The sequence below is a fragment of the Pantoea sp. RIT-PI-b genome (genome assembly GCF_001187905.1).
Classification (GTDB): domain Bacteria; phylum Pseudomonadota; class Gammaproteobacteria; order Enterobacterales; family Enterobacteriaceae; genus Pantoea; species Pantoea nemavictus.
Genome location: NZ_LGIS01000033.1, coordinates 288,358 through 346,028, shown reverse-complemented (window position 1 = coordinate 346,028; position 57,671 = coordinate 288,358). Strand labels below are relative to the sequence as shown.

Sequence of the window (57,671 nt, the reverse complement as noted above, 5' to 3'; positions counted from 1 at the left end):
TCAGCCAAGCCTGAACCACCTCGATTTTTCGTTAACTCAGATTGTTTATGATCGAGAAGAACGTAGCCAGTTGGCTATTGAACAAGGAAAGTTCACTGAAGAGAACTTCATCAAACCATATCAAACTATTCTTGAGCAATGGTTTGCCAATTCCGTTCTTTGATTGATAAAAAAATAAGGTCACCTGCGATGAAAAAATTATTACCGACGTCCACTGCGGGCAGTTTGCCTAAACCTTCCTGGCTTGCTCAGCCGGAGACGCTGTGGTCACCGTGGAAATTGCAAGATCAGGAGTTAATCGACGGCAAACAAGATGCGCTTCGTTTGTGTCTGGAAGATCAACAACAGGCGGGTATCGATATTGTTAGTGATGGTGAGCAAACGCGCCAACACTTTGTCACTACCTTTATTGAACACCTCAACGGGGTTGATTTTGAGAAGCGTGAAATCGTTAAAATCCGTAATCGCTATGAAGCGAGTGTTCCAACCGTGGTTGGTCCGGTAAGCCGTCAAAAATCGGTGTTTGTTGAGGATGCTAAATTCTTACGCTCCCAAACTGACCAACCGATTAAATGGGCGCTGCCTGGTCCTATGACCATGATTGATACGTTGTATGATAACCACTATAAAAGCCGTGAAAAGCTGGCGTGGGAATTCGCTAAAATCCTCAATGAAGAGGCCAAAGAATTAGAAGCGGTGGGTGTCGATATTATTCAGTTCGATGAACCCGCATTTAACGTTTTCTTTGATGAAGTGAATGAGTGGGGCATTGCCACGCTGGAAAGAGCCATCGAAGGCCTCAAGTGTGAAACCGCTGTGCACATTTGCTACGGTTATGGCATTAAAGCCAATACCGATTGGAAAAAGACGCTGGGTACCGAGTGGCGTCAGTATGAAGAGATCTTCCCTAAACTGCAGAAATCCAATATCGATATCATCTCACTGGAGTGTCAAAACTCGCACGTGCCAATGGAGCTGATGGAGTTGGTTCGCGGTAAAAAGGTGATGGTTGGTGCGATTGATGTGGCGACCAACACCATCGAGACGCCTGAGGAAGTTGCCGCTACGCTGCGAAAAGCGCTGCAGTATGTCGATGCCGACAAGCTCTATCCGTGCACCAACTGTGGCATGATCCCGTTACCGCGTGGCGTCGCGCGCGGCAAGCTGGATGCGTTAAGTGCTGGCGCAGAGATCGTGCGTAAAGAACTGCAGGCGAAATAATCGCGCCGAAGAGTTGAGTAATTGAAGTTAACTCAGTCCGGATTGCGCGGTCAGGTTTCCCGCTCCTGAACCCGCAACCGGACTGAGTGCTAGCCACGCTGTAATCGCCACGATTTTCCCTTCCCGTTTTAAGAGCCAATAGCTGACTCCGCCCGCCACTTGCAGTACCCTGCTGTCTGGATTAGTTTGCTGCAATCAAAATAAATCACTCTCTTTTAACAGGTACCTCGGCAATGGCTTTGATTCCCAAAAACTACACCCGGCTGGAAAGCGGCTACCGTGAGAAAGCATTAAAAATTTATCCGTGGGTGTGTGGACGCTGCTCGCGAGAATTTGTTTACTCCAACCTACGTGAATTGACGGTGCACCATATCGATCACGACCACACCAATAACCCGGAAGACGGCAGCAACTGGGAGTTATTGTGTCTCTATTGCCATGACCATGAGCACTCTAAATACACGGAAGCCGATCAATACGGCACCAGCGTGGTAGCGGGGGAAGATGCGCAAAAGGATGTCGGTGAAGCCACCTATAATCCTTTTGCTGATTTGAAAGCGATGCTTAATAAGAAAAAATAACCTTATTACCATCAGGTCGCCATCAGTGGCGACCCGAAGAAACGTTATTTATTCGTCTTAGAAGTACTACTAAACTGCTCTGTCAGATAGTTACTGGTGTTATTCAGTACGCTGACCATCTTATCTAAATTAGTGAACTGCTTTTTATAACGCGCGATGGTGTCATCGATGCGTTTGCTGGCGGTATTGTACTGTTCGGTCAGCGTATTCAGCTTCTTACTGATGGTATCTGTCGCGCCCTGCAATACGCCTTTGCTGCTAAGGAAAGCCGTAAAGGTATTATTCATCACCGTCGATACACCGGTTTTTTTGCTATCGCCGACGAACATGTCACGAATCGCTTCCGGTTTAACCTGCAGGCTGCTGGTCAGTTTGGCTGCATCAAGATTAAGCTTACCGCTGGTTGGATCGGTGGTAATACCCGCCTGCGATAAGGTCTTGTAAACGTTGGAGTCCGAACTGTTCGCCAGAATACTTTTCAGCTGCACCTGAATATTGCGCAGCGTGCCATCGCCGATCAGCGCACCATTTTTTCCATCCGGATCTTTACCTGCATCGACGGGCGTATATTTGGTCAAACTCGCCATAGTATCCTGCAGCGAGTTGTAGGCGTTCACCCAATCCGTAATGGCGGTCTTGGCCTTGTTGGTATCGCTGCTGACGGTTAGCGTTTGGTTGCCGGATGTCTCATCATTCAGTTTCAGCGTGATGCCTTCTACCGCATCGGTAATAACATTGCTGCTGCTCTCAATCGCTACGTTATTAACGGTCAACTTCGCGTTCTGCGCTTCGACACTCTGCGTCATGCCGCTGCCTGCGGTATCCGCAGCATCAAAGCCAATAAAGCCGTGCAAGGTGTCATCACCGGTTACGCTGAGTGATTTCACTGCATTGGCCGTGCCCGATGCGCTTGAGCTGAGCGACAGACGATATTCGGTTGCCGAAACCTTAATCAGGCTAGCGGTGACGCCGACTTCTGATTTGTTAATGGTGTCACGAATAGCAGCAAGTGAAGTCTGATCTTTGGTCAGCGTAATGCTCTTCTCTTTACCTTCTGCGGTGACAAACTTCATGGTGCGTGTGGCTGCGTCGCTGCCAATCGCCGCTTTGGTATCGGTTTGAGTCGCACTCGTCAGCGTCTGCGACTGTGCCAGCTTCTGCACGCTAATGGTGTATTTGCCGGCCAGCGCATTGCCGTTGGAATCTGCGCTAAACGCACTGGAACTGGATGCTGTGGTAGTCGACGTATAAAGCGCGGCATCATTTAATTTGTTGTTTGCCGTCTGGAAAGTCTGAATCGCAGTTTTCAGCGTGCCGTAAGCGGAAAGCTTGGCGGTAGCAGCCGACTGCTGTTTTGAAATTGGCGATAACGATTGTTTTTCCGCCGCGGTCAGTTTGTCGAGAATGGTGCTCAAACCCAGTCCTGAACCGACGCCTAAAGTTGAAATCCCAGTCATGTACGCAACTCCTGTTAAATTAACGTTACGGTACTATCGGCACCCCTAACGCAAACTTTAAAAAATTCTGATCAAATCCTTACACTATCTTTACGCTTTAACCTGTCAAGGTTTAGGCAGGCTCAAACGCGCCTGATTAATCGCCGAGGAAACATGATGCATTTCACATTTAACTGTCGCTCTGCTTGTCGGAAATCCTCAGCCGATTATGATCTCGCGAGATTGTTACTGCGTTCAGCGCAGGCAAAACCTGACACGCCGTCCTCCCGGTGGGTCAGGTTTTTTATTTTCAGGGCTGAGAAAAATGAAAATCGCCAAGATCCTCAACAATAATGTCGCGGTGGTGCTGGGCGACAACGGCAAAGAGCAGGTGGTGATGGGACGCGGTTTAGCGTTTCAGAAGCGCGTCGGCGACACACTGGATGCGCAGCAGATCGAGAAAGTGTTTGCGCTACAAAGCGATGCCTTAACGGGACGGCTCAGCGAACTGCTGTCGGATATTCCGCTGGAGGTGATTACCACCAGCGAACTGATTATCGCCAACGCACGTCAGCAGCTTGGCCAACCGCTACATGAAAGTCTATCCATCGCGCTGTGCGATCACTGTCACTTTGCCATTGAGCGTCATCAGCAGGGCATTCCGATTCGCAACGTGTTGAAGTGGGAGATTAAAACGCTGTATCCGAAGGAGTTCTCACTTGGCCTTGAAGCGCTGGAGATGATCAGCAAGCGACTGGGTGTCATGCTGCCGGAAGATGAGGCCGGCTTTATTGCGTTACATCTGGTGAATGCGCAGCTCGGCAGCGACTTCGCTGATGTCTCGCACATCACGCAGTTTATGCAGGAGATTCTGCATATCGTGAAGTATCGGCTGCAGCTCGATTACCGCACCGATAGCCTGAGTTACAACCGCTTCGTCAACCACCTGAAGTTTTTCGCCCAGCGCATGTTGGGTAAACGCGGCGTGTGGAGCGAGGATGAATCACTGCATGATGTGGTGCGCGACAAATATCCCGTTGCCTATCAATGTGCGATGAAAATCGACCAACATATTCAGCAGAAATATCTGTATGAACTTTCCAGCGAAGAACGCATGTTTCTGACGATTCATATTGAACGCGTGCGCAAAGAGACGCTGGCGTTGCAGGAAGATGCCGACGAGGCTTAAACAGGGTGCGCATCAATGCGCACCCTACGAAAACCTCGCCACCTACGTTATTTCAACGCTTCACCATGACTGCGGATCACGTCCTGATACCAGAAGAAACTCTTCTTGCGCGAACGTTCCAGCGTGCCGTTGCCGGCATCATCACGATCAACATAGATAAAACCGTAGCGCTTGGAAAACTCGGCTTTGGATGCGCTGACTAAATCAATCGGGCCCCAGCAGGTATAGCCCATCACCTCGACGCCATCCTCAATCGCTTCGCGCACCTGCACCAGATGATCGTTGAGATACTGAATGCGATAATCATCATTAATAGTGCCATCGGCTTCTACCACATCTTTGGCGCCCAGCCCGTTTTCCACGATAAACAGCGGCTTCTGATAACGGTCATAAAGAATATTGAGCAGAATGCGCAGCCCTTCTGGATCAATCTGCCAGCCCCAATCAGAACTCGGCAAATGTGGATTCGGCACCATTGAGAGAATGTTGCCGCGCGCTTTCTGATTATCCTCTTCATTGGTAGTGACGCAGCCGGTCATGTAGTAGCTGAAGGAGATGTAATCGACGGTGTTTTGCAGGTCGCGTTTATCTTCGTCGGTCATCGCAATAGTGATGCCGCGATCGGCAAAGAACCGCTTCATATACGCTGGATAAGCGCCGCGTACCTGCACATCGCCAAAGAACAGCCATTCGCGGTTTTGCTGCAGGGTTTCCAGCACGTCCGCCGGTCGGCAGCTCAATGGATAAAGCAGCGCGCCCAGCAGCATATTGCCAATTTTGCCGTCCTGCACGATTTCATGGCAGGCTTTTACCGCGCGACCACTCGCCACCAGCTGGTGGTGAATCGCCTGATAAATCGCCTGCTGGTCGCTCTCTTCCGCCAGCCCCACGCCGGTGAAAGGCGCATGCAGCGACATATTGATTTCATTGAAGGTCAGCCACAGCTTCACCTTGTGCTGAAAACGGGTGAACACTGCGCGCGCATAACGCTCGAAACAATCAATGGTGATGCGATTGCCCCAGCCGCCGTACTTTTTAATCAAGCCATACGGCATTTCATAATGTGACAGAGTCACCAGCGGCGTGATGTTGTATTTCGCCATCTCATCAAACAGACGATCGTAATAGGCCAGTCCCGCTTCATTCGGCTCGGCTTCGTCGCCCTGTGGGAAAATGCGCGTCCAGGCAATTGAGGTACGCAGCACGGTAAAGCCCATTTCAGCGAATAGTTTGATGTCCTGCGGGAAGCGGTGATAGAAATCGATGGCGGTATCTTTGATACCAAAGTCATCACCGCTGCGCTCCACGCGCGCGCCAAAAATGCCTTTCGGTTGTAAATCCGACGTGGATAAGCCCTTACCGCCTTCCTGATAAGCCCCTTCAACCTGATTGGCGGCAACCGCGCCACCCCATAAAAATTCATCCGGGAAACGTTTAGTCATTTGCTTACTCCTTGGTTATTTCAGCACGGCCAACAGCGGAGCGCCTTCGCTCACCGCCGTGTGGCTCAGGGTTAATACATCCACAAAATCATCACTGTTACTCACCAGCACGGGCGTGGTGAGATCGAATCCTGCGGCTTTGATTGCATCGAGATCGAATTCCAGCAGCACATCCCCCACCTTAATCGGCTGATCGTTCGCGACCCTGGGATGGAAAAATTGTCCGTCCAGCTTCACGGTGTCGAGGCCAACGTGGATCAGCACTTCCGCGCCCTGTTCTGAGGTCAGGCCGATGGCATGACCGGTGCGGAATATCGACGACACCACGCCGTTGATCGGGGAAACCACGCGCCCCTGCTGCGGGATAATCGCCGCGCCTTTGCCCAACAATCCGCTGGCAAAGGTCTCATCCTTAACCTGCTCCAGCGGAATCACCGCTCCCGCCATCGGGCTCACCACGCTTTCGCGTCGCGTCAGGCTGGCAGGCGGCGCAACTGCGGCGGGCGCCGGTGTTACTGCCGCTGCCGGCGTGGCGGCTACTTCGCTAAGGCCAAATAGATAGGTGGTGACGCAGGCAAACAGCAGCGCCACCGCTGCACCGGCGAATGCCGCCAGCACGCTGGCATCAATGCCACTGTTCGGCACCACCTGAATAAAGGTGAAGACGCTCGGGAAGCCAAAGGAGTAAATGGTGGTGTGCCAGAAACCGAGAATCGCCGCGCCCAGCGCTCCGCCAATGCAACCGAAGATAAACGGACGACGGCGCGGCAGCGTGACGCCATAGACTGCCGGCTCGGTGATGCCAAAGATGCTGGCGGTGAAGGCCGATCCCGCCATCGCTTTCAGCTTAGCCTCTCGAGTACGCAGGAAGATGCCCAGCGTCGCGCCCGCCTGCCCCAGCACCGCAGGCATCAGCAGCGGCAGCAAGGTGTCGTGACCAAAGTTGGCGAGGTTATTCAGCATAATCGGCACCAATCCCCAGTGCAGACCAAAAATGACGCACACTTGCCAGATTGCGCCCATCACCGCACCGGCAATCATTGGGCTCAGGCTATAAATCCACAAATAGCCTTCGGCCAGCATGCGGCTTAACCAGGTGGCCGCCGGGCCAATGGCGAGAAAAGTCAGCGGCACGGTAATCAGCAGGCAGCATAACGGCGTAGTGAAGTTACGCACCGCGCTGGGCGAACGCGGATGCACCCAGCGCTCAATCAGGCTGGAAACCCAGGCGGCAAAGATAATTGGGATCACCGAAGAGCTGTAGTTCAGCACTTCCAGTGGAATGCCAATGAACGTCAGCGCGTTGCCCTGCTGCTGCTGTTGCAGCACCTCAAGAATCATCGGATGCACCAGCGCAGCGGCAATTGCCATGCTGACAAACGGATTGCCGCCAAATTTTTTCCCGGCGCTGTAGCCGAGCAAAATTGGCAGGAAATAGAACAAACCGTCGCTGGCAACAAACAGCACCTTGTAGCTGCCGTTGCTGGCATCCATCACGCCGATCACCAGCGCCAGCGCCAGCAATCCTTTAATAATGCCGGAGGCGATCATCACGCCGATAAACGGGGTGAAAATGCCGGAAACCAGATCGATAAAGCGGGCAAACAGGCCTTGTGGTGCCTCGTTATCGGTGGCATCGCTCCGATCGTCCAGCGCATGTCGTGCGGTCAGTTCGCGATAGACCTCAGCAACCTGATTACCAATCACCACCTGATATTGGCCGCCGCTCTCCACCACCATGATCACGCCAGGATTGTTTTTCAACGCCGCCGTTTGCGCCTGTTGACTGTTTTTGAGCTTGAAGCGCAAACGCGTGGCGCAGTGCATCACGCTGATAATGTTCGCTTTGCCGCCGACGCCGGCAACGATCTCATCCGCCAGTTCCTGATATTGCATCACTCTTTCTCCTGAACAATGCCCTGCATTTATGCCCCGAATTTCGCGCAAAAAAAAACCTGAGGCGCGCCCTCTTCGAAATGAAAAAGGGCGCGCCTCAGGTTTTGCCTGCCGAACAGTAACAATCCTTAACGCGGGCTATCTTGCTTACAGCGTGGGGAAAGTGGCAAGCAATTTTCCGCAGCGGCATGACAAAGCGTGAAGCACATCACTGTTTACTGCGACGATGTGCTCCGTTTAAGCGCGGTTAACGCGAGCACGCTCAGCAGCGCACCAATCACGATTAACAGTAGATAGCTCATCACCTGCAGCAGCCAAATCCCCAAAACGCCGCCGCCAAGAAAGGCCAGTACGGTGTAGCAATGCAGTTTCAACCGCTCGATATACAGTGGCGCATCTTTGGGGGATTCTTTGCGGCGCAGCACATCAAACAGCATCGCTAACTCAATGCCGATGTCGGTGGCGGTCCCCGAAACATGCGTGGTACGGACGCGCGCGTTGGAGATGCGCGTCACTACCGCGTTCTGCAAGCCCATTAGAAAACTCAGACTGAGCACTAACAGCACGCCAGAGCCGCTGAATCGAAACGCGCTTTCCATCACGCCCAGCGCCAGCAGCGCAATGCCTTCAATCAGGATATTGATCGCGTAGATGCCGCGGATTTGGCGCCTTCTGCCAGAGTTAATAATCAACGTGGAGACCGATGAACCGGCGATAAACAGCAAGACGATGAGGAGAAAAAACAGGCCGACGTGCAGATTGGCTTTCGCCAGATGATCGGAAAGCGAGGAGACGTTGCCGGTCATGTTTGCCGAAAAGAAACCGACGGTCTCGAACGCGGCGGTGTTGAGCGCGCCAGCTACCGCAGCCAGCGTGCAGGCCAGGCGAATGTCGGTATTAAAGGTGCGGGTGTTCTCGGCGGTGATCAGCATGGCAATTCCTGGCCCGGTGAAAGATGCGTATCTTCCCCCCGCAGCCAGGAATTCTCAAGCGCGGTTAAGCGACGCCGTCTGCTGCTTCCTGATCCTGCTCGCTAAAACGATCGCGCATCTCATTTTCGATCTGCTCAAGCGATTTGCCTTTGGTTTCCGGCAACATGGTAATAACGAAGATCAGCGATGCGACGTTAATGGCGGCAAAGATAAAGAAGGCAGCGTTGCCGGTAGCGGCCAGCAACGGTGGGAAAGCAAAGGCCACCGCCGCGTTGCAAATCCACTGGAACGACACCGCCGCACCGGTGAGCACGCCGCGCAATTTCATCGGGAACAGTTCGGACATCAGCAGCCAGTAAACCGGTGAAATACACATCTGCATAAAGAACAGGAACACCAGAATGGCCGCCAGCGCGAACATACTTTGCGTCATGCTTTGTGGCATCAACAGCAGCACACAACCCAGCGCCAGCTGCATGGCAATGACTACCGTCAGCCCGGTCATCAGCATGGTACGACGTCCAAAACGCCCCACCGCTTTGATACCGACTATGGTTGCAATGACTGAAACCACACCGTTTCCGATGGTCGCGGCAATCGAGGCGTTGGTGCCCATGCCGGTGGTTTTCAAAATCACCGGCGTGTAATACATAAAGGCATTCACGCCGGTGAACTGGATAACAATACCCAACCCCGCACCCACCAATAGCAGCCTCATGACCCACTTCTGCTGCAACAGTTCACGAGCGGACGGTCCCTGACGCGAAGCTTTGGCATGCTGACGCATCTCCGCCATCTCTTTTCGCACTTCGCGCGGTGTTTCACGCAGCTTGTGCAGAATACGGCTTGCTTCTTTGATGCGCCCTTCTGCCACCATCCAGTGCGGCGAAGCCGGTACAAAGAAGGTACCGATAAACAGTAACGCACCCGGAATCATCGCCAGCGCTAACATGTAACGCCACATATGCGAATCATTGAGCAAATAGCTCATTAGCGCACTGACCACATACGCCAGCAGCTGGCCGGAAACGATCATCAGCTCGTTGCGACTCACCAACGGTGCGCGACGTTTAGGCCCGGCGATTTCTGCAATAAATACCGGCACGGTTGACGATCCGCCACCCACCGCGATTCCCAACAGGAAACGCATCGCCACCATCACATGCAGATTAGGCGCCAATGCGGTACCAATGGCGCCGGCGACGAAGATCAGCGCCAGGCTGCGCAGCGTAATGCGGCGACCGAAGCGGTCGGAGAAGTAACCGCTAAGAAAAGCGCCAAGTGCGGCGCCGAAGATCAGTGATGACGTCACTAAACCTTCGGTGAAGGGGGTGAGATCGAGGCCGCCCTGATCGGGCGGTAAGGTCATATACGGTAATGCACCGGAAATAATGCCGGTGTCATAACCAAACGCCAGCGCTCCCATGGTGGCCACCAGCACCACAAAAAACAGGCGCTGTTTCACGGTAAGGTTGCTTAGTGCTGAGTCGTCTTCATTGTTTTGCTGCGATGTTTCCATTCCTGTTCCCTGCATATTGAACGCGCCGGGCGGGCGCAAAGGCGTAATCCCAAAAGGCAAAAGTATAGACAGGATTTTTAAAATGTGACGAAGGTCACTGTTAATCGGTTAGAAAACGCACTGTGAAGGGTGTGATCGACGTCATTGCTTACTGGAACAACGCGATAGCCAATAAAACTTCTTTTGATCTGTTTCAAATGATCATGCTTTTCGCCCTGGCTTTACCAAAACCACCGACTAGAATTTCAGCGTGACTAGCTAGTCCTTAAATCTAATGGAACATTGATAAGAGGTCTTCCTATGAACAAACAGAGCTACAGAGGCGGCGCAGGGAATTTTGCTAACAATCCGGAACGTGCAAAAGAAGCTGGCAGTGCGGGAGGCAAAGCCAGCGGTGGCAACTTCAGAAACGACCCTGAAAGAGCCGTTGAAGCGGGCCGGAAAGGAGGCAAAATAAGCCGTCGTCCTCCAACGAAGTCTGAGTAAGGCGCCTTAGGATGTTGTTCGCCATGGATTGGCATCCCCTATTAACCGTAAACGGTTTTCCGCTAACAAACCCAATGCGTTTTTCAATCGCCACACATGTGATAACCTATATACATAACGCATACGTTTTATATATAGGCCACATTATGGGTATCGTAAAAATCTCCGACTTAATGCATGAGAACTTGCGCATTGCCAGCACGGCCATGAGCCGTTCCATCAACGCACAGGCAGAACACTGGATGAAGATCGGCATGCTGGCCGAGATTTATCCCACCCTCAATCATCAGGAATTGACGCGCTTACTGATGCGCGTCGAACGCGACAGCGGCGCTGATTTAGCGCAGCTGCTCGACCATCCTTTATTCACATCGCAGGGAATAGCGTCATGAGCATCAAACTGCACACCGCTGAAGAGATCGAACTGGCGCGCGCCGCCGGACACGCCGCCGCCAAAGTGCTGGAGATCATCACGCCGTACGTCAAACCTGGCGTCACCACTGATGAACTGGACGCGATTTGCCACGACTATATCGTCAACGAGCTCAAAGTGGTGCCCGCCAATATCGGCTATCAGGGTTATATGCGCACCACTTGTACTTCAGTCAATCACGTGGTGTGTCACGGCATTCCAGGTGAGAAAAAGCTCAAGGATGGCGACATCGTTAATATCGACGTCGCCATCATTAAAGATGGCTGGTACGGCGATACCAGCCGCATGTATTACGTCGGCCAACCGTCGGTGCGGGCGAAAAGACTGGTGGAGATCACCTACGACTCGATGGTGGCGGGCATTAACGTGGTGAAGCCGGGCGCGACGCTGGGCGATATTGGCGCAGCCATTCAGCAGGTCGCAGAAAAAGCTGGCTTCTCGGTGGTGCGGGAATATTGTGGTCACGGCGTTGGCGAGGTGTATCACGGCGATCCGCAAATCCTGCATTACGGCACGCCGGGTGCGGGATTAGCGCTGCAGGCCGGGATGATCTTCACTATCGAGCCGATGATCAACGCCGGCAAAGCGGGCACCAGCGTGTTGTCAGATGGCTGGACGGTGGTGACCAAAGACCGCTCGCTGTCAGCGCAGTGGGAACACACCATCGCCGTGACGGAAACCGGTTTTGATTTGCTGACGCCGTGGCCAGAAGGCACTGGCGACTATGCGCCGATTTAGCGCAAGCATGGAACACACTCGCGCTATGCGCTGAGCAACCGAATTAGTTGGTGCGCCACAGGCGGTATTGCCCCCAGAAACCGACTTCTGCGGCATACTCTTGTGGCGTGCCATCGGCAACAACATCCAGCGTTTTACGCATGCCCAGGCTTAGCACTGAACAGTCATTGCTGACGCGCAGTTTATGCAGCCCATTTTCCAGATAGGTGCTGACAAACTGGTTCTGGCGCAGCATCGCGACGTCCTGCCCATCAATATTCACCACAAACTTGCAGTGATTGCCGCTGGCACTACCGATAAATTGCTTCTTACGCGTCACCGTGACTTTGGTTTGCTGCTTGCTGGCGTCAGGAGTCACCATCTGCTGATTGATGATGGTGGTGGCGGGTCCGTAAGGTCTGGCGCATCCTGCCAGTGTCAAAACTGCCAATGCTATCAATGCCTTTTTCACTATTTTTCCTTAAATGTTGCTGCTGGTGCAGCCTTTGCGGGTTCGATTATCGGCCGCTAACGCATTCTCTTTAGACGCAAAACAGGTGAATACAGAATCCGCAGGGGATTCTGTATCCGCAACTTATGCCGTTCTGCGCAGCGTAAACACGCTAACGCTGTTCACCATATTGTTCGCCTGCTCGCTCAGCATTGCCGAGGCCGCCAACGACTGCTCAACCAGCGACGCATTTTGCTGCGTGGTAATATCAATCTGGCTGATGGCGGTGTTGATCTGGCTGATGCCATCCGCCTGCTCGCTGCTGGCCTGGTTTATCTGCACCAGTAATTCTTTCATGCTGGCAACGTTGGACATCATGTCGGACATCAAGGTATTGGCGTCGGTGACCATATCGCGACCATCCGCAATGCGCGTCGAAGACTCTTCAATCAAGTGACGAATCTCATGCGAAGAGGTAGCGGTTTTCTGAGCCAGAGCTCGCACTTCCTGCGCCACCACGGCAAAACCACGGCCATGTTCGCCGGCGCGTGCGGCCTCGACAGCGGCATTGAGCGCCAGAATATTGGTCTGGAAGGCGATGGAATCGATCAGGTTAATAATGTCAGCCATGCGGCTAGCGGAATCATGAATCTCGGCCATTTTGGTCGCGACATTGTCCATCATGCTGGCATTCTGCCCCACAGCGCTTTCCGCTTTGGTTGAGAGATCCGCCGCTACGTGGGTATTGTTGCGGGTGTTACTGATAGTGGCGCTGAACTCCTCAACCGAAGCCGCGGTTTGCTCCACCGAACTGGCCTGCTCTTCCGTACGGGCAGCAAGATCGTTGGTGCCTGACATTATTTCGCTGGCGCCACCGGATATCTGTTCTGCGCTAATACGAATATGGCTAACAATGCCCGACATTTTCTCCTGCATTTGCTGAATGGCATTAATTAGCTGCCCCATTTCATCTTTACGCTGCTCATGAAAATCAGAGCTGAGATCGCCATCAGCCACCCGACCAAGAAACGCAATGACTTTTCTTAATGGCACAGTAATCGAACGGATAATAATCCAGCCAATAAACGCCGAAAGCAATATAGCCACAATAAAAATAATGATCATGGAGATTTTAGTATTGCTGTAGGACGCCATAAAACTGTCATAAGAGCCATTCATTTGCTGCTCTTGCAACGTAATAAACCCCTCCACTTCCGCAATATAACTCTTTTGCGCTAAAGTCAGCGCGGTAAAATAGAAATCTACCGCTTTACTCACATCACTATTTATCAATTCGAAGAAGGCCATTCTCTCTTTAAGAAAATCTACCCGCTTGGCCTGAACTCGGGCAAGAAACGCTTTTGACTCCTCGTCCGTCGCCAATAGCGCCAATTGCTTGTAAGTCTCCGTGATTTTATTCGAGGCATCCTGGAGATTGGTTTGAATCGCGGCCCGACGCTGCGCATCGATAGGGCTCAGCAGCAGCGCCTGCTGCTGTATCGTCACGTTTATTTCATCAATCAGTTGGTTGCCGAGCGCGATGGTTGGGTAGTCATCTTTCATCATGCCATTAACGCCGGTTTCCGCTAACAACAGCGAATTTAAGCCAAGCGTCGCCACTAATAGCAGCATGGAGATATTGAGCACAGAGGATATTGTTAATTTAGTCCGCAACTTTACATTACGCGAAAATCTTTGAACTACGTCCATTTAGAAACCTCAATGATTTTGATTGAAAAGTAGTGAAGAGAACAATGTAATTTTATCAATAGAAGATGTTCCGCAACTTAAATTGCGGCATCTCTGCTGTTATCGTCAGACAGTTGTTTAACATTAGAGGCAGGAAAGTAATTAATTTGAAATCAATTTCATTGATCAGTATTACTTCTTTATCAAAAAGTAATACTCGAACCAACACCGATTTCTTTGCTTAATTTATAGGAAAGCACGCAATTGATCGCCATTTCTTTTAAAGAATGATCTTTTTAATCGCATATACGTTAATTTGACTCAACACTAATAGATTGCATTTCTAAATATATTGATTAGGCATTTTCTGCCAGCAAACGAACGCGGTCAGCAACGTCAAACGGCTGACCGATTTTTCAGCGATTACACCAGGCCGGGCATATCCACTTCCGTGCGCCGTAAAATCGCCTCATTTGCCACCTCCGGCAGCTGTAACAGCAACCAGTCGGCCATCTGTGTTTCATGCTGCAAAATACGCTGGAAGGTTTTCACGCCCTCAGCGTCTTCCGCCTGCTGCGCGGCGGCCAGCAGTGCGGTGTAAGTCGCCACTTTATAATTGCAGAACACATAGCTGCTCACCGCGATGCGCACGCCCTCTTCATCGCGCAGCATATCGCTGGCCGCTTGTCCCACTGCCGACATACGGCCAAGCGCCTCTTTCAATGCCGACCAGCTGCTGTCGTATCGCTTCAGTGCCTCTTTCACCTGCTTCTGCTGTTCACAGGTTTGTTGCATGTACTGTTTGATACGCGCCTGCAGTAGCGGGAATGCGTCCAGACGCAGCGCTGCGGCCTGCAGCAAAGACTCGGCATGTTTTTCCATGGCATGCGCATCGCGCAACCAATCCAGGTAAACAATTTCTTTGGTCATCAATTCGCTCCGAAAGTGGAAAGCAGGGTTACAAAACGGTTTGCTGGTGGAACACCGTCGATAGCGACCCGTGGGGATTACATCGGCTCATTACGTTAATAAACTGGAAATAAGCGAAGCGTTAATTAAAACCAAACGAGCAGATTAATTAAACGTAGCAAGCAAGTGCCGCTACGCAAGTAATGAATCGAAGAAATGCGAGAGCGGTTAAATGTAACAATCCCACCGCTTCGCTTATTATTCTTGCAATGAAAGCTTCCCTCTTTACGTTAAAAAAATAATAATCAGCATTCATGGAATTTGCATGACGACAGGAATGAAAAACTGACCGATAGTCAGACAATCAAGATTCTTAAATTAAGCCTTAAGATTAATCCTGGCTTGAATCTGGTAAAAATGGCACTACATTTATTTTGCATCATGTTGGTATTGAACAGAGAGGAGAACCAATGACGGACGCTAAGAAGCTACCCGATGAGGAAGAAAAAAAGCCGCAACGTCGTGGTGGCGCGGGCAACTTCGCAGAGAATAAGGAACGCGCAGCCGAGGCTGGGCGCAAGGGCGGTCAGGCTAGTGGCGGCAATTTCAAAAACGATCCAGACCGCGCCATTGAAGCGGGAAGGAAAGGAGGAAAAATTAGCCGACGCAAATAACATTAGCCTAACAACAATACATTTTTAACCGCGTTTTACTTCTGCACAACACTCTCCTGACTCTGTATTTACGCTTCGCTTAAATACAGCTTCCATCATGTCAGGAGAGTTATTTCACGCAAGAAACCATTAGGTTGATTAATTATTGATCAATCTAATCTTATTTGCCGCTTCGCTTATTCATGATCAAATAACATTTGCAGCCTAATAATCAGGCATGGGCTTAACGCTATATTATTTAGTGCGAATTATGAACTTTCTGTTCACGCCCAGCATATTCTTAATTACTTTTTGGATTAATCACTCAGGTTAGCAAAAAGATAAAAAAGGGAGCCGAAGCTCCCCATTAACTTAATGCGCCGCTATTTGTGGTGGCAGTTTTAACGGCGCACGCGCTTTGGCAACTTCAGCCGCAATGGGAAACCAGCGGATACTCTTCGAGGCAGTACCTAGTTAAGACCCATAGCATTAGCTTTAAGATCATCATCGGTTAGGTTTTGCGCCCAGCTGAAACGTGTGACTGCGGGAAATGTGGAGCAATAATAAACATTACTGTTCATATTCCAGGCGCATTGTCCTGGTACCGCTTCTCTAGATCGGAAATTTCACATTTAGTCTCATCGATTATTATTTTGTTGATTCTGATTCTACTCTTAGCGCTCATTTACCTGTAGAAAACGGATATTTTTTATGAAAACTCACCTCTTCACGCTTAGCGCACTGCTGTTAACCACCAGCCTTTCAGCCGTTACTGCTCAGGCTGCGACCACGAAAAATCCGCTTAGCGTGCACGTATTAAATTTGCAAACCGGCTCACCCACTTCCGGTATTGAAGTGGAACTCGATCAAAAGCAAAATAATAACTGGGTGAAATTAGCAACCGGCAAAACGGACAGCAACGGCCGTATTAGTGCGCTGTTCCCTGAAGACAAAACGGCTAGCGCTGGCAGTTATCGCGTGGTGTTTAAAACCGGTGACTATTACAAAATGAGCAACCAGAAAACATTTTTCCCGGAAATTCCGGTTGAGTTCAATATGGAAAGCAAAGGCGAACACTACCATATTCCTCTGCTGCTGAGTCCGTTTGGCTATTCAACCTATCGCGGTAACTAAATTCATCGCTAAATAATGCGCAATCTGTTGCGCATTATTTTATCTCTCTATCCGCCTCATCTCGTCCGCAGTACCTTTCAACGCTAAAGTTTTTCTCACCTATGCCGATGCTGCCACTTATCAAGGACAAACCACTCTATGGATTAAAAAATGCCACGCCAACTCATGCTCCCTCTGCTTACCCTGATTTCACTGCTGTCCGGTTGTGCCAACGATAAGCCCCTGCCACCCACCTCAAAAGTGGTGCAGACGCAGAAGATTATCTCCGCTAACCAATCACAGATAGATCTCGAGGGCGTACAGATGCTCGAAACGGATTTTAGTCGCCCATCGGACACCCAGTTGCGCTACGTCACGCAAGGCGATACGTCAAAAGTCGCGGCGCTTAAAACCCTGCAGTTTGTGTCGATGATGTTTGCCGGGGGCGGCAACGTGCCGGGTTTCACCAAGGATGAACTTAAAGGCACTGAAGTTGCCGGCTTTATGAACCCTTCTCTGCCCTATTTAATGCCGCGCATCACAGAGATACTCAAAACCGAGCTGGATAAACATCCCAGCAAGAAATATGACAGTGCGGTAACCATTACGCCCATCACCTGGAAATTGGTTTATAAAAATCTGGCGGGTGGCGATGATAATTATCAGCTGCTGTTTAGCACTATTATTCATCGTTCGGGCAAGGGCGTCGCGAATTCCTCTCTCTCGCAGGACGTTAATTGTGGGGATGATGTGAATGTACAGGAGTATACCCTGCAGCAATGGCAGGCCAATAGCTACGCCAAAGTCACCGAAGAAACGCAGAAAATGCTGGAGAGCTGCGTAGTGAAATTCTCCGGTGCCGCGCGGCTATTCCTGTTTGATGCCACCACGCTAACCCAATAACGCACGTTGGCTGAATGCCTTGCGCCAGCGGGTCGGCGTGGTATTCAGTCGTTGTCTGAAGTGATGTCTTAAGGTCTCCGGTGAGCCAAAACCGGCCAACTCGGCGACCTGATCGATGCTCAGCTTGCCGTTTTCCAGCAAGCCGCAGGCTTTCTCCAGCCGCACGCTCAGCATCCATTCACCGGGCGTGGTACCGGTTGCGTCATGAAAACGGCGCATAAAGGTGCGACGGCTCATGCCGGCTTGCCGGGCAAGCTGGTCAATTACCAGCGGCGTATTGAGATGATTGCGCAGATCGTCGAGCAGCGGAGCGAGACTTTTGGCCCGACGTTGCGGCACCGGTTGCTGAATCAGCTGCGCCTGATTACCTTCGCGCAGCGGCGGCGTTACCATGCGGCGCGCGGTACGGTTGGCAACGTCAATACCATAGTCCCGACGAATCAAATGTAGACACAAATCAACGCCCGCCGCGCCACCCGCCGAGGTGATCACGCTGCCTTCATCAACATAAATCATGCCATGCTCAACCTGCACGTCTGGAAAGCGTTGCGCCAGAATGTCGGTGCTGTTCCAGTGTGCGGTCGCGCGTTTTCCGTTGAGCAATCCCGCCGCACCGAGCACAAAACTTCCCGCGCAGATCGAGACAATTCGCGTGCCGTTGCGGTGCGCTTTTTGCAGCGCCGCAATAAGTGCTTCCGAGGCCGGTTCATGTACGCTGCGCCAGCCGGGAATCACGATGGTGCCGGCATCCTCCAGCAGTTCCAGCCCGCCATCAACCACTAAGCGTACGCCACCCTGCGCGGCAAAAATCCCCTCTTCAACCGATGCCACAGACAATTCATACAGCGGTGCGCCGAACACTTCATCTGCGCGACCAAACGCTTCGACAGCAATGCCGAACTCAAACGTACACAGGCATTCATAGGCCAGCAGCACCAGGCGACGATTTTTCGGTGCAGCATGTCTGACATCAAGCGGAGCGGTGATATCCATAAAGGGATTACCTGTAATTTGGCACGATCTTGACGATATATGGCATGCGCACAGATTTCCACTGCCGCCGCAATCTTTCATGCTGGCACTCTCTTAACGTTTCGCAGGGATTGACTATGAAGAACATGTTGGCGCTGATGGCGGTTTGTTTGGCCGCGTTGATGTCAGGGCTGGAGATCTCCAGCGTACCGGTGATTTTGCCCGTGCTGGAAAAGCAGATGCACGCCAGTTTCCGCGAGCTGCAGTGGATCATGAACGCCTACACGCTGGCCTGCACCGCGGTGTTAATGGCCACCGGCACGCTGGCGGATACTTATGGACGTAAGCGCATCTTCATTATCAGCATTATCGCCTTCGGGCTGACTTCGGTGATGTGCGGGCTGGCGCAAAGCCCGCTGTGGCTGATTGTCGCGCGCTTACTGCAAGGGCTAAGCGGTGGCGCGATGTTAACCTGCCTGATTGCCATTCTGTCGTTCCAGTTTCCACAGGGAAAAGCGCGCAGCCGTGCTTTCGCCGCGTGGGGAATCACCTTTGGTTTTGGCCTGGGCTTCGGGCCGATCATCGGCGGTATGCTGGTGGCGTGGTTTAGCTGGCAGTGGGTATTTCTGGTGCACGGTTTTATCGCGTTGCTCACGCTGATGCTGGCAATGAAAAACGTGGTGGAATCGCGTGATAGCGAAGCGAAAAAACTCGATCTTAGCGGGCTGATCACCTTATCGCTCACCGTGGTTGGTGCAACCTTTCTCATTACTCAGGGTGGCAGCCTCGGTTGGCGCAGCCTGAGCGCACAGCTTATTTTGCTTATCACCCTGCTCAGCGCGCTGTTATTTGTCTGGATTGAACGTCGTCATCCTCATCCGATGTTTGATTTCTCGGTGTTCCGCATTCGCGCCTTTTCCGGTGCGCTGATGGGCTCGATAGGTATGAACTTCAGCTTCTGGCCGCTAATGATCTATCTGCCGGTCTATTATCAGAGCGGCTTAGGCTACAGCAGCATGGCCACCGGCCTGGCGCTGCTGGCCTACACGTTGCCAACCTTATTGATGCCGCCGCTGGGGGAGAAGCTGGTGGTTCGCTTTGGGGCGGCACGCATGATCCCGCTGGGTTTATTTACTCTTGGTGCAGGTTTTATGCTGATGAAGTTCGCTGTATCACAGCAAATGAGTTTACTGCCGGGCGCGCTACTTTCAGGCATTGCGCTCGGGCTGACCAATACGCCGGTGACCAACACCACCACCGGTTCAGTGCCGGGAAATCGTGTGGGCATGGCGTCGGGAATCGATATCAGCGCGCGACTGATCACCCTGTCAATCAACATCGCGCTGATGGGCAGCCTGCTGGTGGCAGGCGTAGCGGCGAGTCTGCAACGCATCATGCCCGCCATCAATGATGCCCAGGATGTGGCCGAGCGGATTGCGGGTGGTGGCGAGGTTGTGCTGACCGACAATGTTGCTGCGCGGGTGCTGGCAGACGGATTTTCCGGCGTGCTGTTATACGGCGCCGTAGGCGTGTGGGGATTGGCGTTGGCGAGTTATCTGCTGTTCAACATCAAGTCTAAGCGGGCGATCGCGCGCACGGATGAGAGGAACAAGAAACAGTGCGCACCGTAGTTAAGGATTGATCCACTGAGCGCTGGCAAGGCTCCCCGAGGCGCTATAACGCAACAAGGCTCTTTGATTGTTTTCCCTGGCTAGCCTGCACCAATCCAGCAGGCTAGCCTGAAACAGCAATACACCGAAATTGCCCTTGCCGCCGCCAGCAGCGTTGTGTTCGTTATCAACATCGCTGCCCGGCGTGGGGCCGGCATAGGTTTGCTGCGTCCAGGGAGATAAACGCTGCCATGCCGCCTCAGCCCGCTCACTCTCCGCGCCATGCACCGTAATCGTTCCCTGCAAGCGCAGCTGGGTTTTGTCGCAATATCCTAAAACCGTTACCTGCGGATTAAGTGCCAGCGCCTGCCATTTTGGGCTGCGCATATCGGTGTGAAACTCCAGCGTACGCGTGAGGCGATCAACCCGTCGCAGCACCAGCGTTCTGGCCTGCGGCTGGCCCAGCTCATCGATAGAAGCGAGGGTTAAAAAGTGAAAACCCGCATCGGGTGCATGCACCCCGCTTGCCAGTTTATTCCAGCAATCCCGATCAAGCTCTTCTGCAAGCAGTGACATCAGCGTTTCCTATTGGGTTGAGTCGAAGTGTGAGTTAGCACTAGCGATCCACCAGCGCCAGAATCAGCGCCTCAAGTTCAGCCAATCCTTGCTGCTGGCTGATGTCGCCGCATACCACCGCATTGGAAATCGCATCGGCGGCACCAAGAATCCCCCACATACTGGCTTGCGACAGCGTTGCCTCGGCAAACCAGCTGCGAAATTTTTCAATAAAATCGAGCTGGTATTTGCGTTTCACCTCAGCCAGTTCTGGCGTGCTATCAAGCGCCGACAGCACGTCCGGAATCTCGCGCCCCTGCGTTAATACGCAATCAACGTAGCTTGATGCCACCACCTTAACCCTTTCGCCAAGGCTGCTGCCTGCCGCTGCCATCGCCGCCTCAATAATCACGGTTTGCCGCTGATCAAAATCCTCGTACAGCGCAGCGAGCAAACCGTGGCGGGTACCAAAATGATCGTAGACCACCGGGTTGCTCACGCCCGCCCCTTCCGCTACTCGCCCTAAGGGCAGCGCATCGCTGCCCTGCGCGCGCACCACATTCCACGCGACGCCGATCAATTGCTGGCGACGCGCGTGATGCGTCATGCGCTGGCGGATGGGGTGATTCATGCCAGTTCCTTCAGCGGAAAAAGTCGCTGTCCAAGTTGCTGTGCCAGCCTGTAGTGAGCCTCGGGATAATTGTCATCCGTGGGCAGCAGCAATTCGCTGGTCACCACCGGTGCGCCGCAATAACCGAAAATCCCCTCATCGATCTGTGTGCGCATGCTGCTGAAATAGCCGCGACGTACATACGTCCGCTGGCTCGCTGCACCCAGCGCCAACAGATGCACCTGCAATTTTCCCAGCTTTTTCACCACGTTTAGGCCGTCATCTTCGTAGGCCCAGCCTTGGGTGAAGACGCGATCGATCCAACCTTTTAGCTGTGCCGGGAACGACCACCAGTAAATAGGATAAACAATGATTAACGCGTCGGCGCGATCCACTCGCTGCTGCTCCGCCACGACATCGGCGGGTGACGGCGCACCGCTTTTGAACTGGTCAAAATCGGCCTGGTTAAAACGCGGATCAAACTGTTCTGCTGCCAGGTCAGCGATCTCATAACTGTGTCCCGCTGCGGCAATCCCTTGCGCGACCTGCGAAACAATGTGGTGCGTGTGGGAAGCCGCGTCCGGATGTGCAGTAACGATCAGAGCGTGCATGGTGAAACCCTCGATTAAGCATAAGCTACTAGTAGTAACTTACCATCGGTAGGTTGTCAAACTCTCCATACTTTGTGCAAGCAAACCGATTCCGCTCTACCGATATAAGGTCCGTAGTTTTCTATTTCCTGATAGTCATAGCGTCGATAGAACGCAACTGCCCGTTGATTGACGACGCGTGTCGAAAGGCGGATTTCACTGTATCCCATACTTTTGGCGCGGCTTTCCAGGAAGGCCAGCAACGCCGCGCCCACACCGGATACGCTACGGTCGGAGTACATGCGTTTAACTTCGGCCACGTAAGTGGATAGCGGCCTCAGCGCTGCGCAACCGACGGCGTTGCCCGCGTCATCTCTGGCCAGCAGCCACAGCGATCGCTCACGGGTTATCTCCTCAGCGTTGAAGTGACTTTTCCCATTATCACCGGTAATCACCGCAAGTTCTGCAGACAACTTCTCCACCAACGCTTGGGATTCAGACGAAAACGGATCGGCTTGTGTGATGGTGATCTTCATGACGACAATATGATTTCCTGATTCAATGATGAAAACATACCCAAGGATATTTAATGATGATCAAAGTGCGCAACGCAGAAGCGAAAGATTTTGCGGCATGGTCAGTGCTGTGGAAGGGATACCTGAATTTTTACGGCAGCGAATTGGACGAGAGCGTGACTTTAGCGACGTGGCAACGGGTGCTGACGCCTGGCTCAGGTATGCTGTGTCGGCTCGCGGAAAGCGATAATCACGTGGTTGGCTTCGCGGTTTGCGTTTTGCATCCAGGGACGTGGGTAACCGAGCCACTGTGCTACCTTGAGGATCTTTATGTTGATGAAAATCAGCGCGGCATAGGTGCAGGAAGAGCGTTGATCGAAGCGCTGCGTGATGAGGCCCAGCAGAAATCATGGTCGAAAGTGTACTGGGTTACCCGTGAAAGCAATCCAGCCCGGGCGCTTTACGACAAGCTGGCCCTGCTGGATGATTTTGTCCGTTACACCATCAAAATTTAGTTTAGCAAGCAACATGCTCTCTCAAGGCGGCAAGTAAACGAGTAACCAGTGGTTTTGCTTCGTTCTTCCGCCAGACAGCATACAGGGTGACGTTCAGCCCAAGCCAGGGCAGTTCAGCGATGGTAACCGCCGGCGAAGCCAAACGAGCAAGACTTCGCTGGATTAACGTATATCCCAGGCCCGCTTCAACGCATGAAAGTGCAGCCAACGGCCCGCTGACTTCAAGCCGCACATCAGGTGCGAAACCCGCACGTTCACAAATATCCATCAGCCTGCTCGACGCTGTGGTATTTAAACTTTGCTTATCTGCAATCCAGCGCTTCTTATCGAGCTGCTCAGGGCGAGGATGTTCAATCGCCTGCTTGCCTGGCATCGCCAGTACCACCGGCTCACTCAAGACGCACTGAAAAGCAAAAAGGTCATTCGCCTCAGGCGGGGCATAAACCAATGCCAGATCCAGCGCGTGATTCGATAGCGCATCGATTTGCGGCTGTGAACGTAGGGCATGCAGTTGAATATCCACTTCCGACGAGCAGTCTAACCGGGTAAGGCTGTCAGGAAGCAAAAGTGAGTGGATAGCGGCTTCAACATAACCAATATCAAGCCGACCCGATTGACCCTTTCTCAGGCTCCTGCCTAATCCATTCAGGCGATCGTGATGGGCGAGCAGCGCTTTCACTTCTATCAGGAACTGCTTTCCCTCGGCGCTAAGATACAGACGTTTCTTTTCACGATGAAAAAGTGCAACCCCCAACTCATCTTCCAACTGCTGGATCTGTCGACTCAAAGGGGAGGCAGAAATATGCAATTTCTCGGCGGCCTGGCCAATATGCTGCAGTTCGGCGACAAGCGCGAAAGAGCGCAATAGCTTGATGTCCATAACTTATCCGGTCACAACTCAGTCGAGAATGATGATAGCCACACAATAATCTATGCCGCAACATGTTACGTAATGCGGCAAGAGGCGTGATTTCGGCGTTAAGTAGCCCAAACGATTTTAATCGCAGTGTTAAAAACTGACATTTATCGAGGTATTCTTGAACACTTTATTTCACTCTTATGATATTGGCGATTATCACGTCACCGCAATAAGCGACGGCGAGATGACAGCCAGCCTGAATTTATTATCAGGAATTGAAAATAGTGCAGCCGTAAATATTCAGCAGTGTAATGGCATCATTGCACCGGATAATATTCATATTTACTGTTATCTCATCCGCGGACAGGGCCGGATTATATTGGTCGATGCAGGTATGGGAAAACTTAATCATGTGGGTGGAGAATTAAAACAGAACCTATTTTTATTGGGCGTCGCGCCTGAAGATATAGATACCGTGCTGTTAACTCACGGGCATCCCGATCATATTGGTGGTCTACAGGATGAGAGAGGACGACCCACTTTCGGCAACGCTGAACTCTATCTAAGCCAGGCAGAAGCCGACTTCTGGCGGGATGAAGCGCAGCTAAGTCGCCTGAATGAACGCGCGCAGATGAACGGAACGCGGGTTCGTCGCACGCTTGACGCATATCAGCCAAAGCTACGGTTTACGGAAAACGCCGTGATTGCTAAAGGGATCAGTGCGGTCTGCCTGCCGGGACATACGCCAGGCCACACCGGTTATCTGATTGAATCATGCCAGCAGAGACTGCTGATCTGGGGAGATATCGCGCATTATCCCCACATTCAAATAGCCCACCCGGAAATTTCCATCGCTTTTGATAACGACCCTTTGCTGGCAGAAAATACCAGAAAGGAGCTACTGGCACGGGTAGCACGAGAAAATCTATTAATTGCCGGTATGCATTTTGGCGTAACGGGATTTGCCTATATTCGCTGCGCTGCAGAAGGGCAGTATGTACTCGAATATGTCTAATCTCTCTCCGGCGAATGCTGCCTACACATATCCCATCATCCGCAGCATTGACTGCGCCTGATTCATCGCCTCTGCGCGGTGCGTCACGCCCAGTTTCTGATACAAATTACGGATATGAGTTTTGATGGTGGTGGCGGCGACGTCCAGCTCGCCGGCAATTTGGTCATTACTGTAGCCCGAGTAGATCAACCCCAAAACCTGCCATTCGCGCTGGGTGAGCGGGCTGGTGCGGATCAGCTCGGGCACGTCAGGATGATTAAGCAGGCGACTGACAAAGCCTTCGTCGAAATGGGCAAACTTATGGCGATGATATTTATTGATCTCGCTAAGGATCCTGCGGGCGCGGTGATTATCCAGTTCATCCAGGGTATTCAACTGGATAAGCTGACGCAGCTGCTGCGCCATGGCTTCGCCTTCAATCACGAAATGGCTGACGAAGCCGGTGCTGCGCGCCAGTTTCAGCGCTTCAATCAGAGCCTGCTGCGCTTCGGCTTTACGATCGGTTTGCCAATAGATCTGATTTAATAACAGCAGATTGCGGTTCATATCGCTCATCAGATGCAGCGCGCGAGCATTGTCGTTCAGCTCATCCAGCACCACTTCCGCCTGACTCATATTGCCCAACAATATTTGCGCCCGCGCCACGTTGCGCCACTGACCTTGCAAGAAATGATTATTGGCAAATTCAGGTTTCGCCGTCTGACGCATCCAGCTGCTGGCACTTTGGCTATCGCCGGTCATCTGCCAAAAAATCACTCTGACTTTATCGGCATTAGCGATCCAGTCACTGTGCAAGCTGCCGTTATTCAGCAGGTTCTCAAGGCGACTGAGATGGCTGCGGGCGTTATCAAGATTGCCACGCGCCAGCGAGCACTGCACCAGCAACCCCAGACACTGAATCTGCTGCTGTGGTTGATACCCTTTTAATACTTTAATCCCGTCGCGCGCGGCCTGTTCGGCTTCATCCAGCCGGCCCCACGCCCACAAAAGCTGCGCACGGATGCGCAGCAGAAATTCATGCATCGGGAACTGCGCCAGATGCTGCTCATTAACCAGCACAAACGCCCGCTCCTGCATCTCATAGGCGGACTGCAAAAAACCCTGCGCAAACAGAATTTCACTTTGCTGAATCAGGCTCCACAGCGCGTAGTTCCAGGCTTCTTCGCGACGCGCCATCTGTTCCGTCTGCCGCATCAGCTTGAGCGAACTGCTGAGTTCACCTTTGCAATGCATCACTTCACCTAAGACCGACGTGGCAACAATGCAGCTGTAAGGGCGACTTTTGGGCAGCACATCAAGCGCCAGCAAAGCCAGCCGTTCCGCTTCCTCGGCGTTGCCATCGTTCATCGACACCTGCGCCAGCAGCGCATTGAATTCGCCACGCAGCACCTCATCAATCTCGTTAGGGCATGACTGCTCAAAGCGCGTCAGCAGCGTATTCACTTCGGAAAAGCGATGCTGACTTTGCATCAGCCACGCCTGCAGCAGCAGCAGCTTGGGGTTTTCCCGCAGGATCTCCCACGGCAAGGCTGTTAGCGAATTTTCTAACAGCGTGAGTTCGCTCTGATTAAACAGCGTCCAGGCGTACTGCAACAGTACATCGCGTAGCATCAGCGCATCGCCGGCGGCCAGCGCATGGTGAATCGCTTCTCCGGGAAAACCCAGCTTCATCCAGCTCTCAGCCGCAGCGCGATGCAGCTCCGGCAGCTCAGCGGCGAGTTCCCACTGGCAGCGCTGGCGCAAAAAGTTGCCGAACAGCGGATGATAGCTAAACCACTCGCCGGAGTTATCCATGCGCTGTAAAAACAGCCCCTGACGTTCAATCTCCTCCAGCCGCATCTGGCCTTGCTCTTCGCCGGTCACGCAGGCGATCAGCGTATCGTTCATCGATCGCAGCAGCGCGCTTTTCAGCAAAAACTGGCGCGTGGCGCTATCCACGTTGTTCAGTACTTCTTCAACCAGATAATCTGCCAGATGACTGGCGTTGATGCCGGACAGGCGGCGCGCGGAGTCCTGCGCCGAACTGGCGCCCTGGCGGGTGGAGAGCGCGATCAGCTGCAATGCCGTTGCCCATCCCGCCACATCGTCACACAAACGGCCGCTCTCTTCCGATTCCAGCGGCGTAGTCAGGCGGCAATCGAAAAATTGTTTCGCCTCGTGGTGGGTAAACGCCAGCTGCTGGCTGCCGAGTTCAATCAGCTGTTCACGCACGCGCAGGTTAGCAATGCCGAGCTGCGGCAAGTTACGCGACAGCAAAATCAGCGTGACGTTTTCCGGCTGATTGCGCAAAAAGAAGCGCATGGCGTCATGAATAGCGGGATTGGTGATGTGATGGTAATCATCGATGATTAACCAGATCGGCTGCTGCCACGCCGCCAGTTCACTGAACAGCTGGGCGAACAGCGCATTGAGGTTAATATATTGCCGCTTCTGCGCCAGCGCTTCGCTGCGCGCGCAGCCGCCAAGCGTTGCCTGCTGCAGCGCCGCAATCAGGTAATCAACGAAGCGTTCCGGCTGATTGTCGCCCTCATCCAGTGAATACCAGCCCAGATGCGGTTTTTCCGCCGCCCATTGGGAGATCAGAGTGGTTTTGCCATAACCCGCCGGACTGGTCACCAGCACCAGACGATAATTCCCTGCGGCACTCAGTTTCTGGATCAAACGCTCACGCGTGACCGTGCTTTCGAGGCGGACAGGACGGCTGAGTTTTGCAGGTATTAACATCGGCGAACGCTTCTCCCTTAACGTGGCGCATCATTATTTTACGCTTCGTAATTAATAGTCACATACGTTCAGACATTCGTTTACCTAATGCAAGCGAACCCATTAAGCAAACTTAACAAAAGCGAGGGTTATCACATTCTTGTAGCGCTTTCAGATTTCCCTCAGCCTCTCCACCCCGATCATCCTCCCCCCTGAATTTTGTGCAGGAGGAGGAGCGCCCCATGCCCGTCGCGCAGAATGACCACTACGCACCTCCGCCCTTACAGGACAACCTGGCTATGAAATTTGATCGCTCTCGTTTTACACAAGCGCTGACCCGACAGTGGCAGCGTTTTGGTCTGCACGACGCTAAAGAGATGACGCCTGATCAGTGGTGGCAAGCGCTGAGTGGCGCGCTGGCCGATATGCTGGCAGAGAGGCCCGCGCCGCCTGCGGCGACCACACAGCGTCACGTTAACTACATCTCGATGGAGTTTTTGATTGGCAGGCTGACCGGCAACAATCTGCTCAACCTTGGCTGGTATGACGCGGTAAACGAGGCGCTGGCCGTATGGGATATTTCGCTGAGTGAGATTGAAGAGCGTGAGATCGATCCGGCGCTGGGTAATGGCGGGCTGGGTCGCCTCGCGGCCTGCTTCCTCGATTCGATGGCGACAGTGGGACAACCCGCTACCGGTTACGGACTCAACTATCAGTACGGCCTGTTTCGCCAGCATTTTGTCGATGGCGCCCAGCAAGAGCTGCCTGATGACTGGCAGCGCGACGGCTATCCGTGGTTCAACCACAACGCGGCGCTCACGGTCGAGGTTAACCTGGGCGGCAAAGTCATGACGCAAAACGGTGTGCATCACTGGCAACCGGCGGTGCAAATCCGCGGTGAGGCCTGGGATCTGCCGGTGGTGGGTTACCAAAATGGGGTGACACAACCGCTGCGCCTGTGGCAAGCGAAACATGCTCAGCCTTTTGATCTGCAGCGTTTTAATAACGGCGATTTTTTGCGTGCTGAACAGCAAGGTATCGACGCAGAGAAACTCACCAAAGTGCTGTATCCCAACGACAATCATGACAACGGCAAAAAGCTGCGCCTGATGCAGCAATATTTTCAGTGTGCCTGTTCGCTGGCGGACATCCTGCGTCGTCATCATCGCGCCGGGCGCAGCATTGAATCCCTGCCCGATTATGAGGTGATCCAGCTCAACGACACGCATCCAACCCTGGCGATCCCGGAGCTGATGCGTCTACTGTTGGATGAGCATCAAATCAGCTGGGAAAACGCGTGGCAGATTACACAACGCACTTTTGCCTACACCAACCACACCTTGATGCCTGAGGCGCTGGAGTGCTGGGATGTGCGCATGGTGCGCGCCCTGCTGCCGCGCCATCTGATGATCATCAACACCCTGAACGCCCAGCTGAAAAAGCAGGTTGAGGCGCGCTGGCCGGGTGATGACGCCACCTGGGCGAAGCTGGCGCTGGTACACAACAATCAGCTGCGCATGGCTAATCTCTGCGTCACCAGCGGCTTTGCGGTCAACGGTGTGGCGGCGCTGCACTCGCAGCTGGTGGTGAAAGATCTGTTCCCGGAATATCACGTGCTGTGGCCAGCAAAGTTTCATAACGTCACCAACGGCATTACGCCGCGCCGCTGGATAAATCAGTGCAACCCGGCGCTGGCAGCATTGATTACTAAAACGCTCGATCGCCCGTGGCTGACCGATCTTGATCAGCTAAAAGGACTAGAAATTTACGCCGACCACGCGGCATTCCAGGCACAATACCGCGCGATTAAACAGCAAAACAAGGTGTCGCTGACACGCTGGATCGCCGAACGCACCGGCATTACGGTCAATCCCGAGGCGCTGTTTGATGTACAAATCAAGCGTCTGCATGAGTACAAGCGTCAACATCTGGCGCTGCTGCATACCATTGCACTATGGCAAACGCTGGTGAGCGATCCGCAGGCTAATCTGGCGCCGCGCGTGGTGCTGTTTGGTGCGAAAGCCGCGCCGGGTTATGTGCTGGCGAAAAATATTATCTACGCGATAAACAAAGTCGCAGCCACCATCAACAACGATCCGCGCATAGGCGATCGCCTTAAAGTGGTGTTTATTCCGGATTACAACGTGTCGGTTGCCGAGCGACTGATTCCGGCAGCGGACTTATCCGAGCAAATTTCCACAGCGGGTAAAGAGGCATCAGGCACCGGCAACATGAAGCTGGCGCTCAACGGCGCCCTGACCATTGGCACGCTGGATGGCGCCAACGTGGAGATTGCCGAGCAGGTAGGCAGCGAAAATATCTTTATCTTTGGCCATACCGTGGACGAGGTCAGCGCGTTAAAAGCCGCGGGATACTCACCCGATGGGTGGCGCAAAAAAGATGCGCAGCTCGATCGTGCGCTCACAGCGTTGGAAGATGGCACCTTCAGCGACGGTGATGTCAGCGCCTTCGCACCCCTGCTGCACAGCCTCAGCTCGGCAGGCGGCGATCCTTATCTGGTGCTGGCCGATTTCCGTCACTACCTGAATGCCCAGGCGCAGGCAGAAACCTTATGGGCCGACCAGGATGGCTGGACGCGCGCCGCGATTCTTAATACTGCGCGCTGCGGGATGTTCAGCGCCGATCGCGCAATACGCGACTATCAGCAACGTATCTGGCAGGCCGCGCGATGAGTAGCACCATGACATCAACATTCAATCCCGCACCGGAAATTGCCGCCGATTACATCGATGCGCATGGTCGTTTGCAGTCTGTCTCTCCAGTCACCCGCCAGCGTCTGCTGGCGGCGATGCACCCCGCCCGCCCAGCGGTATCGCCGTTGCCGCCGGTGCTGATCGTCCAGGGCGAGCAGGCTGAAATAGTGCTGCCCGCGCCTGGCGTCACCGCCGATTGGCAACTGGTCAGTGAACAGGGCGAGAGCTGGAATGGCAGCTGCATCGCCAGCCAGCCGATCCGTTTGCCATCGCTGCCGTATGGTTATCACCAGCTCAGCGTTAACGCGCATCCGCAGCCGTTGCACTGCCGGATTATTGTCGCGCCTGTTCGTTGTTACGAGCCGCCCGCCATCGTTCAGGGCAACTCGCTGTGGGGTGCCTGCATTCAGCTCTATACCCTGCGCTCAGCGACTAACTGGGGGATCGGCGACTTCAGCGATTTACAACAGATGCTGGTAGAGGTCGCGCAGCGCGGCGGCGCCTGTATTGGCCTCAACCCGCTGCACGCGCTGTTCCCAGCTACGCCGGAAAGCGCCAGCCCCTATAGCCCCTCTTCACGTCGCTGGCTCAATATGCTGTATATCGATGTCGCCGCCGTGCAAGATTTTCAACACAGTGAGGAAGCGCAGCGCTGGTGGCACTCGCCGACTACGCAGCAGGCGTTACAGGCGGCGCGTGACGCTGAGTGGGTTGATTACTCTGCCGTTACCGCGCTGAAGCTGGCGGCACTGCGTCTCGCATGGCAGCACTTCAGAAAGCGCGCGGCGGACGACCAACAGGTGGTCGCTTTTGACACCTTTATGGCGCAAGGCGGGGAAAGTTTGCTGCATCAGGGTGTTTTCGACGCGCTACACGCCGCGCAGATCGCCGAGGATGCGCAGCGCTACGACTGGACGACATGGCCTGCGGAATTACAGTCGCCAGACAGCGCGGCGGTGCGGGCATTCCGTATCGAGCACACCTATGAAGTGCGTTTCTATCTGTGGTTACAGTGGCTGGCCGCCGAACAGTTCGCCGCGTGCTGGGCGGTTTGCCAGCACTATGCGATGCCGATTGGCTTATATCGCGATCTAGCGGTTGGCGTGGCGCAGGGCGGCGCGGAAACCTGGAGCGATCGCCAGCTGTACTGCTTGCAAGCCAGCGTGGGCGCACCGCCGGATATTCTCGGGCCGCTGGGCCAGAACTGGGGATTGCCGCCAATGGATCCGCAGGTGATGCAGGCGCGCGCCTACGAGCCGTGGATAGCGCTGCTGCGTGCCAACATGCACGACTGTGGCGCGTTGCGTATCGATCACGTGATGGCGCTGCTGCGCCTGTGGTGGATTCCGCAGGGCGAAAGTGCGGCAGAAGGCGCCTACGTGCACTATCCCATCGACGATCTGCTCGCCATTTTGGCGCTGGAGAGCCAGCGTCACCAGTGCATGGTGATTGGTGAAGACTTGGGAACGGTGCCACAGGCGATCGTCGGCAAACTGCAGCAGGCGGGCGTCTACTCCTACAAAGTGCTCTACTTTGAACAGACGTCAAAAACGGCATTTCGCCCGCCATCGCACTGGCCACGTCAGGCCATGGCGGTGGCCACCACGCACGATATGCCGACGCTGCGCGGCTGGTGGCAAAGTGACGATCTACGCCTGGGCAGCGAGCTTGGGCTGTATCCCGATAAACAGATTCTGGCCGGCCTCAACAAGGCACGTCTAGCCGCACGTCGCGCGCTGTTCAGGAGCCTGCAACGCAGCGGATGTCTGGCAGCACAGCGCGAGCCGCAGGTGATGAATCGGGCGTTAAGTGAAGCGATGCAGCGCTATCTGGCTGACAGCCACAGCGCGCTGTTGGGCCTGCAGCCCGAGGATTGGCTGGATATGGCCGCCCCGGTGAATATTCCCGGCACCACCACGCACTACCCCAACTGGCGGCGCAAGCTCAGCGCCTCGCTGGAGGCGATGTTTGCTGACCCGCAGATTAACACGTTGCTGGCAGATATCGATCGTCGGCGAAAGCAGGTTTGATTTTTGTAATGATTCGAGCCTCGGTCCGTGCTGGCTGTCCGTGCTGGCTGTCCCCCTCCTCGGTCCTCCCCCATAAATGGAGGAGGAAGATGCTGCTATATGTGAGTTCTGAAGCTGCATGTGGCAGCGTCTCCTTCCCCCGCAAGCGGGGGGAAGGCCGGGATGGGGGACAGCCAGCACACACCAGGCAAAAAAAAGGTGCGCCGCAGCGCACCAGATGGAACAAATCAGCATTGTCGGGGTGCTTTACCCCTTGCCTTTAACACTGCTGACAAAAACTTTCCTCGCGGAGGTGGAGCCTAAACGCTCGGCCTCATCCAGCAGTTTCAACGCTTTATCAATGTTGCCCTGATCGACCGCCTGGCGGATGTTCTGATTAAAATAGCCTTCGGTATCGGTCATGATCGGCTCACGTTTGGCTTCAGGTGCAGCGGCTGCATGGTACACCGCAGGCGCCACCGGCTGGGTATTGCCGACCGTCACCGGCGCGGGGCCCGATGAACCAAACAGCGGCCCGACTAAAATCGACGAGCCTGCGCTGGTTTTCACTTTGAGCTTAAGCGTGCCTGCGCGGCTGTGACGGGCAATGGGATCAGGAATATCCGGCACTGCATTGCCGGTGCCTTTGGCGTACGCCTTCGCCGGATCCATCAAGGTGGTGGTTTCAATCAGATCTTTCTCGGTGGTGAATACCAGCAGATAGATCTTTTGCTGTCCAAGTGCAGGCGTCAGCTTCATTACGCCTTCAAGACGATCGGCTGCCATCACGCCCGGTTGTTGATAGGTAAAAAAGCGCGCCGGAAACCAGGCCGCCGGGCGCATGTTCTCATCCAGTACCAGCACATTCGGCGCAAACACCTGATTCTGATGCACTTCGCTGCTCAGCGTAATGGTGAGTTCACCGATATTTGCCGGCAGGCTGTAGGCCGCGACCGAACCCGTTACGCCAGCAGCGTTGAGGTTGGCGCCATTTTCCGCCAGCGTGCTAACCTGGGTGCGCGACGTATCGACCGGCAACCAGTTTAGCGTCTGCAGGCTGGCGGGCGGAATGGTGGGTGCAGCGGAGAGATCCTGTGGCACCAGATTCACCTCGGCGAAGGCCGGTAAACTCTGGCCAGCCAGCAGCGCCGCACTCAGGCACAGCGCAAAAACCGTTTTTTTCATTTTCATTGTGCTACCTCAAAAAGCTGTCAGGCAGCGGCGCGAACCAGGCAATGGCGCGCCGCGCCGAAAAGAGATGGTCTCAGTCAGGTCATCAGCGGGAGCTTTACCACCAAATCTCCATCTGCGCACCGAACGTCCACTCATCGTTGTTGCCACGGCTGTTGGTTAAGATGCCGTTGCCGCTGCTGTCGTTGGACGCAAATGAGGTCAAATCACCGGCGCTGTCTTTGCTATAGCCCCACTTCTCATCCCACTTGGCGTAGGTGGCGAACAAACGCAGTGCCGGGCGCGACCAGATGCTGTCGCCGGCCTGCCACTGTTGCGCCAGCGTCACTTTGTATTGGCCATTGCGCTCGCTAACCTGCTGTGACTTCACGTTGTCATAGCCCACTTCCAGCAAGGTGCTCATGATCGGCGTCCATTTGTACATTGGGCGCACGCCCACGGTGTACCACTCGGTCCCGCGGTTGTTGTCGAGATCGGTATTCTGGTACATGGCGACATACATCAGATCCCAGCGATCGGCGAGATTGATCGCACCGTGATCGAGCACGCGGTACATGCTGCCGCTGTTGTTGATGTTGGTGCCCTGCGGCAACCCTTTGCCCTGCGAGGTCAACGCATCGGTGGCGTATTGCAGCACGAATTTGTTGTAGCCCTTCATCATGCTTTGGGTATGTTCTGCGGTGAACATCCAGCCATCTTTGGAGGCATTGTCCTCAAGGCGATAGCCGTCACGCGCATTGGCACGGCCATAATCTACGCCCAGTTCCAGCACGCCGTTCGGGTTGGTTTCAAGCCCGGCCAGGCGCACGTCAAACACGTCGTTCGCCGTGCTGGTGGCGTAGTCGCGGATCTGATCGCTGGAAAAAGTGTAAGAACCACCCGCTTCAGATGAGCGCGTGGCGGCGAATGAGAGTTTACCGAAGCCGAGATCAACATCTTCAAGACCGGCACCTGGACCGGAGATATCCCAGTAGTAGAAGTCGATCATGTGAACGTCATGACGCTGATAGAAACGCTTACCGGCCCAGATGGTGGAGCCAGGCAGGGCTTCAATCAGGTTTTTACCTTTCACGTTGGCTTCACGAAATGCCGGAGAAGTCGCTTCCCAGTCATTTTGTTGAGAAACCGAATAGGCGACGTTGGTATCGAAATAGAAGCTTTTATCGCCCTCTTTCCACACTTCCTGGCCCAGTTTCAGTTCAGCGTAGGTTTCACACTCGTTGCCCAGACGGTATTTACTTTGAGCACCGGTGGCTTGAAAACATTGCTGTTCCCCGCCGCTGCCGGTCCAGCCGATGCCGGAACGGGCATAGCCGGTAAAATCGACTGCCATCGACGGGGCAGAGAGCGTACCCGCCGCGATAGCAACCGCGAGAGGGAGTTTGCGCAGAGTTAACATTTTCTATCTCCTGAGGTCATTGCTTTTATTGTTTTGCAGGGCTAAACACCGGGCTCCTGATGCAGCCTGCGACAGGCGCTGCCATCTTCACGGAAAAGATGGCAACGCTCTGGCGGCAGGCCGATACCCATCAGGGCGCCCTCTTCTACCAGCACGACGTCCTCCTGGCGGTACACCAGGCTTTGACGAATAGCGGGAATCTGGATGTGAATTTGCGTTTCGTGACCCAACTGCTCGACCACCGTCACCTCACCTTCAAGGGTGACATCGGCAATATCGCTGGAGAGCAGATGCTCGGGCCGGATACCTAACGACATGTTGCTGCCCACCTGCACGCCAGCGCTGTCGACCGGCAGCCACACCAGCTGGGTGTTGGGTAAGCGCACCTGAACCTGATCGATGGCGGTGGCGGTGACTTTTACGGGTAAGAAATTCATGCGTGGCGAGCCGATAAAACCGGCGACGAAACGATTGGCGGGATAGTGATAAAGCTCGAGCGGCTTGCCGACCTGCGCAACGTGTCCGCCATCCAGCACCACGATCTTATCGGCCAGCGTCATCGCTTCGGTCTGATCGTGGGTGACGTAAATCATGGTGCGCTTCAGGCGCTTATGTAGGCGCGAGATCTCAATCCGCATCTGCACACGCAGTGCCGCATCGAGGTTGGAGAGCGGCTCATCCAATAAAAACACGCGCGGTTCCGCCACCAGCGTACGGCCAATCGCCACGCGCTGGCGCTGCCCCCCGGAAAGCGCTTTAGGACGTCGCTCCAGCAGATGCGCCAACTGCAGCACTTCTGCCACCTGGTTGACCCGCTGCTGGATCTCCGCTTTGCGCGTACCGGCCAGCTTCAGGCCAAATGACATGTTCTCTGCCACCGAAAGATGGGGATACAGCGCGTAGGACTGAAACACCATGCCGATACCGCGCTCAGCCGGCGGCACCTCATTCATGCGTTGGTCACCGATAAACAGATCGCCGCTGGTGATGGTTTCCAGACCGGCAATCATGCGCAGCAGCGTCGATTTTCCGCAGCCCGACGGCCCGACAAACACCACAAACTCGCCTTCCGCGATCTCCAGGCTGATGTTTTTCGACACCTCGGTTTCGCCCCAGACCTTAGAGACACTGCGCAACGTAACGCTCGACATGATGTTTTCCTCTCAGCTCACTCATCCTTGTCCGCAAGTCGGCGGACAGACCCCGGCGACAACTATGGGCAAGATTATTGGGGCCGACATCCTCCACCGCAGCGCATCTGTGTGGGGGAGGAGACGGGAGGAGGAGAACGCCAGGGCAAGCACAGCGCAATGCCGCCGCCGCAGGTTTTTGTGATCGATAACGCAGAGATGAGCGGCGATTCTGTGCGCCAGTCCGTGATAACCCGCTTGTTTTGCAACGCAGATCACATCAGATGCACCGCAGGCGTAGAGCCGGGGAGGATGAGAAGCCGCAGCAGAGGCTCACAATGTGGCGGGTAAAACGATTTCCGTTTCCGCTAACAGGATGGAGTTATGACAATGAAAACCGGTGCACGCACGCTTGCCCTTTCCGCCCTGACGGCCGTGCTGTTTTCAGCTTCCGCCGTTGCCAAAATTGAAGAAGGAAAGCTGGTCATCTGGATCAACGGCGATAAAGGCTATAACGGCCTGGCTGAAGTGGGTAAAAAGTTTGAGCAGGAGACCGGCATTAAGGTGACGGTGGAGCATCCGGACAAAATGGAAGAGAAGTATCCGCAGGTTGCCGCCACCGGCGACGGACCGGACATCATCTTCTGGGCGCACGACCGTTTTGGCGGTTACGCGCAGTCCGGCCTGTTGGCGGAGATCTCACCGGATGCCAATTTCCAGCAGAAGATTTTCCCCTTCACCTGGGACGCGGTGCGCTTCAACGGCAAGCTGATCGGTTATCCGATTTCAGTTGAGTCTTTATCGCTGATTTACAACAAAGATCTGCTGCCTGAGCCGCCAAAAAGCTGGGAAGAGATCGCCGCGCTGGATAAGAAAATGCGCGCGCAAGGCAAGAGCGCCATGATGTTCAACCTGCAGGAGCCGTACTTCACCTGGCCGCTGCTGGCAGCGGGTGGCGCTTATGCGTTCAAACTTAACGATGGCCGCTACGATGTGAAAGATACCGGCGTCGATAATGCCGGTGCTAAAGCGGGCATGCGCTTCCTCGTCGATCAGGTGAAAGCCAAAACGCTGAATGCCGACACCGATTACTCCATCGCCGAAGCCGCCTTTAACAAGGGGCAAACCGCCATGACCATTAACGGTCCGTGGGCGTGGAGCAACATCGATAAGAGCAAAATAAATTACGGTGTCACGTTGTTGCCTACGCTCAACGGCAAACCGTCCAAAACCTTTGTCGGCGTGCTAAGTGCCGGGATCAATGCTGCTAGCCCGAATAAAGAGCTGGCGAAAGAGTTCCTGGAAAACTACCTGCTAACCGATAGCGGTCTTGATGCCGTCAACAAAGACAAGCCGCTGGGCGCAGTGGCGCTGAAGTCTTTCCAGCAGACGTTGGAGAAGGATGAACGCATCGCCGCCACCATGAATAACGCTCGTAACGGCGACATCATGCCAAACATTCCGCAGATGGCCGCCTTCTGGTACGCCATGCGCACCGCCACGCTGAATGCGCTGAGCGGGCGTCAAAGCGTGGACGCGGCACTGAAAGATGCGCAGGCGCGTCTCAACAAGTAATCCTCTCTACCAGAGCCGGATCGCTCCGGCTCGTTACTGGCTGTTAAGGAAAACCGCATCATGTCAGGAAAACCGAAAACAGCACGCTACAGCGACGTGCTGAAAGCTTTTTTTCTCGGTATCTGCTGTCTGCTGGTCGGCTATCTGCTCGTGCTGATGTATGCAAAAGGTGAATATCTGTTTGCGCTGGTGACGCTGATTATTAGCGCCGTCGGCATCTGGATTTATGCTAATCGTCGCGCTTACGCCTGGCGCTATGTCTATCCCGGGCTGGCGGGCATGGCGCTGTTCGTGCTGTTTCCCCTCGCCTGTACCGTTGCGATTGCCTTCACTAACTACAGCAGCACCAACCAGCTGACGCTGGAGCGGGCGCAACAGGTGTTGCTCAGTCGACAATATCAGGATGGCTCGGCGCTTAATTTCTCACTGTTTCCGGCAGGCGATCGTTGGCAGCTGGTACTGACAGAAGCCGCCAACGGGCAAACTTTCGTCTCACCTGCGTTTGCCTTTGGCGGCGCGCAACAGCTGAAACTCACCAGCGCCCCGCCGCCTGCCGGTGAACGTGCCACGCTGCGCATCGTCACCACCCATCGCCAGGCGCTGAACCAGATTCAGGCCGAACTGCCGGATGGTCGTCGCGTGGTAATGAGCTCGCTGCGCCAGTTCTCCGGCACACGTCCGCTGTTTGAGCTGCAAGCCAACGGCGATCTGAAAAATCAGCAAAGCGGCGCGCTATATCAGGCCAATCGTGACACCGGCTTCTATCAGAACGCCAGCGGTGAAGCGCTCAGCCCGGGCTTCACGGTGAATAGCGGCTGGAAAAACTTCATCCGCGTGTTTACCGATGAAGGGATTCAGAAGCCGTTTCTTGCCATCTTTGGCTGGACGCTGCTGTTTTCGTTTGTGACGGTGATTCTCACCGTGGCGGTCGGCATGGTGCTGGCATGTCTGGTGCAGTGGGAAGCGCTGAAAGGCAAAGCGGTGTATCGCGTGATGCTGATTTTGCCTTACGCCGTGCCCGCGTTTATCTCGATCCTGATTTTCAAAGGCTTGTTCAACCAGAGCTTCGGTGAAATCAACGTGATGCTGAAAGCGCTGTTCGGCTTCCAGCCCGCGTGGTTCAGCGATCCGACGCTGGCGCGCACCATGCTGGTGATCGTCAATACCTGGCTCGGTTATCCCTACATGATGATTCTCTGCATGGGCTTGCTGAAAGCCATTCCGGACGATCTCTATGAGGCGTCGGCGATGGACGGTGCCGGGCCACTGCAGAACTTCTTCCTGATTACCCTGCCGTTGCTGTTAAAGCCGCTGATGCCGCTGATGATCGCCAGTTTTGCCTTTAACTTTAATAACTTTGTACTGGTGCAGCTGCTGACCAACGGCGGACCGGATCGTATCGGCACCACTACGCCAGCCGGCTACACCGATTTACTGGTGAATTACACTTGGCGGATAGCATTTGAAGGCGGCGGCGGGCAGGACTTTGGCCTGGCGGCAGCCATCGCCACGCTGATCTTCCTGCTGGTGGGTGCGCTGGCGGTGATCAATCTGAAAGCCGTGCGGATGAAATTCGATTAAGGAGGCGTTATGGCTATGGTGCAACCTAAGTCGCAAAAGCTGCGTCTGTTGATGACGCATCTGCTGCTGCTGATGTTTATTGCGGGAATTCTGTTTCCGCTGCTGATGGTCTTCGCCATCTCACTGCGCGCCGGTAACTTCGCTACCGGTTCGCTGATACCGGAACAGATTTCCTGGGAACACTGGCAGCTAGCGTTAGGCTTCAGCGTAGAGCACGCCGACGGACGCGTCACGCCGCCACCGTTCCCGGTGCTGCTGTGGCTGTGGAACTCGGTGAAGATCGCCGCCATCAGCGCCGTCGGCATTGTGGCGCTCTCCACCACCTGCGCCTATGCCTTTGCGCGCATGCGCTTTGCCGGCCGCGCGACCTTGTTAAAAGGCATGCTGATTTTCCAGATGTTCCCTGCCGTGCTGTCGCTGGTGGCGCTGTATGCGCTGTTTGATCGCCTTGGGCAATATCTGCCGTTTATCGGCCTCAACACCCATGGCGGTGTGATCTTTGCCTACCTTGGCGGCATTGCCCTGCACGTCTGGACCATTAAAGGCTATTTCGAAACCATCGATGGTTCGCTGGAAGAAGCCGCCGCGCTGGATGGCGCCACGCCGTGGCAGGCATTCCGCCTGGTGTTGTTACCGCTGTCGGTGCCGATTCTGGCGGTGGTGTTTATTCTGGCATTTATCGCCGCGGTCACCGAAGTGCCGGTTGCGTCGCTGCTGTTGCGCGATGTGAACAGCTACACGCTGGCGGTCGGCATGCAGCAATATCTGAACCCACAGAACTATCTGTGGGGCGACTTTGCCGCAGCGGCGGTGTTGTCTGCGATTCCGATTACGCTGGTGTTCTTACTGGCACAACGCTGGCTAGTCAGCGGCCTCACGGCCGGTGGCGTGAAAGGCTAACCCGATTATTGCCCTCCTTCCTCAATGTTCACTGCAATTGAGGTTTTTGGCGGCCTGAGGGCCGCTTTTTTTATTTGACGTGGATTATCAAAAGACCTTCTGCCACGAGGTTTAGACAAAATGAATGCAATCGCGTCAAAAAGGTTATGGTTCCCGAGTAATAAAGGTCGCGACTACATTCTTAAGCAATAGGTGTAACTGGCTGAAAAATGAAAGTAGCGCTCATGCGACGCTGTGTTTGGAATTGATCGAATGCTTCAATTGGGCTGACATTTTCCAGATTACTAAAGTTGAGCCTTTCAAATAAATGACGTTCAATACGTGAGGATATGATGTATTCGTCATTAAGGTGCCCAGTCTGTTTGCTAATTCTCTGAGTAAAACCGCTGACGATAACTGTATTGAAAGGCAGCGCGCAAAAAGCCATGCCAGCCAGCCGCAATACGATCCCGTGCACATGAAGAGCATAACGTTCTCGCATGGCCTTTTGTGACAACTCTTTCTCAATGATCTCTGTGCCTCGGGCATTCACCCGCACCGATAAATTGGGCAGCATTTCATGCTCTGGCAAATCCACTTCCATGAGGATTTCAGACGTGGAAGTATTTACCTGAAACGACACTAGCGTCTCGCGTGGCCAATCAGCAGCCTGAATGACTTCGGACAGAAGTGATTCGAAATAGTTATTATCGCTGGCGAATTGAGATGCAATGTTAATCGCTTTACTCGCAATCTTTTTTTCATGCTCAGCCGCATCGAATTGCCAGTTAGCGTACTGCTCCGCCCAGATCTGGCGCATCGCCTGATATCGCTTCAAATGAAGTTCGTTTTCCTGTTTACACTCTTCGACTTTGCGTTGCCATTGCTCAATATTTTGTGTTTGCCGTTCCCGCCGCGCAGAGGCTGATTCAAATATTCGGCCAATAAGACTTCGGCCTTGTTTGTCTTCAGGTTGTTCAGGGGCAACAAGGGGAGCGGGCTTTTCGGGACGGACAGGTGCAGGCACATTGTAGGGCTGCAACATCAACTGGCGATAATGCGATTCCAGCTCGGAGTAGGAATGCCCCATGCGAGGATCAGGTGTAAGAAGATAGATATTCACAATATCGTCTACTGCCTGATTAAGCGCTTCAACCTCTTGCTCAAGCTCTTGCCGTAAATGAGGGTCCTCTTGTTTAGAGGCATTACGTTTTCTGCTCGCTGCACTTGCCCGGTCGAGCCGGGTACGGTAGCTCAGCCCCGTCCCTGGAAGCCCAAGATTGGCAAAAGTACCGCGCTTGCCAAATGAAACGGAGGCCCCTCGCGGCCCAACACTCAGACTCGCACCGGAGGTGCTCAGGTTCATCCTTACACCTGGAATAATGCTAATCGATTTTCGAAACCTAAATCCCATGTTACTAACTATTCCTTGTAATTATTGAGTGGGGGTCAACAGTTGCCTTTATTCCCGGCTTACTGCGTCGACAGGATAGTCATTGACCTTATCTACCCTACCGCAAATATCACGCTAACAGTATGCGGATGTTTATCGACTGAGTCAGTGAGCATTTTAACTAATGATTGTAATCGGCATACATCGTTTGCCCAATTTACTTGAGAGGTCGAACTCGGTGAAAATCGTCGCCATCAACTCCTTAAGCTGCCTTTTACCGAGTGAATTAATCAGAACTTTATTGGGCCAGCATTTTTGAATAAATGTCGTAATTTTCCTCATCAAAGCAGACCAAATTGACTTGTTCGATGTTGGGGTTGTCATGTAAGCACTGATTAATCACACCCAATGCGATCTCAGCCGCCAATACCTTAGGAAATCTGTAGATACCGGTGCTGATATTCGGAAACGAAACGGTTTGAATGCCATACTCTTCTACCAATTTAAAACAGCTCTGATAGGCATTTTTTAACAGTTTTTCTTCGTCATGTTGCCCGTCATGCCAATGTGGTCCAACGGTATGAATGACATATTTTGCCGGCAAATCTCCCGCCGTGGTGATGACTGCATCCCCGACTTTACAGCCACCTTGCCGATTCCTGATTTTCTGACATTCAGCCAAAATCGCTGGCCCGCCTGCCCGATGGATGGCGCCATCAACCCCGCCTCCGCCCAGCAAAGAGGTGTTGGCGGCATTCACAATAGCGTCTGCCGGAACTTTGGTTATGTCGTCTTTAAGTAATGCAATTTTGTTCATGTTAGTTCTACTCCTTAGGGTTAGCCAAAGGCTAAGCAATCATCTTCTCATTCCATCCATCCTTAAACACAATATTTCCGTCCACTTATTTCCATGTAATCGTTTCATATCGTAGCTCAATATTTTCCAGATTCATGCTGGTCTGGCCGTTTGGCAGTAGAGCCGGTGAGATGCTGGAGATTTTGACGTTATCCAGGTGGATATTAAAATACTCAACCTCAATACCCGCTTCGTTAATTCGGTACAACTTGATGGTCGCAGATTTCAGCGTTCTGCACTGACACAATGCTCGAAACAGCACCGGGATAGTTCTATCAAACTCCTTTTGAACAGATATTGGTGCATGAATCCTTGTGGCTGCCAGCCTTCCCGTTTACTGATCTACCGGGATTGCGATGTTGTGCATCACCCTGTTCAGTTCTCTCGAACCGAGTCTGCTCGGCATCATGCACGAACCTACAATCGGAGAACCATTTTCATCTTCTAACCAGAGATGTGCTGGAGTTGACATATTAATTCCTCTGAATTTAGCGAAATTTATAAACAGAAATTATTAGCGTGAGAAGATATACAAGGCCCACGCTCATTATTCCACTCTCGGGATAAAAATAAACTTTAAGCACACCAAATACGAGTGCACATAAAACCGGAACATAGATGCATAACAACAATTTTAATTGTTCTACTAACCATCTCTTCAAATACCCCATCCTAGTTCACTCCAACCTACTCGTATGCAAACCTGAAGAGCATTATGTTTCAGCACGCTAAACATATTCTATTTCACTCTTAAATTTAACGACATTTGTAGATAACAAATGAAAGAGTGCACAGATAAAATATCCCTACACCTAACATACTGCTATCTGGAAAAAAGTAGATGTGTAGCAGCGCAAAAATTATTGTTGATACTATCGGCACGTAAGTGCAGATCAGAAATTTCGATTCTGATATTAACCATTGTTTTAAAAATTTCCTCATTATTTCCCTACTAACTTAATCAATCCCTCAGCGACTTCGTGATCTGAAAGCGATTGGCTTTTTAGCGCATCAGCGCGCATGAATGAAGGTTCGATAAGGAAATGCATCATTTAGAGCTCACGTATATATTATGCGTGATAAGGAGAGCCTGATCGCCCCTTTATTGTTCTTACTGGCCTGACCGGAAACTGCATCAATAACGCCAGAAACTGTGTTGTCGAATTTTTCTGCCAGAATCCTTTGCGCCTGAAGCTGTTTTATGACTGTATCACTGTGGTACATATATATCCCTATTTTAATTCCATTAACCTTGCAAACCATAGGGCAATGATACTATACCGTGAAGCTAAATCTCAGTCTTCAACGTTTTAGGAAATCTATGTACCCCGGTGCTGATATAGGGAAACGAAACGATTCAGTGTCTTATTCGCCTATCCGTTAAAAACGGCTCAGGAGGTATTTGTCGCGTTCAAAAATACGTCTGCTGATACTTTGGTTATATCGTCTTTGAGCAATACTATTCTTTTCATCTATTTCTAATCCTCAGCGTCAGCTGTATTAGCCAGAAGCTAAGCAATCATCCTCTCATTCCATCCATCCTTGAACACAATATTTCCGTCCACATATTTCCATGTGATCGTTTCATATCGTAGCTCAATATTTTCCAGATGCGTGCTGGTCTGGCCGTTTGGCAGCAGAGCCGGTGAAATGCTGGAGATTTTGACGTTATCCAGGTGGATATTAAAATACTCAACCTCAATGCCCGCTTCGTTAATTCGGTACATCTTGATGGTCGCAGATTTCAGCGCTCTGCACTGGCACAATGCACGAAAAAGCACCGGCGTTGTTCTATCGAACTCCTTCTGAACGGATATCGGTGCGTGAATCCGTGTGGCTGTCAGCCTTCCGGTGTGCGGATCCACCGGAATGGTAATATTGTGCATGACGGAGTTGAGCTCTATCGAACCGAGTCTGGTCGGCATGATGCACGAACCCACAATTGGCGAACCGCTTTCATCTTCTAACCAGAGATGTGCTGGAGTTGACATATTTAATCCTTTAAAGTTTTCGACATTTATAAACAACAAAAATATACGCACACAGGTAAACGATCAATACGCTCATCATCCCACTCTCGGGAAACAAATAAAATTTCAACATACCAAACACGAGCGCACATAAAACGGGAACGTATATACGTAATAGAAATTGCAATTGTGTTACCAACCACCGATTAAAAAACCCTCTCATAGTTTTACTCCAACCTTCTCGTATGCAAGTCCAAGGAGCATTTAAACCTAATTACATTGAACATATGCTATTTTCCTAAGAGTCTGAAATTAACAATCAAAAACATATGTTTACCCTCCAAAAATAGGCGCCTAAACAAACATGCTTCAAACTTAACTCAACGACATTTATAGATAACAAATGAAAGAGAGCACAGATAAAATATCCCTACACCTAACATACTGCTATCTGGAAAAAAATAAATTTGTAGCAGTGCAAACAGTACGGTAGATACAATCGGCACGTATGTGCAGATCAGGAATTTCGATTCTGATATTAACCATTGCCTTAAAAATTTCCTCATCATTTTCCCACTAATTTCATTAATACTTCAGCGACTTCGTAATCTGAAAGCCATTGATTTTTTAGCGCACCAGCCCGCATGAATGAAGGTTCAATAAGGAAATACATCATTTCGAGTTCTCGCATATACAATGCGTGATAAAAAGGAGGGTGCATTATTTGCAAACGCTTTGCGCTGTCTGCTGCGTTCTGAACTATGGCATAAATTCCTAATAATGACGCTGCCGCGCCAACTGCAGCACCAACATTCCGGCCAACAGGAAGCGTTATATTCATCCCCATAACGACAGCCATAGTCGCACCAGCACCAAATGCGCGAGTAGTCAGTGTGCTAGCTGCGATGTGAATGTTGGCTCGCATCAGATGCATTTTAATTGCTTCAAGTTGGCGGTAAGATCTGCCTTCAAGCTGATATTCTATGTAGGTTTGCAACAGTGAAAAAACAATATCTCTGTCTTTTATTAACCGTACGACTGCTTTTCTAAAACGATTATCTTCCAGCATCTGATTTTTACAGACGTCAATGTACTCATCAGTAAAACACGATGCATAAAATGAAAGCCGGGTTGCCCCTTTATTGATCTTATTGACTTGATCGGAAACTGCATCAATAACGCCGGCAACCGCATTGTCGAGCTTTTCTGCCAGTATCCTTTGCGCCTGAAGCTGCCGTATGACCGCATCACTGTGGTACATATATATCCCTATCGTTAATTCCATTAACCACGAAAACTATAGGGGCATGATAAAATTCAATGAAGCTAAATTTTAGCCAGTTGTGATCCGTATTCATAAAAAAAACCGCACTTACCAGTACGGTTTACTCGTTTAACTAAAGAAATTTCTGAGATGGTTCAGCAAATACAATATTCATTGTTTACTGCGCAACGAACCCGTTATTTCCCCATCACGGCGGCGATAAGCTAACTCAACTTCACTAACCCAATCGTTTTCTCAATCACCATCAAAATCAGCACTGCGAAGATGATAAAGATTACCGAAATAGCATTCACCGTGGGATCGAAGGTCTGATCGACATAGTTGAATACCCGAACCGGCACGGTGATGGTGTCTGGCGCGCTGAGAAACAGGCTCACCGAAACTTCACCAAAAGAGGTCACCGCCGCAAATACCGCACCGGCCAGAATGCCGGGCTTAATCAGCGGCAGCGTGACGTGGCGAAAGGTATACCAGTGACCCGCGCCCAAACTCATCGATACCGCTTCAAGACGTTTATCCATAGCCGCCAGACTGACGCTGACGGTGCGCACCACATAGGGCAGCGCTACCACCACATGACCAATCACCAACCCGCTGATCATTCCGGCTATTCCAGCCGCCGTCAGCACGTAGAGCAGCGCAATGCCCAGCACCACTTGCGGAATCATCAGCGGTGACAGAATAAAAGCCTGCAGGGCTTCGCGATAGCGGAAATCCAGTCGCGCCAGCGACCAGGCGGCAAAGGTGCCGAGCACCACGGTAACCGGCGTGACCACCACCAGCAGCAACGCGCTAATCCACAGCGATGCAATCCACCCATCATCCTGCAATAACGCGCTAAACCAGCGCAGCGAAAATCCCTGCGGCGGAAACTGCGGATAAGGTTCCGGACTAAACGCCGAGAGCACAATCACCAGCACCGGCAGCGCTAAAAAGGCGTAAATCACGATGCCAGCCAGCGTCATGCCGAACTGCGTCAGGCGCTGCGATAGGCTTTGAGTGTTATCCATGATTCTTCTTCTCCCAGCGTTTCAGGAATACGCCCGCAATCCCGGCGACAATCAACGTCATCACCAGCAACGTCAGCGCTAGCGCTGCGGCTAGCGGCAGGTTGGCGATCTGCATCGCCTGCTGATAAATGGCAATCGGCAGCAGCGGCTGAAAGCGCCCGCCAATCAGCAACGGCGTGATGTAGCTGCCCGCCGCGAGGGAAAAGACGATGATGAACCCAGTCAGCATGCCGGGCAGCGTTAAGGGTAAAACGACGCGACGGAAGGTGGCCGCTGGCGTCGCGCCAAGACTCATCGCCGCCAGCCGCAGCGAAGGCGCAATCTCGTTTAACGAGGTAATCAACGGCAGCACGGCAAACGGCAGCATGACTTGCACATAGGCGATGATCACCGCATTCATGTTCCACAACAGGCTGAGCGGCTGCGGAATGAGGCCGGTAAACAGCAGGAAACCGTTGATCAATCCGTTCTGCGCCAGCAGCACAATCCACGCAAAAGTACGGATCACCACGCTGGTGAGCAGCGGCGAAATCAGGATGACGTACAGCAGCGTGCGCCAGCCGCGCCGTTGCGTGGTCACCAGCAGCCACGCCGCAGGCCAGGCTAAAAGTACGGTGATGGCGGCGGTCAGCAACGACACCCACAGCGTGGTCCAGAGCGCGTGCAGATATTGCGGATCCGCAAACACCGTCACATATTGCGCCAGGCTGTAGCCCGGCAACGGATTGAGCAGGCTATCGACGTTGGTCAGGCTTTGGTCGAACAGCAGCAGCAGCGGCACCAGCAAAAACAGCAGCAGAAACAGTAACGATGGCGTCAGCAGCAGCCAGGGAAATAGATTACGCGTGGCGATCTTCATCAGGCGTGCTCCAGCGCGGGCAGCACGATAACATCCGCCGCCTGCCAGTGTAGATAGCAGCGATCGCCGGGTGCGGGCAGCTGCGAAAAATGTGCTTCCGCTGGCTGCACGCGGATCTCGCCACCGCCCGGCAGCTGGCACACCACACGCAAGGTGGCGCCGGCAAAACTCACCTCTTTCACGCTGGCGACGCTGCCGTTGCTGGCAAATTCCTGCGGTTCGGTTGAGAATTGCACGCGCTCCGGACGCACAATCAGCAACGATGACGCGCTTGCTGGCTGCGCGGCGCTGAGTTGCAGCGCCTGCCCAGCGGCGACGAAGTGATCGCGCGCCTGGTAAAGTCCGTTTTGCGCGGCGACATGGAACAGATTGGCCTGTCCGACAAACTCCGCGACAAAACGATTCGCCGGTTGGCGATAGAGCGTGGCTGGTGAGCCAATCTGCTGCAGTTCACCCTGCCCGAGAATGCCGATGCGATCGGATAGCGTAAGCGCCTCTTCCTGATCGTGCGTCACCAGCACCGTGGTGATGCCGACGCGCTGTTGCAACGCGCGCAGTTCGTCCTGCATCTCCTTGCGCAGGCGCGCATCCAGGTTCGATAGCGGTTCATCCAGCAACAGCACCTGCGGCTCGATGGCCAACGCGCGCGCAATCGCCACGCGCTGTTGTTGCCCACCAGAAAGCTGATGCGGCATACGCTGCGCCAGCCCTTCCAGTCGCACCTGTTTAAGCGCTTCCGTGACGCGGCGCTGCTGTTCACTGCGCGACACGTTGCGCACCTTGAGGCCAAAGGCGACGTTATCGCCCACGCTCAGATGCGGAAACAGCGCGTAGTTTTGAAATACCATGCCGATGTGGCGCTGATACGGCGGCAGCGCGGTGACATCCTTGCCACCGATCAATACGCGACCACGGTTGGGCGCCAAAAATCCGGCGATGATATTCAGCAGCGTGGTTTTGCCGCAGCCGCTTGGCCCGAGCAGGGAGAAAAACTCGCCCTGCTCAATGGTGATGCTGACGTCATTCAGGGCGCGGTGGTTATCAAACTGCCGCGCTACGCCGTCAATGACGACTGAACTCATTTCGCACCGCCCAGCGCCTGGCTCCAGCGACGCGTCCAGTCCGCCAGCTGCGGCGTTGCAGTGCTGTAATCGATCCAGATCAATTTGCTGTACGCCTCTTCACCGACTTTCACCTGTTTCTTCAGGTTGTCGCTGTACTGCACGTCCTTGTTGGTCATGCCATACAGTGATTTATCGGAGAAGGCTTTCTGCACTTCAGGCGCCGACATGGCGTTCACCACTTTGTAGGCGTTGGCGAGGTTCGGCGCGCCCTTTGGAATCACCCAGTTGGCAGCGCCGACCACCGGACCGTCGGACGGATAGACGAAATCGACTTTCATGCCCTGCTGCTTTAGCGCAAAGACGCGGCCATCCCAGTACGGCACCACCCACGCATCGCCGCGCTCCAGCAAGGTTTGAATCGCGCCCGGGCTGTCCGGGAAGGCCACCGCGTTGCCGCGCAGTTCCGCGAGTTTGGCAAAGGCTTTATCCACTGCGGCAGGCTGATTCAGCTCACCGCCTAGTGCGTGCACCAGGCCTGCGAAGAACTGCAAACCGGCGGCGTAAGTCGGCGATGAAATCGCCACGTGGCCTTTGTATTCCGGATTCCACAGATCCAGCCAGCTTTTCGGCGGCGTTTTCACCAGATCGCTGCGATAGGCGAGTCCGAGCTGGCCGAGGCTAAAGGCGGCGGCGTAGGTTTGATTGTCATAAACAAAGCGCGACTGCACACTTTTGTACAGATTGTTCAGGTTGGGAATATCTTTGGCATCAAGCGGCTGCAGCAAACCCGCCGCCTGGGCGCGCTGCACGGTATCGGGCTGGAACACCACCACGTCATACGGTGAGCGACGGCCTTTGGCGGCGCGCAGCTTGGCAAACCATTCGGCATCAGCGCCGGGCACCACGGTGAGCTTAAGGTGATTATCTTTGGCAAACTGCTCCAGACCGGAAGCGCGGATATTTTTCTCCCAGTCACCGCCGTAAACCCCGACGATCACTGAATCACTGGTTTCAGCCGCGTGCACCGCACCGCTGATCAACATGCCCACCAGCGCGGTGAGCAGGATTTTTTTGTTATTAACGAGGCGCATGGCCATCTCCTGGTATTGAAGTAATAAAAGCTGAAAGCTCGATCTCCAGCGCACGCAGCGCATCAGCAAACGCCTGGCGCGCTGTGGCAATCTCTGGAGACGTTGAGCGGGGAAAGTTAGCCGGTAACCGCGCCAGCGCTGCGGCAAAAACCGCTGAGCGATGTCGCTGGCGCTCGGCCGGACTGAGTGGATAAAGCAGCTGATTAAGGCGCGTCAGTGCATCACCGTCGACGAGCGACTGCCAGTTATCGCGCGCTACGCCGAAGGAGGAGGAGGTTTCGCGTGGTGAGTTGCGTAAGGCAGCGGTGGCCGCTACATCCAGGCCGCGATCGGTCAACACCACGCCATAATGCTGCGCCGCATCGGCATGGCTCAGCAACTGGTTAGTAACGTCGTTTTGTACCGCCAGTGGATCGCGCTTAAAGGGATCGCCCCAACCGCCGCCGCCGGGCGTTTGCAGCAGCACTTCGTCACCGGCATTGACGCTCAGCAGATCGATCTTACCGAGCGACGCGCCGCCGTTTGCCTCAGGATTGAGCGTCAGCGTGGTCGATTGACCGGGCTGGCCGCCCTGCACGCCCCATGGCTGGAACAGCATACGCTCCATGCCGCGCGCCAGTAGCGTGCTGTCATTCTGCAGAATGCGCACGCGAATCTGCTGGCCCATGCCGCCGCGCCACTGGCCTGCGCCAGCAGAACCCGGTCGCAACGCGTATTGGCGGATTTCGATCTGGGTTTCCGCTTCCACCATCTCCACCGGATTATTCGCCAGGTTTGAGATGCTGTTGTCGCGCCCGTCGATGCCGTCGCGACCAAAGCGCGCCCCGCCGCCGCCGACCATCGGTTCAATCACCTGCACATTCTGCTCGCGGCCATTACGCGCCACTTCGGCAATCACCAGCGGAATAATGGTGCCACCGCTGGCGGCAGGCATCACCTCGGGCAAAGGCTGGGCCAGCAAGCCGTTAAGCAGATCGTTGACCCGCACCGCCGCCGCGTGGCGCACGCCCACCGCTGCCGGATAATGCGGGTTGACCAGCGAACCGGCGGGCGCAAACAGCGTCACCGGTGCCAGCAAACCGGCATTCAGCGGTACGCCTTTATCCAGCGTGCACACCAGCGCCAGAATACGCAGCGTCAGCCATGCATGCGGATCGCCGTGGCTGGGAATGTTGATCGCCGCGGCTACCTGCGCGTCGCTGCCGGTGAAGTCGAGATGCACGTTGCCATCATTGAAGGTGGCGGTGATGGCGAGCCGCACCGGCAAACCGCTGCCCGCCGCATCATCAAGGTAATCTTCAAACGGATAAACGCCGTCGGGAATGCGGCGCAGCACCTGACGCGCGCGGATCGCGGAGTAAGCCTGCAGATCCAGCTGCGCCTGCACCACGTTGTTTACGCCATGCTGCGCCACGATACGATTGAGGCGATCGCGTCCGGCATTGAGCGCGGCCAGCATCGCCTGAATATCACCGGCAATCGCATCAGGCGTGCGGCTGTTGGCGGTGAGGATATTCATCACATCGCGATTGAGTTCGCCGGCGCGTAGCAACTTAACCGGCGGAATTTGCAGCCCTTCCTGATAAATATCGCTATTAGTCGGTGAGATGCTGCTCGGCACGCGGCCGCCCACGTCCGAGGCGTGCAAAAAGGCCCAGCCCCACGCCACCAACTCCCCGTCAATGAACCACGGCGCCAGCACCTGCAAATCCGGCAGGTGGGTGGCCAGCCCGCGCGAGCGCCAGGGATCGTTGGTTAGAATCACATCACCGGGCGCGACATCGCCCACCGCCTGAATCGCGGTGAGCGCATTCAACCCGACAAAACCGGAAACGCCGATGCCTTTCGGATAGGCAAAGAAGCGGCCCTGTAAATCGGCTATCGCGCAGCAAAAATCTGCTGTCTCTTTTACGTACAGCGTGCGACCGGTGCGCTGCAGGATGTGGCACATCTCTTCAGTCAGCGCGGTGAGTTTTTGATTAAGGATTTCAAGGGTAATGGCATCCAGTTTCATGCCGCATCCTCCGTTACACGCGTGATCAGCAGATTGCCGCTGTCATCGGTGCGTGCCGTCCAGCCAGGCAAGATCAGCGTGGTGGTATCGTCTTGCTCAATCACCGCCGGACCGTCGATGTGGATCGCCTGGCCGATGTTTACGCGCTGCCAGATATGCGCGTTCACCCAACCTGCGCGCAGATAAACCGGACGCAAACCGGGTTGCTGATTTTGTACATCGGCGCTAAACGGTTTGTCCGTCGGACGCGGCAGCGCAGCATTCAATGACAGGCGCAGCGTAGTCAGTTCGATGGCCGCATCCGGCGTGTTAAACCCATAGCGCTGCTGATGCAGCTGCTGAAAACGCGTCAGCAGCTGTTGATGGCTTATCGCTTGCGGGCTATCGAGATTAACGCTTAGCTCATAAGCCTGGCCGGCATAGCGCATATCCGCTTCCACCCGATACTGGACGTGATTGCTGAGGCGGCTGGCCTGTTGGGCAAACCACGTTTGCGCCAGCTGGTGCAGCTCCTCAACGGTCTGCGCGATTTTGCCGTAGCTTTCCGTCGTGACGTTAATACGCAGGCTGCGCACAAAGTCACGGCGAATATCGGCACTGATCGCCCCCTCGGCGCAGAAAGTACCAGGACGCAGCGGCACCAGAATGCGATGGATGCCCGCCTCTTCGGCGAAAAAGTTGGCGTGCGTTGGACCCGCTCCGCCAAAGGGAATCAGGGTTAATTCGTCTGCGGTTAATCCGCGCTGCGCCAGCGCTTTATTCAATTCGGTTGCCATCTGCGCCGTCGCCACCGCCATTGCGCCGCTCGCCACCTGTTCGGCATCCAAACCTAAGGGTTTGCCCAACGCACTCAGTGCGCGATGGGCGGCGGCATGATCCAGCGTAATGGTGCCCGCCAGCGCCGCGTCAGCGGATAAGATGCCGCTTATCAGATAGCAATCGGTCAGCGTGGGCTGGCTTCCGCCGCGCTGATAGGCAACCGGCCCCGGATCGGCGCCCGCGCTTGCTGGCCCGACTTTGAGAATGCCGAAATCATCGACATGCACGATAGAACCGCCGCCCGCACCAATCGCCGAAACCCCCACCACCGGCAAAATCAGCGGCAGCCCGCCAATTTCGGTGCGGTTAACGCGTTCGATCTCGCCGTGTTCGGAAAGCGAGATGTCGCTACTGGTACCGCCCATGTCAAAGGAGACAAACCCCGTACCTGCAGCCAGATGCGCAGCAGCGATCACCCCGGAAGCCGGCCCCGATAGCAGCGTATCGACCGGACGCTGATGCGCAGCGTCCAGCGGCAGCACGCCGCCGTTGGAGGCGGTGATCAGTAATGGAACCTCTATCGCCTGCTGCGCCAGTAAATCACTCAGCCGGTTAAAGTAGCGCTGCATCAGCGGCTGAATATAGGCATTAAGCCCGGCCACCAGCGTGCGTTCATATTCACGAATTTCCGGCCACAGCTGCGCCGAGGAGAGCACCGGCACCTCACCCAGCTTGGCGGCCAGCGCGGCAGCCAGTTCCGCTTCACGCGTTGGGTTGGCGTAGCCGTTGATGGTGACCAACGCCACCGCGCTGACCTTGAGCGGCAACACATCGGCAGCGACGCGGGCCAGCTCATCCTCCGTTGGCCACTGCGTTACCTCACCGGCGGGATTAAAGCGCGCCGGGATCTCCAGCACGCGCTGACGCGGTAAAAAAGGCGGTTCACGATCGGCATGAAAATCAAAAGAGGACGGCATCCGCGCACGGGCGATCTCCAGCACATCGCGAAACCCGCTGCTGATCACCAGCGCGATGTCAGCGCCGCGCCGCTGGATGATGGCGTTAAGGCCAAGTGTGGTGCCGTGCAACACCAGCGACAATGCGCTGGCGGACAGGCCGCTCTTTAGCAGCACGGCGCGCAGCCCGTCACTTACTGCCAGAGCGGGATCGGCAGGCGTACTGGGCTGTTTATGGAAAAAGCGTTGCTGGCGTTGCGGATCAAATAAAACAAAATCGGTAAAGGTTCCACCGACATCCACGCCGACTGTCGCTCCGGCTGCGGGGCTGTTATCCACCTTAATTCTCCTGCATTACTGGTGACTTAGCGTTGTAAGGCGTTAATCTCCGTTGCTTTGCCGTGCAATACGAGCAACAAAAATGACTAAGCTTTGCTGGAATGCGCATGAAGCGGCGCTTAGCTGCGCGCTGGCAATGTTTCGCGCAAATGCGTCTAAGCCCGCGCGGCGGAATGTTTTATGTTGTGCATAAATTTAAGGAGAACCCTCATGTCCGCGTCGTTATCACCTCAGGAAAGCGCGCTGTTGCCGCAAATTCAGCAATGGATCGCCGCCAATCGTGCCGCATTAACCGCTGATTTAGCGGAATGGATTGCCATCCCCAGCATTAGCCGCGCCGATCGCGCTGCGCCTGGCGCGCCTTTTGGTGCCGAGTGTGCAGAAATTTTGCAGAAAGTTTTGACTCAGGCCGAGCAGGCCGGTTTTAAAACTGAGCGTCACCAGGGGTATGCCGGCTCGGTGATTTATGGTGAGCACGCGCGCGATATCGGGCTGATTAACCATCTTGATGTGGTGCCAGCGGGCGACAACTGGACCTATCCGCCCTTCGCGCTGACACAGCACGGCGATTTTGTCATTGGTCGCGGCGTGGCCGATAACAAAGGTCCCGGCGTGCTGAACTTCTATCTGTTAAAGCTGATACGCGATCTCAACATCCCGCTGCACCACAATCTGCGCATCGTTTATGGCCTGGCGGAAGAGACCAATATGGCCGATATGGCGTGGTTCGCGCAGCACGGCCCGGTTCCGGATTATTCGATTGTCACCGATGGCATGTTCCCGGTGAACAATGCGCAGAAAGGACAGCTGTCGTTTACCCTCGCGGTACCGAATGCTGGCCTGCTGGCAGGCATCGTCGCCGGTTCCGCCAGTAACAGCGTGCCGGATTTTGCCAGCGTGCACATTGCAAATGCCGATCTTGATGCGGTGGGCGAAAAGCTGGCGCGGCTGCAGGGTCTTGCCGCGAGCTATGTAGCGATCAAGCCGCAACAGAATGGGTGTTTCACGCTGGAGGCGCGCGGCAACGGCGGCCATGCTGCCTTCCCCGATGGCACGCTGAATGCTACCCAGGTGCTGCTCGCCGCGCTGATCGAACTGGAGCTGTTGGACGACCATCAACGTCAGCTGGCCGAAACGTTGGTGCAACTGTTCGCTTCGCCTTATGGTGTCGGCGCCGGATTGGGGCTGGAAGATGCGGAGTCCGGCAAACTGACGCTGAACGCGGGCGTGTGGTACAGCCATCAAGCCGATACCTTGAGTATTGATGGTGATATTCGCTATCCGGTTTCATGGCGCGGCGAACAGATCGTGGAGATTCTGCAGCAGCAACTTGCCGCCACAGCGATTACCTTGCAGCCAAACTGGCGCGATGTGGCACCTTTCTTCCTGCCCGCATCGCATCCGGTGATTTCGCTGTTGCAGCAGGTGTGGAATGACACCACCGGCAGAGACGATCGCCCTTATGCCATGGGCGGCGTGACCCATTCGAAGAAGCTGCCGAATGCGATTACCTTTGGACCCGGCTACCGTAAAACCGCCGCAAACACGCCTGATTTTTTACCGGCAGGCCACGGTTTGCCGCATGGCGCGGATGAGACCATTCATCTGCCGTCGTTGCTGGAGGCGTTGCCGAAGTATGTTATTGCGTTGATTAGGTTGGATAGTTATTTGATTTCGCAGTTATAACCCTCCTGGTCATCACCAATGGCGGCTCTGATTTCATAAGGTGCGCATTTATGCGCACCAGGAAAACCGGTCGCCATGAATGTCGCCCCTACAAATGTCAGCTCATCACCAAACCACCATCCACGTGCAGCGTCTGCCCGGTGACAAACTCGCTCCAGTTTGATGCCAGAAACAACACCGGCCCGGTGATATCTTCCGGGCGCGCGATGCGGCGCAGCGGCGTTTGTGCCGTCAGGAAATCGCGCACCTCTTCGCGGGTTGCCTGGCTGGCATCGGTGGGATAAACCAGTCCCGGCGCCACACAGTTGACGCGAATGCCCAGCGGACCCAGCTCAGTCGCGAGCGCGCGGCTAAAACCGATCAGCCCCGCTTTCGCCGTGATGTAGTCGTGATAAGGCACGGAGGGACGCGCCACCAGATCGGTGGCGATATTGACGATGCTGCCACGCACCTGCGTGCGCATTAAGGGCAGCGCCGCCTGGCACACGTTGTAGGCGGCTTGCACCGCGCCGTCGAACTGCGTCTGGTAAGCTGACCATGGCGTTTCCCAGAAACGCTGGCGGTTGTCCGTGTCGAAAATGTAAGGAGCGAAAGCATTGTTGATCAACGCATCGAGTCGGCCGGTGGCGTTGACGATCTGCTCCATCATCGCATTGACCTGCTGCTCTGAGGTGACATCCGCAGCGATCGCTAGCGCGTCACCGCCGAGCGCGCGGCACGCCTCGACCACGCCTTCCGCCGCCGCTGCATTGCGCAGATAGTTGACCACCACCAATGCCCCTTCAGCGGCGAAGGCTTTGGCAATCGCGGCACCGATACCGCGGCTCGCGCCGGTGACCAAAACCGTACGGTTGGAGAATTTCATCCTGGCTCCTATAAAAATATCTTGAGTGATTTTGCCTGGTGCGCATGAATATGCACCCTACAAAACCGCACCATCCCGTCGTAGGGCCGCCATTCATGGCGACCACATCAGTCCGCGTAAGGCGCGAACCCATCGGCAGCGGCTTCGGCACCCTGCTCGATTTCCGTAATGCGCACCAGATCAAGCAAGCTAAAACGCCCATCGTGGTGCCAGCCCGCCTGCGGCGACGTCATCTGGCCGAACGCGGTAATGCGGGTCACGCCAACCTGCCCTAATAGCGCGGCAAGGCGGAACAACTCCTGCGGCGTGGCGGCAACGCCTGTCGTCTGCAGAAAGTCGCGCTGCGGCGCTATCAAACCAATCGCATCATCCAGCACATCAACCGGCACCACTTTCAACGTTCTTCCCAGCGCGGAGGGAGCCAGCGCTGCAGCCTGGGCGACGCACACCACCGCCCAGCTGTCGGCAGGCGCGCCGTATAAGGTGCGATCGCCCGCCAGCGCGCGCAGTTCTTCACCATTGCGCCACGCCGCGATGCTGTTGATCTCTTCGATCGCCAGCGCACGACGCGGATGTTTATGTTCCAACGCGGCCAGCTCATGCGCGACGTAAGCCGCAAACTCATCGGGTGAAATCTTGCCGCCGCGCTCCACAAACAGCATCTGCGGCGAGTAACATCCGGCCTGGTCGTAACGCATCACGTCATACGCCACGCGACGTGCCAGATCCGCGCCCTGGCGGGCATTGAGCGCCGAACGTGCCACCAAACCAAAACTGATTTTGTGCCCGTGCGGCAGAAACCGCGTGGTGACCGGCAGACGCTGCTGAATCGCGGCGAGCGTTTGATTGCCGCCATAGGCAACCACTACGTCGGGCTGACGTAGCCAGGTCGGCTCAGTTTCAGCGTCGCCCCCTTTCCACCACACCACCGCCAGGCATGCGCCCAGTTTAGGGTCGATTTCTGCCAGCAGTTGGGCGAACCAGCTCGCCATCAGCGGCTCATTACCGGGCAGTTTGCCGATAGTGCCGGCCTTCACCAGCAAACCGCAGATCAAACTCCACAGCGGTAAGCCCGGCACATTGCCAGCCCAGATATGCAGCAGCAGCTGCGGACCAAATGCGCGCGCAAAGCCGCCATTAGGCCGTGGCTGAAACGCATCCAGCATCTGCGCATCGGCAAAGTCCTCAGCCAGAAAGCGTTTGAGCTGCGGTTCGCGGAAGGTTTTGAGATAGCCGGTTAAGCCGAGGCGCACCATCTCGGCATCGTAACCGGTGACCATCGGCAGCAGCTTTTCGGCTTTGATGCGCAGCGGATGGGTGCGATCCAGCAGCCGCGCCACCGCGTCATCAATAATCGCGATGATTTGCGCGACGCTGAGCTGGCTGAGATAGGCGCGAGCATTAGCACGAATTCGAGCTGACAGCGCCGTGATCTGTTGATCGTTGAGCTGCGGAACACACACCTCAAGACTTTCGCCGTGCTGGCTAAAACTCAGCGTGCGCCACTGCACCTCATCGGCAGAAAAACCGGG

The 57,671-nt window shown here is 54.3% G+C and carries 49 protein-coding genes and 1 pseudogene (2 of these 50 only partly in view); 19 read left to right on the top strand and 31 right to left on the bottom strand.

Translation table 11 applies throughout. The features are described from left to right. From AC790_RS22535 to yajD, 3 genes are all read left to right on the top strand, one after another. On the top strand, positions 1-163 hold the 3' portion of the coding sequence (locus tag AC790_RS22535) for a DUF1852 domain-containing protein (RefSeq protein WP_049853282.1). Its footprint begins 821 nt before the window's first position; only the last 163 of its 984 coding nucleotides appear in the window; the start codon falls outside the window, past its left edge; it ends in the stop codon at positions 161-163. 26 nt (positions 164-189) lie between these two features. Further along, entirely contained in the window at positions 190-1,221 is a 1,032-nt protein-coding gene (locus tag AC790_RS22530; protein WP_007886022.1) for a methionine synthase, read from the top strand. Between the two features lie 233 nt (positions 1,222-1,454). Next, positions 1,455-1,802, top strand: coding sequence for an HNH nuclease YajD (gene yajD / locus AC790_RS22525; RefSeq protein WP_007886021.1), 348 nt, complete (start codon positions 1,455-1,457; stop codon positions 1,800-1,802). 44 nt (positions 1,803-1,846) lie between these two features. Here the strand turns inward: yajD and fliD are convergent, their stop codons facing one another. Beyond that, entirely contained in the window at positions 1,847-3,259 is a 1,413-nt protein-coding gene (gene fliD / locus AC790_RS22520; RefSeq protein ID WP_049853281.1) for a flagellar filament capping protein FliD, read from the bottom strand. A gap of 304 nt (positions 3,260-3,563) precedes the next feature. On the opposite strand from fliD, the gene licT reads away from it, so the two are divergent. Then, complete coding sequence (gene licT / locus AC790_RS22515) at positions 3,564-4,427, top strand: BglG family transcription antiterminator LicT (RefSeq protein WP_049853280.1); 864 nt, start codon at positions 3,564-3,566, stop codon at positions 4,425-4,427. A gap of 47 nt (positions 4,428-4,474) precedes the next feature. On the opposite strand, the gene AC790_RS22510 is transcribed toward licT, so the two are convergent. From AC790_RS22510 to AC790_RS22495, 4 genes are all read right to left on the bottom strand, one after another. Beyond that, positions 4,475-5,869 carry a glycoside hydrolase family 1 protein gene (locus tag AC790_RS22510; protein ID WP_007886017.1) on the bottom strand — a complete coding sequence of 465 codons (1,395 nt, stop codon included), beginning with the start codon at positions 5,867-5,869 and terminating at the stop codon, positions 4,475-4,477. A 15-nt stretch (positions 5,870-5,884) separates the two neighbouring features. Further along, the gene (gene bglF / locus AC790_RS22505) at positions 5,885-7,765 is read right to left on the bottom strand and encodes a PTS beta-glucoside transporter subunit IIABC (protein ID WP_049853279.1); all 1,881 of its coding nucleotides are present in this window, start codon (positions 7,763-7,765) and stop codon (positions 5,885-5,887) included. A 215-nt stretch (positions 7,766-7,980) separates the two neighbouring features. Further along, positions 7,981-8,697 carry a YoaK family protein gene (locus AC790_RS22500; RefSeq protein ID WP_049853278.1) on the bottom strand — a complete coding sequence of 239 codons (717 nt, stop codon included), beginning with the start codon at positions 8,695-8,697 and terminating at the stop codon, positions 7,981-7,983. A 64-nt stretch (positions 8,698-8,761) separates the two neighbouring features. Then, the gene (locus AC790_RS22495) at positions 8,762-10,216 is read right to left on the bottom strand and encodes a sugar porter family MFS transporter (RefSeq protein WP_007886011.1); all 1,455 of its coding nucleotides are present in this window, start codon (positions 10,214-10,216) and stop codon (positions 8,762-8,764) included. A gap of 300 nt (positions 10,217-10,516) precedes the next feature. Here AC790_RS22495 and AC790_RS24485 point away from each other — a divergent pair, with 300 nt between their 5' ends. The 3 genes from AC790_RS24485 (at position 10,517) to map (ending at position 11,873) form a co-directional block, all read left to right on the top strand. Beyond that, positions 10,517-10,702: a general stress protein gene (locus AC790_RS24485; RefSeq protein ID WP_007886009.1), complete on the top strand. Its 186-nt coding sequence runs from the start codon at positions 10,517-10,519 to the stop codon at positions 10,700-10,702. Positions 10,703-10,848: 146 nt separating this feature from the next. Next, the gene (locus tag AC790_RS22490; RefSeq protein ID WP_007886008.1) at positions 10,849-11,094 is read left to right on the top strand and encodes a ParD-like family protein; all 246 of its coding nucleotides are present in this window, start codon (positions 10,849-10,851) and stop codon (positions 11,092-11,094) included. Continuing rightward, positions 11,091-11,873, top strand: a complete 783-nt coding sequence (gene map / locus AC790_RS22485) for a type I methionyl aminopeptidase (protein ID WP_049853277.1) — start codon at positions 11,091-11,093, stop codon at positions 11,871-11,873. The genes AC790_RS22490 and map overlap by 4 nt, the downstream gene beginning before the upstream one ends. A 43-nt stretch (positions 11,874-11,916) precedes the next feature. Here the strand turns inward: map and AC790_RS22480 are convergent, their stop codons facing one another. From AC790_RS22480 to AC790_RS22470, 3 genes are all read right to left on the bottom strand, one after another. Beyond that, positions 11,917-12,324: a hypothetical protein gene (locus AC790_RS22480; protein WP_049853276.1), complete on the bottom strand. Its 408-nt coding sequence runs from the start codon at positions 12,322-12,324 to the stop codon at positions 11,917-11,919. 123 nt (positions 12,325-12,447) lie between these two features. Then, on the bottom strand, positions 12,448-14,013 hold the full coding sequence (locus AC790_RS22475) for a methyl-accepting chemotaxis protein (RefSeq protein WP_049853275.1): 1,566 nt from the start codon (positions 14,011-14,013) through the stop codon (positions 12,448-12,450). Positions 14,014-14,415: 402 nt separating this feature from the next. Next, positions 14,416-14,922 (bottom strand): DUF892 family protein, encoded by a 507-nt coding sequence (locus AC790_RS22470; RefSeq protein WP_007886004.1) that lies wholly within the window; start codon positions 14,920-14,922, stop codon positions 14,416-14,418. Between the two features lie 449 nt (positions 14,923-15,371). Between AC790_RS22470 and AC790_RS22465 the strand changes: the two genes are divergently transcribed. The 3 genes from AC790_RS22465 to AC790_RS22455 all read left to right on the top strand — a co-directional run bounded on the left by AC790_RS22465 (position 15,372) and on the right by AC790_RS22455 (position 17,570). After that, complete coding sequence (locus AC790_RS22465) at positions 15,372-15,575, top strand: general stress protein (protein ID WP_007886002.1); 204 nt, start codon at positions 15,372-15,374, stop codon at positions 15,573-15,575. Positions 15,576-16,265: 690 nt separating this feature from the next. Next, a complete protein-coding gene (gene uraH, locus AC790_RS22460; RefSeq protein ID WP_049853274.1) occupies positions 16,266-16,688 on the top strand; it encodes a hydroxyisourate hydrolase in 423 nt (140 codons plus the stop codon). Between the two features lie 150 nt (positions 16,689-16,838). After that, on the top strand, positions 16,839-17,570 hold the full coding sequence (locus AC790_RS22455) for a hypothetical protein (RefSeq protein ID WP_049853273.1): 732 nt from the start codon (positions 16,839-16,841) through the stop codon (positions 17,568-17,570). Here the strand turns inward: AC790_RS22455 and ftrA are convergent. Then, a complete protein-coding gene (gene ftrA, locus AC790_RS22450; protein WP_049853272.1) occupies positions 17,559-18,563 on the bottom strand; it encodes a transcriptional regulator FtrA in 1,005 nt (334 codons plus the stop codon). The genes AC790_RS22455 and ftrA overlap by 12 nt on opposite strands. A 116-nt stretch (positions 18,564-18,679) precedes the next feature. On the opposite strand from ftrA, the gene AC790_RS22445 reads away from it, so the two are divergent. Next, positions 18,680-20,173, top strand: a complete 1,494-nt coding sequence (locus tag AC790_RS22445; protein ID WP_049853271.1) for an MFS transporter — start codon at positions 18,680-18,682, stop codon at positions 20,171-20,173. On the opposite strand, the gene AC790_RS22440 is transcribed toward AC790_RS22445, so the two are convergent. From AC790_RS22440 to AC790_RS22425, 4 genes are read right to left on the bottom strand one after another with little or no spacing between them, the layout of a single operon-like run. Then, positions 20,174-20,728, bottom strand: coding sequence for a pyridoxamine 5'-phosphate oxidase family protein (locus AC790_RS22440; RefSeq protein WP_049853270.1), 555 nt, complete (start codon positions 20,726-20,728; stop codon positions 20,174-20,176). Positions 20,729-20,768: 40 nt separating this feature from the next. After that, entirely contained in the window at positions 20,769-21,338 is a 570-nt protein-coding gene (locus AC790_RS22435; protein WP_049853269.1) for a TetR/AcrR family transcriptional regulator, read from the bottom strand. Then, positions 21,335-21,928 (bottom strand): NAD(P)H-dependent oxidoreductase, encoded by a 594-nt coding sequence (locus AC790_RS22430; protein WP_049853268.1) that lies wholly within the window; start codon positions 21,926-21,928, stop codon positions 21,335-21,337. The genes AC790_RS22435 and AC790_RS22430 overlap by 4 nt, the downstream gene beginning before the upstream one ends. Positions 21,929-21,984: 56 nt before the next feature. Continuing rightward, positions 21,985-22,443: a GNAT family N-acetyltransferase gene (locus tag AC790_RS22425; protein ID WP_049853267.1), complete on the bottom strand. Its 459-nt coding sequence runs from the start codon at positions 22,441-22,443 to the stop codon at positions 21,985-21,987. Between the two features lie 53 nt (positions 22,444-22,496). On the opposite strand from AC790_RS22425, the gene AC790_RS22420 reads away from it, so the two are divergent. Continuing rightward, positions 22,497-22,937, top strand: coding sequence for a GNAT family N-acetyltransferase (locus AC790_RS22420; protein ID WP_049853266.1), 441 nt, complete (start codon positions 22,497-22,499; stop codon positions 22,935-22,937). 1 nt (position 22,938) lies between these two features. Here AC790_RS22420 and AC790_RS22415 read toward each other — a convergent pair whose 3' ends face one another. After that, complete coding sequence (locus tag AC790_RS22415) at positions 22,939-23,817, bottom strand: LysR family transcriptional regulator (protein WP_072093473.1); 879 nt, start codon at positions 23,815-23,817, stop codon at positions 22,939-22,941. Between the two features lie 157 nt (positions 23,818-23,974). Here AC790_RS22415 and AC790_RS22410 point away from each other — a divergent pair, with 157 nt between their 5' ends. Continuing rightward, complete coding sequence (locus AC790_RS22410; protein WP_049853265.1) at positions 23,975-24,811, top strand: MBL fold metallo-hydrolase; 837 nt, start codon at positions 23,975-23,977, stop codon at positions 24,809-24,811. Between the two features lie 21 nt (positions 24,812-24,832). Here the strand turns inward: AC790_RS22410 and malT are convergent, their stop codons facing one another. Further along, entirely contained in the window at positions 24,833-27,535 is a 2,703-nt protein-coding gene (gene malT / locus AC790_RS22405) for an HTH-type transcriptional regulator MalT (protein WP_049853264.1), read from the bottom strand. A gap of 278 nt (positions 27,536-27,813) precedes the next feature. On the opposite strand from malT, the gene malP reads away from it, so the two are divergent. Next, entirely contained in the window at positions 27,814-30,207 is a 2,394-nt protein-coding gene (gene malP / locus AC790_RS22400; RefSeq protein ID WP_049853465.1) for a maltodextrin phosphorylase, read from the top strand. An 8-nt stretch (positions 30,208-30,215) separates the two neighbouring features. Further along, positions 30,216-32,258 (top strand): 4-alpha-glucanotransferase, encoded by a 2,043-nt coding sequence (malQ, locus tag AC790_RS22395; RefSeq protein ID WP_049853464.1) that lies wholly within the window; start codon positions 30,216-30,218, stop codon positions 32,256-32,258. A 246-nt stretch (positions 32,259-32,504) separates the two neighbouring features. Here malQ and malM read toward each other — a convergent pair whose 3' ends face one another. The 3 genes from malM to malK form a co-directional block, all read right to left on the bottom strand. Further along, on the bottom strand, positions 32,505-33,428 hold the full coding sequence (gene malM / locus AC790_RS22390; RefSeq protein WP_049853263.1) for a maltose operon protein MalM: 924 nt from the start codon (positions 33,426-33,428) through the stop codon (positions 32,505-32,507). A gap of 97 nt (positions 33,429-33,525) precedes the next feature. Then, positions 33,526-34,827, bottom strand: coding sequence for a maltoporin (locus tag AC790_RS22385; RefSeq protein WP_049853262.1), 1,302 nt, complete (start codon positions 34,825-34,827; stop codon positions 33,526-33,528). Between the two features lie 41 nt (positions 34,828-34,868). Then, positions 34,869-35,978 (bottom strand): maltose/maltodextrin ABC transporter ATP-binding protein MalK, encoded by a 1,110-nt coding sequence (malK, locus tag AC790_RS22380; RefSeq protein WP_007885958.1) that lies wholly within the window; start codon positions 35,976-35,978, stop codon positions 34,869-34,871. A 363-nt stretch (positions 35,979-36,341) separates the two neighbouring features. On the opposite strand from malK, the gene malE reads away from it, so the two are divergent. Genes malE through malG form a run of 3 tightly spaced genes read left to right on the top strand, consistent with a single transcriptional unit; the run spans position 36,342 to position 40,013 of the window. Continuing rightward, the gene (malE, locus tag AC790_RS22375; protein WP_049853261.1) at positions 36,342-37,532 is read left to right on the top strand and encodes a maltose/maltodextrin ABC transporter substrate-binding protein MalE; all 1,191 of its coding nucleotides are present in this window, start codon (positions 36,342-36,344) and stop codon (positions 37,530-37,532) included. Between the two features lie 60 nt (positions 37,533-37,592). Continuing rightward, positions 37,593-39,113, top strand: a complete 1,521-nt coding sequence (gene malF, locus AC790_RS22370; protein ID WP_049853260.1) for a maltose ABC transporter permease MalF — start codon at positions 37,593-37,595, stop codon at positions 39,111-39,113. Between the two features lie 9 nt (positions 39,114-39,122). Next, positions 39,123-40,013, top strand: a complete 891-nt coding sequence (malG, locus tag AC790_RS22365) for a maltose ABC transporter permease MalG (protein ID WP_007885946.1) — start codon at positions 39,123-39,125, stop codon at positions 40,011-40,013. A gap of 181 nt (positions 40,014-40,194) precedes the next feature. On the opposite strand, the gene AC790_RS22360 is transcribed toward malG, so the two are convergent. The 11 genes and pseudogenes from AC790_RS22360 to AC790_RS22305 form a co-directional block, all read right to left on the bottom strand. Further along, entirely contained in the window at positions 40,195-41,406 is a 1,212-nt protein-coding gene (locus tag AC790_RS22360; RefSeq protein WP_049853259.1) for a DUF4236 domain-containing protein, read from the bottom strand. A 277-nt stretch (positions 41,407-41,683) separates the two neighbouring features. After that, positions 41,684-42,202 (bottom strand): O-acetyl-ADP-ribose deacetylase, encoded by a 519-nt coding sequence (locus AC790_RS22355; RefSeq protein WP_049853258.1) that lies wholly within the window; start codon positions 42,200-42,202, stop codon positions 41,684-41,686. Positions 42,203-42,287: 85 nt separating this feature from the next. Next, a pseudogene (locus AC790_RS22350) lies at positions 42,288-42,713 on the bottom strand (Hcp family type VI secretion system effector). A 1,039-nt stretch (positions 42,714-43,752) separates the two neighbouring features. Continuing rightward, positions 43,753-44,232: a type VI secretion system tube protein TssD gene (locus AC790_RS22340; RefSeq protein ID WP_049853256.1), complete on the bottom strand. Its 480-nt coding sequence runs from the start codon at positions 44,230-44,232 to the stop codon at positions 43,753-43,755. A 544-nt stretch (positions 44,233-44,776) separates the two neighbouring features. Further along, positions 44,777-45,472 carry a hypothetical protein gene (locus tag AC790_RS22335; protein WP_049853255.1) on the bottom strand — a complete coding sequence of 232 codons (696 nt, stop codon included), beginning with the start codon at positions 45,470-45,472 and terminating at the stop codon, positions 44,777-44,779. Between the two features lie 227 nt (positions 45,473-45,699). After that, positions 45,700-46,506: an ABC transporter permease gene (locus tag AC790_RS22330; RefSeq protein ID WP_049853254.1), complete on the bottom strand. Its 807-nt coding sequence runs from the start codon at positions 46,504-46,506 to the stop codon at positions 45,700-45,702. After that, the gene (locus tag AC790_RS22325) at positions 46,499-47,365 is read right to left on the bottom strand and encodes an ABC transporter permease (protein WP_049853253.1); all 867 of its coding nucleotides are present in this window, start codon (positions 47,363-47,365) and stop codon (positions 46,499-46,501) included. The genes AC790_RS22330 and AC790_RS22325 overlap by 8 nt, the downstream gene beginning before the upstream one ends. After that, entirely contained in the window at positions 47,365-48,447 is a 1,083-nt protein-coding gene (locus AC790_RS22320; RefSeq protein ID WP_049853252.1) for an ABC transporter ATP-binding protein, read from the bottom strand. The genes AC790_RS22325 and AC790_RS22320 overlap by 1 nt, the downstream gene beginning before the upstream one ends. Further along, positions 48,444-49,520, bottom strand: a complete 1,077-nt coding sequence (locus tag AC790_RS22315; protein ID WP_082204306.1) for a PotD/PotF family extracellular solute-binding protein — start codon at positions 49,518-49,520, stop codon at positions 48,444-48,446. Before AC790_RS22315 ends, AC790_RS22320 begins: the two co-directional genes overlap by 4 nt. Beyond that, positions 49,507-51,534: a hydantoinase B/oxoprolinase family protein gene (locus tag AC790_RS22310; protein WP_049853250.1), complete on the bottom strand. Its 2,028-nt coding sequence runs from the start codon at positions 51,532-51,534 to the stop codon at positions 49,507-49,509. The genes AC790_RS22315 and AC790_RS22310 overlap by 14 nt, the downstream gene beginning before the upstream one ends. Beyond that, the gene (locus tag AC790_RS22305) at positions 51,531-53,588 is read right to left on the bottom strand and encodes a hydantoinase/oxoprolinase family protein (protein ID WP_049853249.1); all 2,058 of its coding nucleotides are present in this window, start codon (positions 53,586-53,588) and stop codon (positions 51,531-51,533) included. The genes AC790_RS22310 and AC790_RS22305 overlap by 4 nt, the downstream gene beginning before the upstream one ends. 210 nt (positions 53,589-53,798) lie before the next feature. Here AC790_RS22305 and AC790_RS22300 point away from each other — a divergent pair, with 210 nt between their 5' ends. Continuing rightward, complete coding sequence (locus tag AC790_RS22300) at positions 53,799-55,274, top strand: Sapep family Mn(2+)-dependent dipeptidase (RefSeq protein ID WP_049853248.1); 1,476 nt, start codon at positions 53,799-53,801, stop codon at positions 55,272-55,274. A gap of 97 nt (positions 55,275-55,371) precedes the next feature. On the opposite strand, the gene AC790_RS22295 is transcribed toward AC790_RS22300, so the two are convergent. After that, positions 55,372-56,139 carry a 3-oxoacyl-ACP reductase gene (locus AC790_RS22295; protein WP_049853247.1) on the bottom strand — a complete coding sequence of 256 codons (768 nt, stop codon included), beginning with the start codon at positions 56,137-56,139 and terminating at the stop codon, positions 55,372-55,374. A gap of 107 nt (positions 56,140-56,246) precedes the next feature. Beyond that, positions 56,247-57,671, bottom strand: partial view of an acyl-CoA reductase gene (locus AC790_RS22290; RefSeq protein ID WP_049853246.1) — the 3' portion only. Its footprint extends 24 nt past the window's final position; the window shows 1,425 of its 1,449 coding nt (coding positions 25-1,449); its start codon lies beyond the right edge, outside the window; it ends in the stop codon at positions 56,247-56,249.

Coding starts and splice junctions, on each gene's coding strand:
- AC790_RS22295 (WP_049853247.1), bottom strand. CDS start 56,139: ATGAAATTCTCCAACCGTACGGTTTTGGTCACCGGCGCGAGCCGCGGT.
- malE (WP_049853261.1), top strand. CDS start 36,342: ATGACAATGAAAACCGGTGCACGCACGCTTGCCCTTTCCGCCCTGACG.
- yajD (WP_007886021.1), top strand. CDS start 1,455: ATGGCTTTGATTCCCAAAAACTACACCCGGCTGGAAAGCGGCTACCGT.
- AC790_RS22330 (WP_049853254.1), bottom strand. CDS start 46,506: ATGGATAACACTCAAAGCCTATCGCAGCGCCTGACGCAGTTCGGCATG.
- AC790_RS22440 (WP_049853270.1), bottom strand. CDS start 20,728: ATGTCACTGCTTGCAGAAGAGCTTGATCGGGATTGCTGGAATAAACTG.
- uraH (WP_049853274.1), top strand. CDS start 16,266: ATGAAAACTCACCTCTTCACGCTTAGCGCACTGCTGTTAACCACCAGC.
- AC790_RS22300 (WP_049853248.1), top strand. CDS start 53,799: ATGTCCGCGTCGTTATCACCTCAGGAAAGCGCGCTGTTGCCGCAAATT.
- malK (WP_007885958.1), bottom strand. CDS start 35,978: ATGTCGAGCGTTACGTTGCGCAGTGTCTCTAAGGTCTGGGGCGAAACC.
- fliD (WP_049853281.1), bottom strand. CDS start 3,259: ATGACTGGGATTTCAACTTTAGGCGTCGGTTCAGGACTGGGTTTGAGC.
- AC790_RS22435 (WP_049853269.1), bottom strand. CDS start 21,338: ATGAATCACCCCATCCGCCAGCGCATGACGCATCACGCGCGTCGCCAG.
- bglF (WP_049853279.1), bottom strand. CDS start 7,765: ATGCAATATCAGGAACTGGCGGATGAGATCGTTGCCGGCGTCGGCGGC.
- AC790_RS22465 (WP_007886002.1), top strand. CDS start 15,372: ATGACGGACGCTAAGAAGCTACCCGATGAGGAAGAAAAAAAGCCGCAA.
- AC790_RS22425 (WP_049853267.1), bottom strand. CDS start 22,443: ATGAAGATCACCATCACACAAGCCGATCCGTTTTCGTCTGAATCCCAA.
- malT (WP_049853264.1), bottom strand. CDS start 27,535: ATGTTAATACCTGCAAAACTCAGCCGTCCTGTCCGCCTCGAAAGCACG.
- AC790_RS22355 (WP_049853258.1), bottom strand. CDS start 42,202: ATGAACAAAATTGCATTACTTAAAGACGACATAACCAAAGTTCCGGCA.
- AC790_RS22310 (WP_049853250.1), bottom strand. CDS start 51,534: ATGAAACTGGATGCCATTACCCTTGAAATCCTTAATCAAAAACTCACC.
- AC790_RS22470 (WP_007886004.1), bottom strand. CDS start 14,922: ATGACCAAAGAAATTGTTTACCTGGATTGGTTGCGCGATGCGCATGCC.
- AC790_RS22530 (WP_007886022.1), top strand. CDS start 190: ATGAAAAAATTATTACCGACGTCCACTGCGGGCAGTTTGCCTAAACCT.
- AC790_RS22490 (WP_007886008.1), top strand. CDS start 10,849: ATGGGTATCGTAAAAATCTCCGACTTAATGCATGAGAACTTGCGCATT.
- AC790_RS22325 (WP_049853253.1), bottom strand. CDS start 47,365: ATGAAGATCGCCACGCGTAATCTATTTCCCTGGCTGCTGCTGACGCCA.
- AC790_RS22475 (WP_049853275.1), bottom strand. CDS start 14,013: ATGGACGTAGTTCAAAGATTTTCGCGTAATGTAAAGTTGCGGACTAAA.
- malF (WP_049853260.1), top strand. CDS start 37,593: ATGTCAGGAAAACCGAAAACAGCACGCTACAGCGACGTGCTGAAAGCT.
- AC790_RS22415 (WP_072093473.1), bottom strand. CDS start 23,817: ATGGACATCAAGCTATTGCGCTCTTTCGCGCTTGTCGCCGAACTGCAG.
- AC790_RS22420 (WP_049853266.1), top strand. CDS start 22,497: ATGATGATCAAAGTGCGCAACGCAGAAGCGAAAGATTTTGCGGCATGG.
- AC790_RS22455 (WP_049853273.1), top strand. CDS start 16,839: ATGCCACGCCAACTCATGCTCCCTCTGCTTACCCTGATTTCACTGCTG.
- malM (WP_049853263.1), bottom strand. CDS start 33,428: ATGAAAATGAAAAAAACGGTTTTTGCGCTGTGCCTGAGTGCGGCGCTG.
- AC790_RS22510 (WP_007886017.1), bottom strand. CDS start 5,869: ATGACTAAACGTTTCCCGGATGAATTTTTATGGGGTGGCGCGGTTGCC.
- AC790_RS22340 (WP_049853256.1), bottom strand. CDS start 44,232: ATGTCAACTCCAGCACATCTCTGGTTAGAAGATGAAAGCGGTTCGCCA.
- AC790_RS22445 (WP_049853271.1), top strand. CDS start 18,680: ATGAAGAACATGTTGGCGCTGATGGCGGTTTGTTTGGCCGCGTTGATG.
- malG (WP_007885946.1), top strand. CDS start 39,123: ATGGCTATGGTGCAACCTAAGTCGCAAAAGCTGCGTCTGTTGATGACG.
- licT (WP_049853280.1), top strand. CDS start 3,564: ATGAAAATCGCCAAGATCCTCAACAATAATGTCGCGGTGGTGCTGGGC.
- AC790_RS22315 (WP_082204306.1), bottom strand. CDS start 49,520: ATGCGCCTCGTTAATAACAAAAAAATCCTGCTCACCGCGCTGGTGGGC.
- AC790_RS22385 (WP_049853262.1), bottom strand. CDS start 34,827: ATGTTAACTCTGCGCAAACTCCCTCTCGCGGTTGCTATCGCGGCGGGT.
- ftrA (WP_049853272.1), bottom strand. CDS start 18,563: ATGGATATCACCGCTCCGCTTGATGTCAGACATGCTGCACCGAAAAAT.
- AC790_RS22500 (WP_049853278.1), bottom strand. CDS start 8,697: ATGCTGATCACCGCCGAGAACACCCGCACCTTTAATACCGACATTCGC.
- AC790_RS22320 (WP_049853252.1), bottom strand. CDS start 48,447: ATGAGTTCAGTCGTCATTGACGGCGTAGCGCGGCAGTTTGATAACCAC.
- map (WP_049853277.1), top strand. CDS start 11,091: ATGAGCATCAAACTGCACACCGCTGAAGAGATCGAACTGGCGCGCGCC.
- malQ (WP_049853464.1), top strand. CDS start 30,216: ATGACATCAACATTCAATCCCGCACCGGAAATTGCCGCCGATTACATC.
- AC790_RS22335 (WP_049853255.1), bottom strand. CDS start 45,472: ATGTACCACAGTGATGCGGTCATACGGCAGCTTCAGGCGCAAAGGATA.
- AC790_RS22360 (WP_049853259.1), bottom strand. CDS start 41,406: ATGGGATTTAGGTTTCGAAAATCGATTAGCATTATTCCAGGTGTAAGG.
- AC790_RS22430 (WP_049853268.1), bottom strand. CDS start 21,928: ATGCACGCTCTGATCGTTACTGCACATCCGGACGCGGCTTCCCACACG.
- malP (WP_049853465.1), top strand. CDS start 27,814: ATGAAATTTGATCGCTCTCGTTTTACACAAGCGCTGACCCGACAGTGG.
- AC790_RS22495 (WP_007886011.1), bottom strand. CDS start 10,216: ATGGAAACATCGCAGCAAAACAATGAAGACGACTCAGCACTAAGCAAC.
- AC790_RS24485 (WP_007886009.1), top strand. CDS start 10,517: ATGAACAAACAGAGCTACAGAGGCGGCGCAGGGAATTTTGCTAACAAT.